The organism is Mycobacterium dioxanotrophicus, assembly GCF_002157835.1.
Classification (GTDB): Bacteria; Actinomycetota; Actinomycetes; order Mycobacteriales; family Mycobacteriaceae; genus Mycobacterium; species Mycobacterium dioxanotrophicus.
In genome coordinates this window covers 1-57,671 of the sequence record NZ_CP020811.1, presented here as the reverse complement: position 1 = coordinate 57,671, position 57,671 = coordinate 1, and the positions used below count along the sequence as shown (strand labels likewise).

Sequence of the window (57,671 nt, the reverse complement as noted above, 5' to 3'; positions counted from 1 at the left end):
AAAGCCTTCCTGCGCATCGCCGCCCGCGATCGACGCATCCCGGTGCTCATGGCCACCAGTGATCGGGGGATCGTCGATGTCGAACGTTTCGATCTACAACCCGAGCGACCCATTTTGCACGGGCTGCTGGGCGAACTGGACTTGGGACTTCTGCCGGGGATGAGCAGTCGTGACAAAGTTCCCCACGTCTTGCGACATCTGGAAGCCGAACGGCTCTCCCCCCGCACCGCCGCGTCCCTGGTCGAGATCGACAGGTCGCTGTCGACATGGCCACAGCTGGCTTCGGACGTGATTATCGGAGCATCCGCCATCGCCGAGGCCGTCCGCAGAATCGGTCTGGGCGAAGAGCTTCGGTCTGGGCGCAGTCGAATCGATATCGGCTGGGCCCTCAATCAGATCCGCGAGCCTGATATGGGAAGCCACCATGAGACCCCCCGCGACAACGGTGACACCCCACAGAGTCTCGGGCGTGGCCTACTGGACAGTCTCGCGTCCGCGGCCATGCGCGCGCCGTCGGGCGGCAACATGCAGCCCTGGGAAATCGATGTCACCGCTGAGTCGATCACTGTCAGCATCGAGCCAGCACACACGTCCACAATGGACCTACGGTTCCGCGCGAGCGCGGTGGCACTGGGAGCGGCGCTGCTGAACGTCCAGATCGCCGCGGCAGCGCACCACGTGCTGGGGCCGATCACGGTCACCGACACGGTGGAGACGACGCCGCTACAGGCCACCATGCACCTCAGCGACGACGGCACCGATCCAACGCTGGCCGACCTCTACCAGCCCATGATCAACCGTGAATCCAACCGACACCACGGAACACCCGCACCCCTCGACCACGACATCATCGTCGGACTCACTGGTGCCGCCGAGCAGCTCGGCGCAGGTCTACGGCTCCTCACCCAGCGCGAGGACATCGCCCAGGCCGCCACCATCCTCGCCGCGTCCGACCGCGTGCGGTTCCTGACACCGCACCTGCACCGAGAGATGATCGCTGAATTGCGCTGGCCCGGCGACCCCGACCCCGACACCGGCATCGACGTGCGCAGCCTCGAATTCGATGCCGGCGAGATGGCCGTCCTCGATGTCCTTCGCCGGCCCGACGTCATGGCCCACCTCGCCGAATGGGACGCCGGGTCCGCGCTTGGCGACGATATGCGCGACCGAGTTCTCGCGAGCTCGGCGCTGGCGATCATCACGGTTTCGGGAAACACTCTCCGTGATTACGTCACCGGCGGGTCAGCAGTCGAAGCGGTGTGGATCCACGCTCAACAGCAAGGCCTTGCGGTGCAGCCCGTGTCCCCCGTCTTCCTCTACGCGCACACGGCAGCCGAACTCGAGGAGCTCTCCGAACCGTTCGCTGCCCAGCTAGCCCAACTACAAAGAGAATTCGGCGCTCTGGTGACGCTCGAAGCGGATGAATGTGTCGCACTGGTCCTCCGACTCACCGTGGCGCCGGCGGCATCGTTGCCGAGCCGCCGCAGTATCAGCAGGGTGCGCCGCACCACGGCAGCCGCGCACCCGCTCTCGGGGGGACCCTGGTAGGCACGGGCACCGCACTCACATCGAGTGGGTAGTTGTGCGGCCCCTTTCCATTCCGTTGCGTACGACGCGGTTTGGTGCCGGGGTGGTTACCCTGTTGGGCATTAGAGGAGGGTCGGCGATGGCTGAAGCGGAACACAACACAACACCAGGGCCGGACGCCCCAGTGACCGAGATCATTCAGTGGTGCCAAGTACGACGCCAGCAGGAGGAAGCGGTCTTTGCCCACTGCCTCGCTGAGGATCTTCGTCGGCTTTCCGCCGCCGAGCTGTATCCGCTTGGCGGTGACAGTGCGCTCGACCCGGTGCAGCGGCACGAGCAGACTGCGGTGGCCATGCTCGACGCGGTCTATGACTGGTACACCCAAACGGTTCTGCGCACGCCGCCCTGGGCTGCGCCGCTCGCCGCGCCGCAGGACGCCGCCGGTCTGGCGAAACTCGCAGCACTATCGACCGACGAGTTCGACAATGCCGTCGAGAATTGCGCCCCCTCCGAAGAACTCGACGCGATCGAAATCGCAGTCGCGAATGTCGTTGGCAGGCATAGGCTTCCAAGTCTCATTCGCTCTCACCACGCCGAGAATCGCAGCTGGAAAGCGATCGCCAGAGCCCACTAGCCGTAACAGCAGACATGGCGAATGAACAGCCATCCGACGGGCGTTGGGGCCATCAATATTGGTTGCAGGCTCGGGCCTAGACAAACGCCCCTCACTTGAGAGGGTCTAATCCCAGCTAGATCGACCCCGGCGTGTCGTCGTATCGCACGGTTCAGGCGGAAAACGAGACGCTGATAATGGAGTCGCGAGGTCCTGCGTGAACGCGAGGTTTTGGCAAAGGCGTCTTCATGACCCCTGATCCATTGGGTGAGAGGCGACCTGCGCAGGGCCTCGCCCCAGCGGGAGCCACAATCGTCGTCATACAAACCAGCCTGCCCGATGCAGATAGGGCTGCTCGCCTGATCGGTGGCCCAATCAGCTCGACGTACTGAATAGCAGTATGCATTGTCTTGTAGTAGATGATGTAATGCTTGTTGATGACACTTAGCCTCTGTGGATATGGAAGACGGGACGTCTTGTAGTGACGAACACCAAGTCCGCCGTGCCGCCCTCTATGCAGCACAACGAATCGTCAGTACCCGCATCATGGACCGGTTCACCGCTGCCGGTATGACTCCGCCAGACGCCGCCGACGACATCACTGCGGTCCTGCTCGCCGCCGACGCAACGGACCCCCGCTGGGGGGCCCTGTCGGCGTACCGACTCGAATGGTCGCTTGACGTGCTCTCCCTCATCTCCACGGCACTGGTCGAGCGCCGTGGGCAGCGCATCCGCACCCCCGATGTCGACGCGGTAGCAGCAGCCCTGGAGGCCGGTGCGACCTGGATGCAAATCGGCCAGGCCATCGGCTCTGCGCCGGCCGTCGCCCATGCTCGATATCGCCCCCGCCTATGACTACGCACGACAACGAGCAATAGACAACCAACGGGCAACGGAAAGGTCACTGATGCATCCCGGAACTCCCACATCGGTCCCATTCCCCTTGCTGGTGTTCGCCGTTGGGATCCGCGTGGGGCACGACTGCCAGCCACTGCCCGAGAGCATCGTCGCGCTGCATCGCAGCGTCGCCGAATCCGACCTCGCTGAGTCGCCCGTCACCGGCGCCATTCTCATCGAACGCAGAGTCCTGCCCTGGAGGCCGGCCGGCGTCACCAAACACGTGTCAGCGACCTCGGGCTTTGAGTACACCGTGGGTTACAGCGTTGGCGGCCAGCACATCCCCTGGGGGCTGTCCTTCTCCACCGACCGTTCGGTCATCGAAACCGAGCTCGCCCATGTGCGAGCGGCCATCGCCGAATCCCGCGCCGAAGGGCCAATCACGGCGCTCGTGCTGGAACGGCAGGTAAACCCGTGGTTTGAAGCGCGCCCGCGACCCACAAGGCTGCCCAGATAAGCCACTGATAGTTGGCTTCAGGCGGCGGTCTTGTGGGCAGTGACGAGCAGCGCGGGCAGATAGGTGAGACCGTTTTCGTCCGTGCGGAAGCTGTGGGCGGGAAGGCCTGGAATATCGGGAAGCCGCACCGCGACGTGGGAAGGGTCAACAGCGTCGATGGTCCAGTACTTCGCGACGGCGGCGCGGATCTCGGCGTCCGTCACCAGGTTTGGCACCGGGCATGGCGAATCGGCCGGTAGTGCGTCGGTGGTGAATACGAGTAGGTAGAGGCGGCCGCCAGGGTTTGTGGCCGCGTGGATGCCGCGCAGGTAGTCGTCGCGTGCATCGATCGGTAGCGAGTGGAACAGCGTGCAGTCGATAATGGTGTTGAATTGTGGTTCGGCCAGGCCGAGTTCGGCGATGTTGCGGGCATCGCCTTGAATGAAGTGGACGGCAAGGCCACGCTCGGCGGCCCGCTCGGTGGCGTGGTCGATCGCTGCGGTGGAGATGTCGACGCCGGTGGTGGTATAGCCCGCTTCCGCGAGAGCCAGGGTCAAATCGCCGATGCCACAGCCAGCGTCGAGGACCGGTGCGTGGACCTGCCCAGCGGCGATGAGGCTTGCGATGGCAGGTTGGGGCGTGCCGATATTCCATGGGGGCGGTCCTGAGAAGATGTGACCCTGGTAGGCGGCGTCCCAGTCCATGACATCTGACATGCACGGAAGCCTAGCGGGCGCGGCGGCGGTGCCGCTGCTCGCCTAACCCGTTGCGGTTGTTGGGTTCGTGGCATGTCTCATTGGTTCTGGTCCCCGGCGAGGCTTGCGCCGGGGACCAGAATCTTTCATCGGGCTACGCGACTTTGTCGACTGTCGTTGTGTCGCTGACGATCTTGTCGTAGAGGGTGTCGGCTTTCATCGCGCCTGTGACGACCTTCTCGACATCGGAAAGCTCGTAGTCGTTGTCGGCGAGGAAGGTCAGGTAGTTCTTGCTGTAGGTGCCTCTGGTCCTCCAGGCGTCCTTGGGGGTGTTGGATTCCAGGGCCGCGAGAACCAGGCCCAGCAGGATCACGGTGGCTCGTCCGTCGCCGGTGGGCGGCAGTTCGGTCACGCTGTCGTGAATCGGCGCGTGCTCGGCCAGGCCGAGCAGCTCGCGGGTGAGCTGACCGGTGCCGTTGGAGGTCAGTAGATGTTGGTGGGCGGTGAGCTGACCGGCGATGAACAACGCAGCACCTTTGGGCGGGGTTTTGCGGGTGAGCAGCTTGTCCTTGACCCACGCGCGCCGGACTTCCTCGGCGGCCAGGCCGAGCTTGTTGAGCTTGACCACCTTGCGCTTTTCCCGCTTGGCGGCTTCCTCGCGGGCGGCGGCGTCCTGCTCGCCGTGAGGGGCCTGTCCCCCTTTGCGTCGTGCCCTCTCTGCCCAAGTCATCAATCCCGCCGCGTTGGGGTCGGTGCAGTAGTAGATGGGTTCGAAACCGGTGCCATCCTCGATGTAGCGGGGGTGAATGTATCCCTCTGTGGCGGCGGTGTCGTGGTCCTCGGCGTCGACGTCCCAGTCGATTTTCTGCTCGTCGACGATCTCGCCGGTGCGGCTGTCGACGTACACCTCGACCTCATCGAGCCACACGGCGAACAGTTCCGGGCGGGCGATAGCGTGGCTGGCCTCGGCACGGTTTCCGTCGAGATCGCACAGCTGGTGCAGCTGGTTGCTGGCAAGATCATCGGACCAGGATGGACGTTGGTCCAGGATCGTATGTCCCTTGTCCCGGTAGGAGATTGCGGCTACGGCGCGGGCGGCGTCGGTCGCCGCCTTCTGGCGCAGTGCGCTGACTCTGTGGTCGAAATCGCCCGCGCTGCGCGCTCCCATGAGTTCGGCGGCAGCTTCGGGATCGTTCTCGAACTCGACCAGGGTCGCGGCCTGCTCGATGGTCAGCTGGGTGGTGTCGAGCGCTTCGAGGGCGACGGCGGACCCGGCCGCGGCTGCGGCGGCCTCAACGTCGCGTTTGGGCATCGTGAGGGCTTTGGCAACCTTGGTCGGGGTCATACCGGTGTCCAGCAGCTCCTGGATGGCCTTGGCCTCCTGGCTGCTTTTGAGGGGCTTGCGTTCCTTGTTGGTGGTGATCTGCTCAACGACACGGTTCTGGGTGCGGGTTTTGTCGTCTGTGGCGGTGTCGTCGCGGACGAACACCGGCATGGTGGCCAGCCCAGCCTCGCGTGCGGCCAGGGTGCGGCGCTGGCCTTCACGGATGGTGATGGTGCCTTCGGGACTGCGTACGGCGGTCAGCGGGACGAGGATGCCCAGCTCCTTGATGCTGGCGACCAGACCGGCGTCCGCGTCGTCTCGAACGTTCTTGCCGATGTCGACGGTGTTGGGATCGAGGTACTCGAGTGTGCCTTCGGGCTGGGTGTTCCTGGCGGTGCTCACGGTTGGGTTGTCCTTTCGTTGTTGGTGGTGGGGGGTTGGTCTACCGCTATGCGGGTCAACGGCTTTGGTCGCGCCACTGCTGGGCCATGGCGGGCTGGGTCGTGGCGGTGATGTGCGGTGCTGCGGTGAGGTAGCCGGGGATCTGCTGGACGAGACGGCTGGCAAGCACCGAGCACAGGAAATAGGCCTCGGTGTAGATCCAGTTCTCGAGCTGGGCGCACTGGAAGGTGTAGAAGTCGATCGCGCGCAGAATCTCGATGACCTGCCAATTGCAGTACTGGGGTTCGGCGTAGCTGTAGACGTAGGCATTGTTGCGGCCGTGTTCGCTGTTGACGGCGGCGGCGTTGGTGTCCAGGAGCATCTGGCCGACGCTGTCGGCGGTGTGCTGCTCGAGCATGTTGAGGTAGAGGGGCTCGCCGTGCTCATCGAGGACTGGCCATTGCAACGGCTCGTTGTACTGGGCTGCCTTAATCCACAGGCCTGCCCAGATCATTACGTTGATGTGTTCGGGTTCGACGAGAACAGTGTCGATGTCGTGAGTGGTCATGATGGTGAAATCCCCCGTGGGTCAAATGTTTTGGTATCTGATTGGTCACTGGCGTGACGGGAGGGGTGGTTGACCTGGCCTCCCGTCACACCAGCGTTGGTCACTTGTCGCGGCGGTTGACTCGGGTGAGCTTGGCCGTGGCGTAGCGCAGCGATGCGCCGATCTCGTCGGCACGGATTTCGGTGTAGGGCTTCTTCTCGCCGGTCTCTCGGTCCTTGTAGCTCTTGGCCATCACGCGGCCGGTGACGATGACGGCAGCACCTTTGGTCAGGGATTCGGCGACGTTCTCGGCCATGTCGCCCCAGACCTCGACGCGCTGGTAGAGGGTTTCCCCGTCGCGCCACGCGCCGGAATCGTCCTGGTAGCGGGGAGTGTCGGCGACAGTGAAGTGGGCGACTGCCTTACCGCCGGGGGTGAAGCGCAGCTCGGGGTCGGCGGTGACGTTTCCGGAAATGGTGATGCTGTTGGTGCTCATTTGAATTTCCCCTGTTTTGATTTCTGAGGCCGAATTTGCCTCTGAATTGAGGTGATCAGTGCTGCTCGATCTATATTCGATTCTAGTATCTGATTGTCCAGCCAACAAGAGATTTCAGCAAATTCTTATGAACATTCTTTTTGGTGGTTCTTGTTTATTTCGCGCCTGTCCATTAGTGTCATTAGCTTTTGTGGCACCCTCTGAGTCGAGGCCCCGCCCGGAGGGCAGAAATATCTATAAATCACGGTCGCGCGTAGCGCGTCGATGTGTAGCAACCTGCGGCACAGGGATATTAGGGTGGCTCCTTCCTCGTCTTCGGCGGGTCCGTAAAACCACGCGGTTCGTTCGGGGGATTCCCGCAGTGCAGCAAATTGTTTTCACGAAAAAAGCGATTCGAATTAAAAGGGTCCGCGCGACAGCGCGTTTCACTATGGGAGCGCGTGAAAACAATTTGCGTAACGGAGGGAACAAGCCGCCTCGGCGGCGCCGCCCGGGCGGGCCGCGTGGTAGGACCCGTAAGCCGAAGACCAGGAAGGAGCCATCCCGCGGTCGATCGGGATACTCCCCGACCTTGGATCCGCAACCGGGTCGGTGTGGCCTACCACGAGGAATCGGTTGGTGCGGCCAACCGGGGTCGTGGTCGTTTGCCGGTTGTGTGGTGGTTGTGCTGGTGGCCCTCGTGGTGGAGGTGGGTTTTACTGATGGCGTGGAGGGGTTTGTGGCGGCCGCGCGACGTTCGCTGGCCGAGGTAGAAGGACTGTTCGGGGTCTCAGCACCCACGACGAACAGCGCCGCAGCCAACGGCGCCGGCGCACCCGGCACCCCAGGCTGGTCAGGACCGAGCGCCAACCGCGAACAATCCAACGCCACCGCACTAGACAACCGCCGCTCCACCTTCACCGGAGCCGACAACCAACTCGACGCCTGGGGCCGCCAAACCGCCGCCGACACCACCAACGGCCGCAACAACGCCCGCACCCTGGTGGTCTCGGCCGACAACTCCACCCGCGCCCTCGCCCCCTACACCGGCAGCGTCCCCGGCCGCGTCGCACTGGTCTCCTCCCTAACCGACCACCTCACCCAATCCGCCGGCGTCGTCAACGGCTACGCCGCCACCCTGCCCGGCCGCCAAGCCGACCTGAATGCCATCGCCTCCCAATACGGCACCCCACCCCCACCCGGAACACCACCACCCCCACCCCACCACGACGACCACCCCACCACACCGCCGCCGACGCCGACCACCGGGTGGTCGGGGCATGGCAGGGGGCGGGATGCCCGGCGGTGGCGGGCTGCCGATGGGTCGCGGCGGTGGGATGCCGACGGGCAGTGGGTTTTCCGTGCCGGATCTCGGGGGCGCTCTGCGGCCGCGGTCCGGCGGCCCGCGGCCGGGTGGTACGCCGTTCGGCGGTGCGGGCGGTGATCTGCTGCCGGGGCCGGCGTCGATCGCCGGTTTGGATTCTCACCAGGTGATGGTGGCCAAAGCCACCGTGGCCGAGGCGATGAGGCGGCATCTGCCGCTCAAGGCGGCACAGATCGCGGTGGCGACAGAATTGCAGGAGTCTGGCCTTCGGGTGCTGGCCAATCCTGGTGTGCCGGAGTCGATGCGGCTCCCGCACGTGGGAACTGGGCATGATCATGATTCGGTGGGTCCTTTCCAGCAGCGCCAGTCGTGGGGTGCGACAGCGGATTTGATGAACCCGGCGACGTCGGCGGGCAAGTTCTACGACAAGTTGGTGAGGATCCCGAACTGGGAGTCGCTGCCGGTGACCGTTGCGGCTCAACGGGTTCAGGTGTCGGCGTATCCATCGGCGTATGCGAAACATGAAGGAAAGGCGGCCGCGATCGTGCGTGCGATCGTCGGTGGCTGAACCGATGTTGGTGAGAAAGGGATAGACGGGTATGGGCGCAAGCTTTTCGGATACGTTCACCGGGATGTTCGGCATTACGCAGGTGCTGTGGGCGGCGGACAAGTTGTTCGGTGGGGGGTCCTCCGCGCCTCAGTCGCCGCCGGCGCCGGCGCTCGACGCGTCGGGGTCTCCCACTCCGAAGCCGGGCGATTTCGTGCCGCCGGTGGCTCCGCCACCGTTGATGCCGGCCCCGGCGGCGCCGGCCGCGGCCCCTGCTGGAGCTCCACAGCAACCCCAGCAGCCTCCTGCTGGTCAGACACCGGCGGTTCCTGGCGCGGCGCCGACGATTGGCGGTATTCCGGTACCGCCAGTGGTCAAGGACGTCGAAAAGCCGCCTCAGGCACCGGGAGCGGGCGCACCGGGCACTCCTGGCAAGCCGGGTGATCCTGGCAAGCCGGGTGATCCTGGCAAGCCGGGTGATCCTGGTAAGCCTGCTCCCAAGCCTGGTGAACCGGGCTGGGAGGGCTCGGCCGCGCAAAAGGAGGCCGAGGCGGCCGAGGCGTTGAAGAAAAAGGTTGAGGCACTGAAGTCGCTCGACGAGCAGCTCGATGCGTTGGGCAAGCAGATCGTCGACGACAACGCAGAGGCGAAAAAGAAGCTCAAGGCGTTGCAGGACGACATCGACAAGGAGCTGGAGTACCAGAAGACGTCGCCTGATTCGTCGGTGGTGAAAACCGAGGCGCTCAACAAATTCATGCAGGACAAGGCCGATCAGGCCGCCAAGGTGATCACTGATGCTGCAGCTGTGGTCGCCCAGCGCCAGGGCCAGATCACCGGATTGGGCAACCAGTACCCCGGCGACGTGGGCGGCGGCGGAGGAGGCGCGACGGACCCTTACGGCGTCGGGGGCGAGTACGGCGCCACCGATCCGTACGCAAGCGGCTACGGCGGCGATCCGTACGGCGGCGGCGGGTACGGGGATCCGTACTACGACGAACAGACCGGCTATGACCAAGGCGGTTTCAGTGATGCCGCCGGCCAGCTGGCCAACGCGCTGCCCCAGATGGCTTCCGCGCTGCCGAACGCGCTGGGCGGGTTGACCGGTGGCGGCGGTAACCCGCTCGGCGACCTGGGGAGCATCATCGGGTCGGCGGTGCGGGGCGCTGGTGATGACCGGCGCAACGACCAGACCGATCACAACAACGATGAGAAGCCGAAGGGCGACGAGCAGGAGAAAAAGCCGGGCGACGGCGAAAACAACAACGACAGCCCTCAGCCCAAAAAGAACCAGGAGCAGACCACGCCCCCGACCACAACGGAGCAGGCCGGCGACGCTCCGAAGCCGGAGGCCAAGCCAGATGGACCGGCACCGGCGGCTCCCCCAGCTCCGACGCTGGTGCAGCGTCCAGACGGCACCAACGCGACCGCGGCCACCCCGGCCGCCGCCGCGGCGGCGCGAGCACACCTGGGTGGCGCCTCGCTAGAGGACGCGTACAAGGCAGCGGGGATCACCCTGCCGCCGACCTCGACGCCCATCAAGGACACTCTGCCGTCCCTGGCCGCCGCTCAGGTTGGCGACTTGGCGGTGTTCAAGGATCGCTACGTGATGCTGTGTGGCGACGGGAAGGTGTATTTGGACGGCCAGTACCAGCCGGTGTCCGCGTTGGCGAAGCTGACGGGGTTCATCGCCTTCCGCAAGGCACCGGAGCCGACCACGCCGTTTGTCCCGACCGCGGCGCCGGCCATGCCGGTGCACGCGGCCGCGCCGGTGGTGTAACCACCCGGCGCCGAGCGCAAAAAAAGGGGGCCTCGTCACCTATGGGTGCGAGGCCCCCTTTTTTGCGTTGCGAAGCAATGTGTTTGGGTCGTCGGGATCGACGCCGGGGCGGGCCGTCGCGCGGATGCGCGAGCTCGCCTGAGGCCCCGACGCCCGCCATCTTGCCTGGTAGCACGGACGCGAAGGCTTTCGCTCCGTGCTACTCCCCCAGCCCTCTTCGGCCGTCGGCCGAAGAAACGAGCAACCGGACCCGGTGACGGGGATCGTTCTCGACCGCCAACCGGGTGCCGGTTGGTTGGCCTGGCCGCCGAGATTCATATACCCCCAGGGGGTAGGTGGGGCGCGGCGCCGCCGGCCGCGCGCCAGCCCTGGACCCGAAGCCGCCGGGGCCCGCCGCCCCGGGCGGCTCAAGCCGCCACTGGGCCCCCAAGCAGGTCAACGGCGTGGCTCTCGATGCGGCCCACCGCATCGTGTCCGATGTCGACCTGCCGGCCAATCTCCCGCTGGGACATGGTCGCTCGGCGTGGGCTGTAGAGAATGCGGATCACCGCGGCGACCGTATCGCGGGATTGGCCGGTGCACTTGCCAGCGGCATGCAGACGATCGGCAACCGCGGCCGCAACGTCAACCTGAGGCGCGATGAGGCTCGGAGCGGCTTCGGCAGCGTCGGTGAGCGCGACGATGGGCAGCTCCTCCGGCGAGAATTTCCACAAAAGCGCCAAGATGTGAGTCGCGGCCAAGAGCGCCAGCGGAGGGATGTTATCTGTAGGACGGTTGCGGGTGTACTCGACTGTCGCTGACGGTGGTTGGGATCGTGTTTGCGACCGTGGGCGACAGGTTTATCTGTAGTGCTGTCCTCGATGATCTGCGCTGTGCGGTGGCCGGAATTTGTTGGCGGTGTCAGGTTGTGGCGGTGGCGGTGGCGGTGGCTGGTTGCGGTGTGGGTGTGGGGTGTGTTGTGGGTGTGGTGGGGCGTTGTGGCCACCAGCTGGCTTGGCGGAGCAGGGTGGCGATGGCTGGGACGGTGAGGGTGCGCACGAGGAAGGTGTCCAGCAGCAGTCCGCAGCCGATGATGAGTCCGGTTTGGATCATGATGGCCACCGATCCGATCATGAGGCCGAACATGCTGGCGGCGAAGATGAGGCCGGCGGAGGTGATGACTGAGCCGGTGGTGGCCACGGTGCGCAGGACGCCGACGCGGATGTTGTGGGTGGATTCTTCGCGGAGTCGGGATACGAGCAGCATGTTGTAGTCGGCGCCGACGGCGACGAGGATGATGAACGCTAATAGTGGTACGGGCCAGGCGATTTCGTGGCCGAGGATCCATTGGAAGACGATGACACCGATACCGAGTGAGGCCAGGTAGTTCAGCACGACGGTGCCCAGCAGGTACAGGGGGGCGATCAGGGCGCGCAGCAGGGCGATGAGGATGAGTCCGACGATGACCAGGGTGGCGATGGCCAGTTGGGTGAAGTCGGCTGAGAGCAGGCGTTGGATGTCGGAGTTGACGGCGGGGAATCCGGCGACCGAGACGGTGGCGTGGTCCAGGGAGGTGTTGGGTCGTGCGGTGTTGGCGATGTCGGTGATCTGGCGGGCCAGGTTCATCGCCTCGCCGCTGTAGGGGTCGGTGCTGGTGTCGATGGCGAAGCGGGCGGTTTTGCCGTCGGGTGAGAGGAAGTGTTTGGCGACGTCGGCGAATTGGCGGTTGTCGAAGGCTTCGGGGGGCAGGTAGAAGCCGGTGGCGGCATCGGATCCGGCGGTGGCGCGGGCGGAGTTTTGCAGTTGGGCCGCGATTTGACTCATCCCGGACAGCATTTGGATGTTGCTGTCGGCCAGGGCGTGCACGCCGGTGGCCAGGGCGCGTGCGCCGGAGGCCAGTTGGCTGATGCCGTGTTGGAGTCGGCCGATGTTGGCGGCCAGGTTTTCGGGTTGCCGAGGGTTTTGAAGGCGTTGTTCATGGCGGCCACGCTGTGTTGCACTTCGGTGAGGGTGCCGGTGACGGTGGCGTTGGTGGCCGGGTTGTACTGGTCGCCCAGGGTGGCGAGTTGGGTGAAGAATCCGTTGTCGCGCAGGGTGGTCAGCACGGTGACCTGGTCGCGGATCTGGGCGCATTGTGGGGTGGTCACACACCACGGTGAGGTGTTGAGTGCGGTGACGAGCGGGTCGAGGGCTGCGATGGCGTTCTGGGCGCGTTCGGCCAAGGGCCGGATGCCGGGGCCGGCCTGGATGGCGGTGTCGACCTCGGGTGCGGTGGCTGAGAGTTGTTGCAGCAGCGGGCCGAAGCGCTGCATGCTCTTTCCGGCGGTGCCGGCTTGGGTGAGTGCTCCGCCCAGGGGGTGAGCGCGGTGCGCACGGTGGTGTCGAGTTGGGCTAGGCCGTCGGCGAGTTGGTCGGCGCCGTGGGTGAGCTTGTCCAGGTCGCTGCGCCGGTCGTTGCCCTGGGCCACCGAGTCGGCCATCTTGTCGCCGATTTGTCCGTTCTGCCAGGACAGTTGGGCTTGGTCGAGGCGTTGCCCGGCCGGTCGGGTGACCCGGAAACACGTGTCACGGACGGGATTTGGGCGATGCGCGAGGCCATCTCGTCGAGGTCGGCCAGGGTCTTGCCGGTGCGCATGTCGGTGGGGTTTTGCACGACGAGGAATTCGGTGATGACGACGTCTTTGGGGAAATGGCGGTCCAGCAGTTGATAGCCCTGGTTGCTGGCGGTGGTGGCGGGTTGTCCTTGGCGGTCGTCGTAGCTGATGGTCATGGTCGCCGCGGCCGCCGACAGTGCCACCAGGATGGTCAGGCTGATGACCAGCAGTGGTACCGGGCGGCGCACTACGGCCACGGCCACGCTGTTCCAGTAGCGGCGGGTGCGGTCGGGTTTGGGTTCGCCGATGCCGCGGGTGGCGGCCAGCGCCAGCACCGGTGGCAGCAGGGTCACGGTGGCGGCGAATCCGACGGCCACGGCGACCGCGCAGGCCGGGCCGAGTCCGGCGAACACGCTCAAGGTGGCGAACACCATGGCCAGAAAGGCCAGGGCCACGGTGCCCGCCGAGGCCAAGATGACCCGGCCGATGCTGGCGGTGGCTGCGATGACCGCCTGATCGGCGGGCACCTGGGCGCGGCGTTGTTCGTGGTAGCGGCTGATCAGAAACACGGTGTAGTCGGTGCCGGCGCCGAGCAGGATCGCGGTCATGAATGCCACGGTGAACTGCGAGACGGGCATACCCAGTTCCCCGAGTGCTGAGAGCACCCCGCGCCCGACGGCCAGGCTGATCCCGATCACCAATAGCGGCAGCAGTGCGGTGAACACCGACCGGTACACGATCAGCAGGATCAGGGCGATCAGCGCGGCGGTGGCGATCGAAATGAACACCAGGTCGTGCTCGGCCGAGGCGATCTGATCGGCGAACGTGGCCGGTGGCCCCGTGACATAGGCCGTGGTGGATGTGTTGGCGAACGCCGTGTCGGTGAGATCGCGCACGGCTTGCACGGATTCGGCCGCGGTGGGATCCCCGAGCGTGCCGGCCACCCCGACCGGCAGATACCAGGCCTTGCCGTCACCGCTGACCGCCTGGGTTCTGGTGACCGGGTCGGCCAGCAGATCCTGGACCAGCAGGACATGGTCGTGATCGGCGCGCAGTCGCCCCACCAGATCCTGATAGCGCAGCTGATTATCGGGGGTCAGACCGGCCGGGTCTTGCATCGCGACGAACAGCATCGTCTTGGAGCCCTGCTCACCGAACGCCTCACTCATGCGGTCTACGGTCTGAAACGACGGCACATCCCGCGGGATCAGATCGACCGACTGTTGGCGCACCACCGTCTCCAACTGCGGGAACAGCAGCGCCAGCACCACCGCGGCCGCGATCCATCCACCGATCACCAATGCCTTGTGGCCCACCGTGAACGCCGCGAGCCGACCCAACCGGGCGCTGTATTCCGAAGATCCGGACAGATCGACGCCGCGCCGGCCACGGGAAGGCCCAGCATCTCCGGTTCGATCGCCCATCCCCACGCCTCCCAAGAAACGAAACTATCGGTATCGCTACGATACTAATAGTCCCACACGAGGATCGGAAGGGCCGCGCCGATCTTTCGGGCCATGGTTGCGGCTGGGCGCGGTGGGGGGTGAATTAACTTGCGGTGTCCTCAGATTCGTCGTCGGGCAGGTCGTGGCGCACCACCCGCACCCGCCCCCGGGGCAGGCATGCCATGTAGCCGTGGCGTTTGCCGTAGAGCTCCCAGGAGGTCGCGGCCTCCTGCGGGGCGACATCGATGCGATGCCCGCGGGAAAAACCCAGGTGCAACCCGCCGCCCTCGTCGCACCACGCCCCCGTGCACACCGCGCCGGCCAGGTCCAGCAGTGGACGCTGCTGGACCGAGACGTTGCCCGGATCGATGAGGACCTGCTCTTCGGGATAAGACGGTCCGATCGGCGGCAGGGTCAGCGGGATCGGGGTGGCGATCACCAATTCGTTGTAATCGTCGAGGTCGAGCACCAATCCGTCGCGCAACGAGACACGCTGAACGGTGCACCGCTCGATCCAGGGGGTATGCATGCCCGGCTCCCTTCGACACGTCATTGTGTCGCTTTATGGTACTGGGAGTAGCGCAGCGATACTACTAGTCTCGCTAACCGGTGGCGCCGGGTCCGGATGTCAGCTGCCGGGCGGTCCGGTCGATGCGCTCGCGGGCCTGGCCTGCATCGATGCGGCCGCCGATGACGGCGATCAGGTTGGCCAGCCACACATCGGCGATCAGGCTGGCCACGTCCCGGTCATGTGCGCTGGGTGCGGGCCCGCCCAGGGTGCGGGCCAGCATGTCCTCGATCACCGCGGCGGCGTGCTCGATCGCGCCGGTGGCCTCGGTGTCGGCCACGACGAACGCACGCACCATCGCCTCGGTCAGGTGCGGGTTGGCCTGCCAGGCCGTGTGCAGGTGCGTTGTCAACCGCCCCAGCCGGGCCTGCGGCGCCAGATCACCGGTACTCCAGTCGAATTCGGTGTCGAGACGTTCGAATTCGCGGGCCAGCACCGTCACCAGCAGATGACTTTTGGATCGGAAATGCCGATACAGGGAGCTGGCGGCAATGCCGGCCTGCGCGGCCACCGCACGCATCTGTACCCGTCAAAACCGTGTGCTGAGGCCACCGCCCACGCGGCATCCAGGATCGCCTCGCGCCGTGCCAGCACCGCGGCCGCCGGCCGGCGCGGGCGCCGAGCTCGGCTGCGGGTGTCGCGGTGGGTGCGCTCATCGCGACCGCGACCCCGCGTCGGGGCCGCCGTAGCGGGTCAGCTCGGCGAACAACTCCCCGAAACCGCTGATGTCACCGTGGGCGGCGAAATGGGCCGCATCCACCGTGATGAACACCGCCGAGGCGGTGAACCGGGTGACACCGTCCACACCGACCCCCACCCCCTCCACATGCAGGGCCCGGCCCTCGCGTGCGGCGATCCGCGCGGTCAGCCGATGCGTGCACCCCAACGGCACCGGCTGCAGATAGTCCACCGTCAAACGGCGCGTCACCGCCGGGGTGGCCGCGATCCACAACGAAAAACCCAGCACGTCATCACACGCCGCGGCGATCGCACCACCGTGCGCGAGCCCGGGCGCGCCGATATGACGCTCATCGAACACCAGATCAGCGAACACCTCATCACCGCACCGAAACACCTCCAGCTGCAAACCGTGCGGATTGTCCGGCCCGCAGCCCATGCAGGTCGGCGTGTGCGACGGCAACCGCTGCGGCTGATCAGCACCCATCACGGCCTCCTCACACCCGGGCAGCCCCGCCACCGCGTCCCGACCCGGGACCGCCGGTACTAGCAGTTTCGCTGCGATACTATCGGTACCATAACCGGGAGAGCGGCCGCAATGCACCGACGAGGCAACACACCAGGAGGTCAGGTGGGGACAGTGATGGCGCTAAGTGAAAGTGCTCAGTCTCGCTAATTGAAAGTGCCCAGTTGGCAGCGGTGGTTCGGCGTGTCGTCGGACTGCTTGTCGGGGTTCTGCTCATCGTCAGCGGAGTTGTGTTTCCGCTGATGAATGGGAGGGCCGTCGTTTGCTGTCGCTGGAGGGTGATGTGGAAGCGCATGCGCTTCGGGAGCAGGGTTGGTCGATATCGGCGATCGCTCGCCATCTCGGGATCAATCGCCGAACCGTTCGGGCCTATCTGGCTGGGGAACGAGTACCCGGGCAACGCCAACGCTCTGAACCGCTGGTGATCGATCCGTTCGTCGAGTACTGCCGGATCCGCCTGGCTGACGATCCGCACCTGTGGGCCTCAACCCTGTTCGACGAACTCGTCGAGCTAGGTTTTACCGGCTCGTATCCGTCGCTGACCCTGGCAATCCGAAACCTGGGGCTGCGACCGCATTGCGAGCCGTGTCAGTCGGTCAAGGGCCGCGACGTCGCGGTCATCGATCATCCGCCCGGGGTCGAGACTCAGTGGGACTGGGTCGAGCTGCCCGATCCACCAGCATCGTGGGCGGCTGACCGGCATGCCCACCTGCTGGTCGGGGCGTTGGCCCATTCGAGCCGCTGGCGCGGGGCGCTGGCCCGGCCGAGGACTTCGCGCACGTCGTGGAAGCGATCGAGGCGGTCAGCATCCGGTTGGGTGGGGTCACCCAGCGGTGGCGGTTCGACCGGATGGCCACGGTATGTCATCCCGAATCGGGCCGGATCACCGCGGCGTTCGCCGGGGTGGCCAAACACTACGCTGTCGCCGTCGATGTGTGCCCGCCACGACGGGGCAACCGCAAGGGTGTGGTGGAGAAGTCCAATCACGCTGCCGCCCAACGCTGGTGGCGCACCGTCACCGACGACACCACGATCGAGCAAGCCCAGGCGTCGCTGGACCGGCTGTGCGTGAAGCTCGACGGGCGCCGCCGGCGCCGCGACGGGCAGGCCACCACCGTCGGCGCCCTGGCCGATGCCGAACCACTACGGTCACTGCCGACGGGTTCGTATCCGGCCGAGTTGACCGAACACCGCATCGTCACTCCACAAGCGTTGGTGTCCTGGCGGGGCAATCAGTACTCGGTGCCGCCGGGCTGGCCGGGCCACGGTGACCGTCACCCACCGCCTGGGCTCTGACACCGTGCAATTGACCACGGCATCGGGAGCCGTTGTTGCCGCGCACCGCCGCGCGGTCGACGGCAGCGGCGCGGTGGTGCGCGATGCCGGTCACGTCGTCGCGCTCGAACAGGCAGTGCTATCGGGGTTCTCGACGGCCAGGCCTTGCACTCATAAGACCCGGCGACCGCCCTCGGTGGCCGCCGTTGCCGAGGCCGCGCGGCTGCGTGGTGCCCCGGCGAACGATCCCGCCAGAAGGTAGTGATCGATCTGGCCGTCTATGCGGCGACCGCAGCACGGCTATCCGTTGTTCCCCAACACCATCCAACCGAACAGAACCAGGAGTAACCCCTTGAGCAAAACCGTCCCACAGATGAGCGAAGCCCGCCGATACCAACAACTCCGGGCACATCTGTCCTATCTGAAACTCGGCGACGCAGCCGAAGCGCTACCCCGCATCCTCGATGCCGCCCGCGCCGAAAACCTGTCCCTGACCGCCGCTTTGGAGCGGCTGTTGGAGATCGAGGTCAACGCCACCGAAGCCCGCCGGCTGACCTCACGGTTGCGGTTCGCCTGTCTGCCCGAACCCTGGACCATGGCCGATTTCGATTTCGCCGCCCAGCCCGGGGTCGACGCCAAACTGATCAACGACCTGGCCAGTCTGCGCTTCCTCGACGACGCGGCCAACGTGCTGTTCGTCGGCCCACCCGGGGTCGGCAAGACCATGCTGGCCGTCGCGTTGGCCCGCGGCGCGGTCGAGGCCGGCCACCGGGTGTATTTCACCACCGCCGCCGACCTGGCGGCCCGCTGCCACAAAGCCGCCCTGGAAGGCCGCTGGCACACCTGCATGCGGTTCTTCGCCGGACCGAAACTGTTGGTGATTGACGAACTTGGCTACCTTCCGCTGCCCGGCGATGGGCATCCGCGTTGTTCCAGGTGATCAACCAACGGTATCTGAAGTCGAGTACGATTCTGACAACCAATGTTGGGATCGCTGACTGGGCAACCGCTTTCGGAGACGCCACCGTCGCAGCCGCCATGTTGGACAGGCTACTGCACCGCGCCACCGTGGTCGGTATCGACGGACCCAGCTACCGGCTGCGCAACCACCAAGCCACCGCCGAAACGATGCGTAAGGCGGTCGCCGCCCATGTCAGCTGAGACCCGTTCCTGCCAAGCCTGCTGGACCGAATTCACCGCCACCACACCGACCAAGATCTACTGCTCAGACCGCTGCCGCAAACACGCCTGGGAGCAACGCAAACACAGCGACACCGCCGCCACCGTCACCGAGGCCCGGCCACCCGCCCCACAGCCGGCCGCCACCCGTTCCTGCCCGCATTGCGGCGAACCCATCACCATCGTCGCTTTGCTGACCACTCCAGAAGCTGCCCGCCCCAGCACCCCCCGGCGACGGCACAATCGTTCCCCTGCAACGACGAACCTGCTAACCTTAGCCACTCAAGCCAACTGGGCAATTTCGCTTAGCATCTCTGGGCAGTCTTCTTTAGCGCCATCAACAGAACCCGCGGCGGCACCCGACGACGAGGACGACGTCGACCCGCGCCGCACCCGATCACGCACCCGGCTGCTCGACGCCGCGGCCAACCTGCTCAAAACCGGTGGGATCGAAGCCGTCACCATCGACGCGGTCACCAAAGCCTCCAAGGTCGCCCGCACCACCCTCTACCGCCACTTCAACAGTTCCTCACAACTGCTCGCGGCCACCTTCGAACGACTGCTGCCCCAAGTCATCGCGCCCGCCCCGACCAGCGGCACCCTGCGTGAGCGGCTCGTCGAACTGCTCTCGCGCCAAGCCGACCTGTTCGCCGAAGCGCCGCTGCACGTCACCACCTTGGCCTGGGCCGCGTTGGGCCCCACCGAAACACACGACAGCGACAGCGATACCGGTCACCACGCCACTGCCAGCATGCTGCGCACCCGGGTGATCGAGCAGTACCGACGGCCTTTCGACGAAATCCTGCACAGTCCCGAAACCCTCGACCAACTCGGTGAACTCGACATCGAACTGGCACTGTGCCAACTGGTCGGCCCCCTGGTCTTTGCCCGCATGACCGGCCTGCGCGCCATCGGCCACCACGACTGCACCCGCATCGTCGACGACTTCATCACCGCACAAACCACGCAGCGACCCGCACAACCAGCCAGCTAGGAGTTGGTGTCCGGGTGGGGTTTGCGGGCCAGTTGCCCGTGCAGGGTCGCGATGATGTGGTCGCGTTCGCGCAGTTGGGCTTTCAGGTCGGCGATCTGGGCGTCTCGTGCCTTCAGGCGGGTCCGTAGTGCGGTGATGATGCTGCTCTCGGTGTTGGTAGCCGGTGGTGGCGGTGGATCGGGGGCGGCGGCCAGCGGCTGGGTGGTGCGGATCTGTTCTCGCAGTTGGGGGCGGCGGTGGATGACGCTGCGTGACACTCCGGCGTGGCGGGCCAGGCTGCTGACGTTGATGTCGAGGCCCTGCTTGCGCATCTTCTTCAGGGCCGATCGATACGGGCCTCGACGTCGGCGCTGCGTTTGCGGGCGCTGGCCTCAAGGGCGGTGAGGGAGGCGGGGGTGACGGTCATGCGGGTGTGTGAGGATCGGCTTTGCGCAGTGCTGAATCGTGCGCACCGCGGGTGGCCACAGGTTGCAGCGGGATGCGGTTGGCCGTCCCGGCCCCGGCGATCGCCTCCTGATGGGTGCGTTGATCTGCGGTCAGGCGGTCCAGGATGGCTTGCAGGGAATGCAATTCGCGCAGGCGTTGGGCGACCCATACGTTGTCATCGGTGAGTTCGCGGCCGGTGCGCCGGCGGTACTGCTGACGTCTGATCTCGACCAGCGCCGTGGTCTTGGCGTGCTGATCTTTGAGTTCGTCGAGGTGGGTGGCGTCGGTGGCGAAATGCCCGCACGACAGACAGGCGTTGCCCTTGTCGCAGGTTTTCAGTGGCGGCAGCAGGCACACCCCGTTGGGCAAGACCCGGTCGGTGCGCACTGAGAGCTGGGTCATGTCCAACATGTCAGACGGGCTGATTCCGATGTCGGTGCCGTGAGCGCCGATCTTCTTGTGTTTGAGGAACTCCGCTTCGGCGGTCGCGGCCAGTGTCGCGGCATAACGCATGGTCATCTCGGGGCTCTTGTGGCCCAGGTAGCGCTGGACGACGTGGATCGGCACGCCGTCGTTGAGCAGTTCGGTGGCCCGGGTGTGGCGCAGCCGATGCGTTTGGGTGAACCGCAACGGGTTTCCCGCAGCATCGCTGAGACCATGGATGGCATCGAGCTTGTCCAGGGAGGCCCGATACGTCGCATACGGGCGGGGCCGGCGCCCGGCCAGGTTTTGTTTGACCGCGATGAACAGGTATTTCGGGGTGAGGCTGGGGTGGGTGTCGGCGAGCCAGCGCTGTTGCTCGGCGATGACGTTGACCACGGCCTGCTCGACCAGGATGGTGGGGATGACCCCGTCGACTTTGGTCTGTTGGTAGCGCAGTTTGGCCACGAACACATCGGGGTCATCGGTGGCGGTGGGCCGCGCCGCGCCGGGGATCGCTTCGAGCGGGTGGTGATCGAGCATGAGAATTTCTGAGGCCCGCCGCCCAGTCAGTGCTTGCAGCAGCCAGATCCGGGCGGCCTGGGGGTCGCCGAGGCCTTTGATCAGCGACACGGTGCCATCGGGATGGGTCACCGACACCAGGGCGCCCCGTTGGGCGGCGAGCACGTCGAGGTAGGCCAGCATCTGCTGCAGTTCTCCAGTGGAGTACCAGGTCAATTCCCGGGTGCGGTGGGCGCGGCGGGTGCGAAACGCCGGCCCCCACAACCGGGTGTGCGCCGCGGACAGGTTCTCCCAACGCGCATCGCCGGTGGCTGCCGCGGCCTCGGGTGCATGGTCGAGCATGAACGTGTAGAAGCTCTGGATCTGAGATTGGCTGTCGCCGATCGCCGTGGCAGACAACGGCTTGTCAGGTCGGGCAGCCGCGGCCGGGGAGCGCAGGTATTCGTTGTAGGTAGTGAAAATCAGGCGTAGCTGCGCCGGGTCATCGGATAAGACGGGATCGGTGTAGCCACGCGCGATCACGAATTCACCGAAGTGGCGCGCCATCTCGCGGGCACGATCGACTGCCGATGACCAGCGCAGCAACTCCGCATCCAGGCAGGTGCGCAGCCAAAACCGCACCCCTTCGCGCAGCCACGCTGGTTCGATCGCCCCGATGCGCACCGTCTTCTCGTGGCACGGTTCGTGTTCGCGTTGCGGGATCCGTGGATCGGCCCGCAGATCCCAGGTGTCATAGGCCCACCAGTCGATGGCGCTGGCCCGCACCGACACAAACAGGTGCAGATGCTCGATCAGGCCCACAATATTGCGGCGTGTGCCGCCGGCGGGCAGCCGCGCATTGCGCCGCTCGAACACCACGACCGCGTGGCGCACCATGTCGTTGACCGCCAGGTCGGTGATGCTCACCGGGTGGCGGCCGTGCGCACTGCGGTACTCGGCCGCGGCGGCGCTGATGGCCTGGGTGGCCCAGCGCAGCAGGGAATGCTCGATCTTGCGCAGCCCCTCGTGGTAGCACACCCACACCCACCAGGCGATCTCGTCGGCGAACCGCGCCGGTGTGGCCTGCGGGGTGAAGTCGTACACCCCAGCGGTCGCAGCGGGCGGCAGATCGTTCTTGCGGGACAGGAACACCCGATCTGCCGGGGGCAGATGCACCTGATAGGCCGGGCGGCGCCATTCGGCGGGCACCAGGGCCCACTGCGCCTGCCACGCCACCGCACCGAGGTCGCCTACCGGTGTGGTCAGGCGGCCCTCATTGCTGGCCATCGTGAAGTCCTTTCCATCCGGCGACATAGTTTTTCCACTCGGCCAGTGAACGCATCGCCGCGTCCTGGGTGACCCAGCCGTAGGTGGACAGCGTGGTCTGCACATCGGCATGCCCCAGCCGCCGCATCACCACATGCTCAGGCACCCCCGCCAGCAGCAACGCGGTGGCGTGAGTGTGGCGCAGCCAGTGCGGTGACCAATCCGGCGGCAGACTCCGATGCGCTGTGCGCAGCCCGCGGACCTTCTCGTAGACATTCTCCTGGCGCATCGGCGAAAACCGCGGCCCCCGTTGCAGATTGACGAACACAAAATGATTCGACAGATCCGCCACGGCCTGGTCGGCGTTCATCGCCACCAGCTGCCACACATACTCTGAATACAGTGCCTCCAGGTCATCTCCGACATAGATCCGCCGCGGCCCGGTCTTGACCGAGCACCGTAGGGTGATCTTGGCGCTCCACAATGTCGATCCACGGGTCGCACCGGCGCCGATATGAAAATCGTTGTGCCGCAGCGATAAGGCCTCGCCCAGACGCATTCCCGTTTCAGCCAGCACAGCGAAAAACAACCGGTTGCGCACCCCGGCGGCCCACCGGACCAGTCCCCGTCGCGCTGCACCGAGCAGCCATCGAGGATCGTGGCCACCTGGGCAGGCGACAAGACAGGGGTGGCCGATCGCCGCGGGGTGCGCACCGGGTAGATCGGATGCTCACCGTCGCGGTGGGCCCGACGCCGTCGAGGAACCCGACGTAGCGGGTGTGGCGCCGCCAGCTGCCCCGCTGAGTGACCAAACGCCGATACGGCACCTCGGTGGTGCCGGCATCAGCGTGATAGCGATACATCGACAACACCGCAGCCGCCCGTGGCTGCAAAGAACTGGTCACCATCTTGGTCTCGGGGGCACCCAGGCGCGGTGTCCCGGGCAGATCACCAGTCCGCAGATACTGCAAGTACTGCCCGAACAGGGTGGTGGGGAAGTCATCCCAACGATGGCCGGTGTGCTCGAGCAGCGTGAACCACCGCGCCAACCCGCGGCGTAGCCACGCACCGTGTGCGGGGACGCGCCCCCTCACGCAGAAACCTCAGATACTCCGCAGCCGGGCCACCGGCAGATGATCGGCGCCGACGATCGTGTAGGTGACAGGCTGGTCGGCAAAGATCACCCGCTGCACTCGCGCCACCGGCCCCGACCCCCTTGTGTTTTAGCCGCGCCGGCTTCGCTGCCGCAACGGAATCACATTGCTGCCCGTACTGGGCGCCGCTGTCGCGGGTCCGACCGTCGCTCTGCCGCTGCCGGCCGCCACCCGCACCGCCGCCGCGCCCGGGCGGCCCGCTGCCCGGCCATGAAGTCCTCCAGCAGATCCTGCGGCCACACCAAGTCATAGGGGCCAGCATCGCCGCCGACCGCGCCGAAAACGCCATCTCCAGCCACTTGCTGATCAATCGTGGCCGCTCCACCTCACGGTCATTCCAGCCCGGCTCCACCCGACCCCACGTCGTATCGGTATCCGGATTGACCCGGGTGTAGAGCTGGCGGCGCAACGCCTCAAACCGCGCCCCAGTCAACAACTGCGAGGTATGCAGGTGCTTGATCAACGCCCCCAGCGACACACCCCACTTGGCTTTCACCGGCAACAACTCCGCCAGCGACGGGGCCCGCGACACTTCCTTGGCCAGAACCGCCGCCGGCGCCAACAACTCCGACGCGAACTGCGACGCCTGCTCCTCGCAGGCCTCGGTGACGCTGCCCGAGGCATGCAACACCAGATGACCCACCTCATGAGCCAGCGTCCAGCGGGTCCGTTCCCACGAATTCGATTGCCGCACAACGATCAACGGCCGGGTATTGAACTCCCCGACACGCACCGAATAACCCAAATGCTTGTCGATCTTGCCGGTGGAATCCCCGTCACCCAGGATCCGCCGTGACGAGGAGGTCAGCAACCGGCGCACCACGACCACCACACCGCTGCGCTCAATCTCATGCGTCAGGTACTCGATCGGCTGATCGTGCTCCAACCCCAACTGGCACGCACCGCCGCAGCGGCCTGGGTCACCGCGGTGTCGATCGGAAGTATCGGCAACTTCACCGCAGGTAACTGAGTGCGGCCATTGAGCTCGTCGAGAAACTCCCCAGCCAATGCCGCGAACTGCGCCAAATACTCCCGCTCGGTCGCCGTGATCGACCGCGGCGCACGGAACAACAGATCCGACTGGTGCACCCGCGACGTCGGAGCGGTGGTGAAAAATTTCGCCGGGAACCGCAACACCGCCACCAGCCGGTCGAAATCCTCGATCGGCAACGCCGTCGTGGTCGACTTCTCCAACCGGTTCAGCCGAGAATGCTTCCAGCCCAACGCTTCCATCACCGCAGTGGCAGTCATCGCGCGCATGACCCGGGCCTGGTTGACCCGCAACCCATACACGTCCACGGTCGTCGTCATTGCGACCTCGATTCAACAGCCACCCGCCGACATTCGCATCGACCCCGACACCACGACCCTTAAGCCGGCTCCTCGGATCCTCGCCCGTACCCAGCGCCGGCGGCTCGTACTCGCCGAAGTCGTCCCTGGGCCCCTGACCCTGCGCCGACGGAGTCACCAGCGGAGAGTCCGTGACCGGAGGCAGCGGCTCGGTTGCCAAAATCTGCACCCGCGACGCATTGTCCACATCCACCACGAACGCCAACACCGCCTCCGACAATCCCCACCCATCGTCGGTCGGCCACCACAGGGCGAAGATATCCGGTGTACCGGCCGGAGTCACAATCGGCGACGGAAACAACTGCGCCGGCTCGTCCTCGTCCAACAACATCTGCTCGTCGACCTGAGCCTTCGGCGGCCGCAGCACCCGAAGATCGCCCCCCGTTGGATGCGTCACCACCCGAACCCGCTCCCCGTGCAACACCTTCGACGGCCACCGCCGCGCACGAAAATCCATTCCCCGCGAATCGGCGATCTGCACCGACAACCCACTGCCACGAGAAGTCAACAACGTGTCCCCCGGAATCGGCTTGCGAAGCTCGCGCATCCTCAACACCATCTGGCGCACACACGTGCAAAAAGCCTGACCGTGAATATCCAACGGATCCTCGAACAACGGCTGCCACATCTGGCCAACCTTGGGGATCACCACCTCCAAGTCGTAACGCAGAGTCGCCAACGACGGCCCATGATCCGACACCGCCTTGCGCAACCGCTCCTGTAGGTTCACACGGCGAATTTCGCACACAAAAACAGGGAGCGCAAGCAACACGCCGCACCGGCGTGGCGAGGGTATTGATATTGCTACGCACCATCTTAGGGTACATGTACTCGACGATAAATATGCAGTTCAACACGCATATTGTGCTCACAATATGTACTTAACTACTGATAAGCCGTGGCCAGACCGTAATCCAGCGGCAGGCTCAGCCAATAGATGCGCCGGCGCGCGCGGTGCCCGGCGATCGTCGGCTCCCAGCTGCGGCAGTGCTGCACCCACGGCCGCGCCGCGGCCGCCAGACCGGTCTCACCGCCCTCGCGCAGGCGCAGATCAGGATGGCTGTAGAGCATCTTTCGCACGGTGCTGCGCGGTGCCACCGGCACCGTCAAGCCACTGATCGACGATCCCGACGGCAGTGCCCGCCACAGCTCGGCGTGCTCGGCGGCCACGCGATCCTGCCACTCTTCGGACAAGAAGATGAACGGCTGACCGGACAACAGGTAGTCGGCATAGACCCCGTGAGGGGTCAGCCGCAGGTTGCCGATCGCGCGTAGCGGGGTGGCCAAAGACATTCGAACCGGCCCTTCTAGCGGTGCGGGCGGTGCGAGGACACGACCTGCGGGCGCAGGTTCTCCCACCACCAGCGGGCCCGGGTGCGCAGCGACGGACGGGTTGCGGGCAGTTTCGACAACGACCACACCGCCGCCGCGGTCACCACGACGCCGATGATGAGCAAGCGCAGCGCATTGCCGGAATTGATGTTGGCGGTGACCAAAGAGCCGGTCACGATGAACCCGAGCACCGCGGCGATGGCGTCCGGGGCGCGCCACTTCTCCTTGAACGGCAGCGTGAAACCGTCCCCGGAATCGCCGAGGTGGATGGGCAGCGAGCGCTGATCGGAGTAGATCTTGGCCGAGACGTCGTTGCTCATCGGTCAGCGATCCCAGACGCTGTCCACACGGACCGGGTTGCGGATCCCGGCGTCCTCGGCTTCCTGGGTCACCGCGGCGGCGATACCTACCGACAGCCCGATCAGCACCGCGAACACGATCGCGCCGATCTCGGCGGTGATCGCCGCGCCCGACCCTTCTTTGAGCTTCTTGATGGCCGATCCGGCGCCGATGACCAGGGCGACTAGCGCCAGGAAGCCCAGCACCGCCAGCCCGAGTTTGTTACCGGACTCAAAAAGGCCCGATGCCGCCAGTAATTCGGTATTTTCTGCCATGTTCCCTCACGCCTTTCTCAATCGCCCTTAGTTATGTGGTTTGGCGACAGGGTTGGCGTCGGATTGGGTGCCAACCTGTGGAACTAAGTCTATGGCCGCCACCATCCACGTCCCGCCGCTATTTTCGACCGTCAGTGGATACGCCAAATTCACGGTGGCAAATTGTGATGTCTGCGCGACGACGGTGGCCCGCACGTGCAGCTGCTCGCCGGGTGCTGGCGTGTCGGGCACGCTGCGGTCTGTAGCTGCTGTCGAGACCACCGCACTTTGATAGCCGACGATCGGGCGCAGCGGCGCACCGGCCACCACGTAGCGATCCAGTCCGTTGGTGGCCGTCAAATAGGTGCGGATGAATCCGGCGACCACGGCGAACACCGGGCTCTCGGGGCCCAGGGCGTTGCGGTAGTCCAGTGTGAAATCCGCGCCCGGACCCGGATCGTTGATCTGGGCCGGGAAGTCCAGGGCACGGGGTTGACGATTCCACAGCGAAATCGGGACCTGATAGAACGTGCGCGTGGGTTGCGCTGAGGCATAAGCGCGTTCGTTGACCGAGATCACGGCGGTGTAGAGCTCGGTGTCACCGAGCGTGCCCATCCTGAGCACCGGTCCCACCTGAGGCGCGGTGATCACTGCCGCTGGTGTCGAGGGCAGCGCCAACCCTTGCTCGGGCAAAGTGATGAAGCGCTGCAAGCTGTCTCGTTGATTGACCGTCGCGGTACGCCAGGCCACCACGAAGTCCGACGCGAAGGCCCCCACCATGCTTTGTTGATTACGTTCGCGCTGGGCGATACCGATGAAGTCGGGGCGGTCGGGGGCCAAGAACACCTTGCAGCCGGCGGCGGCGCCGAAGATCGCGGCCAGGGTCACGGCGACGAGGCCGGCGCGGCGGGCGCCGCCGCGCCATCGGTGCAGACGTCCTTGCCAGGTTTTCGACAGTGCCACGGGAATCTCATTTCTTAGGGCTGGTAGCCGAGGAACTTCAGCGCGCTCATCGCGAACGTGTTGTCGACGGGGTCGCTACCGCTGCCGGGTACGGTCAGATCGGGGTACGGCTCCGGGCTCTGCGGGGCTTCCGACAGGGGTCGACCCCCTTCGCCGAGCAGCGACTCCACCAACCCGGGCTGGGCCTCGGGCAGCCCGGCGGGATCGGTGGCCGGTAGCGGTGAGGTGGGCGGGCGCGAGGTCTGCAACACCACCACGTTGACCCGGGAGGCCAGCACCCGACGCGGCAGCGCGGCGGTGACCGGCCCGTGCACATTGCCGGTGTCGTGGGTGAAGATGTCGGAGACCACGTTGCCGTTGAGGAAGATGTATTGCAGCCGGGTCACTACCCGATGCTGAAGCCATCGGTCCTGTCCGCCAGGCGTTTTCGCGACCCATCCCGGCGTCGCCTCGACACCGGAAATCATGTAGGTCTTGCCGAAATCGACGGTGAGTACCTTGCCTTCGAGCGCCTCATCGCGGGACCCGCGCGCGCAGACCCACGCCGAATCGGTGGCGGTGTCGGTCAACGACTGCGCCGAGGTCGACCCAGCCGCACACGGGGCGCTGGCGGTGTAGGGAAGCGACTGATCCTGCGGGAGCGTCGGTGCGGCCGAGGTGGGAACCGGCTGTGGTTGAGCTACCGGCGTGGCCGCAGGGGCATCAGACCGCTGCTGGGTCGGTGTGGAGTCGTCGCTGAACGACACCAGCGCGGCCACGATCGCCGTCACCGCCACCACCAGCCCAACCCCCAACGCCAGGGCGGTGCGCTTGGCGCCGGCATCAGCGCGAGTCGCCCCGGTGGCGTCGTCCTCGGCAGCCGGCGCATCGGGGGCGTCGAGATCCACGGGCATCTCGTCCGCGGCGGTGGCCGCCACCGGCTCCAGATTCGGGTCGGTGTCCCCCTCGCTGTCGTCGTGCTCGCTCGTGGGGTCGGTTTCTGCTGCGGGGCCGGTGTCGTCGACGTCGAACGCGACCTCGCCGGAGTGCACCGTGCCCGCGGCCGGTGCCGCGCCCCGGTCTGCGCCGCTCATCAGCTCATCGACCCAACGGTCATCGGTGAGGGGTTCGGCAGTGTCAGCCACGGCGCTGGTCCTCGATCACCTCGGCATCGACCACCGTTGGCGCGGCGGGTCGCCAGGCCAGCGGCGGCGGTCCCATCCACACCGGCAGCAGCACCCAGCCGCCCGGCTGGGTCGGCGCCCACCCCACCGGGCGCGACGGCGGTGCCGAACGCACGGGGCGACGGCGCGCCCGGGCGGCAGCGCGCGCATCGGCGGCGAGGCGGGCGGGCGGCGGCGTCCCCGTACCGCTTTCATCACCAGGACCACGACAGCAATCAGGATCAGCACCGGGGCGAGCTTGATGATTATCTGCACCACGGCCAGCACGGCCACCGCCATCACGGCGGCCAGCAGGGCGAACAGTGCCAGTAGTGTCTTCATGAGGGCAACCTAACGTCGAGATATGACATATATCGGCGGTTACAATTTGTGACCCGACTTAGCGCATTGGGTGCGGTAGGGTGCGGATTATGACGGTCCCAGCCGACGGCGTCGCCCGCCTCATGCACTTCGTCGACGCCCGCTTGGCTCAACTGCGGATGAGCAAGGAAGATGCCAACCGCCGAGGGTTCCCCCACCCCAGCACGTTGGCCGCTGTCCGCGCCCGCGATTCCCAGCACACCCCCACCGTGCGCACACTGCTGCGCATCGACCGCACCCTGGGCTGGCAGCCCGGGTCGGCCGCAGTGGTGCTGCTGGGCGGCACCCCGCTCAGTGTCACCGCCCGGACCACCCGTAACGTGCGCGCTCACGAGCAGTCCTCGACGCCGATGACGGCCCAGGACGTCATTGACCGGCTGCTGGGCCAACTGCACGACGAAATCGAGCGAGCCCGCAACGACGTGCGCGCCGTCGATGACCGCCTCCAGCGGCTCTACACCGTGCACGAACGGCTGAGCCAGGAGTTCCGCGTCGATCACACGCTGGTCGAGGAGTTCGACGACCAGGACGCGGTCACCGGCACCGCGCAGCACTGAGGTGCGCGCCGCGCTCACCACCGCGGCATCCGCTCGCCGTGTTCGGGCAGCGGCCGCGGCTCCACCACCGGTGGGCCGGTGATCTCGTAGGGCCCCAGGATCTCGGCGGCATCCTCGGCAGTGAGCGTGCGCTCCGGCGGCGTCAACGGCCACCACTGCTCCGAGCCAGGGATCGCCAACCATCCTTCGGCGATGCCGTACACCCCGGCCACCACGGGCGCGGCGGCGACTTGGGCGCACAGCCACGGCACGACCAGCATCTGACCCATCGTCGGGGCCGGGTCATACAGCGCGATAATCGGCAGTCCCAGCGCGGCCCCCGACCACAGCAAGGCAGCGGTGGGGAAGGCCCGAAGTGTCGCCGGAATCAGGTTCACCAGAACAGTTTTGAGTGCCACGCCGGCTAACCAACCCATCGGAACACACACCGCCAGCACTGCCACCGCCACCAGTTCCACGTGTGAGGTCGGCGACTTGGCCACTCGCAGGATCAACGGCGGCAGCGACGTGTCGTCATGCGGGTCGGGCACCGCGGCCACCGTGTCGCGCTGGCGAGCTCGCACGCGGCGGCCCAGCTGCTCGGCGCGGCGGCGCTGAATCAGCGACCATCCCTGCCGCCGGGCAATCCAGGCCCGGCGCACCTCATCGAACTTGTCGCTGGGATCAGCCATAAAACGACCCTAAAATGCCCCAAAGGGTAGCTCGTGCACTATTTTTGCGACTCCGACTCCGGCCCGCGATCAGCTGAGCGGGGGGGTGGCGCGCTGCGCCATCCCGCACTCTCGCTGTTGTCGAGCGCTACATCACACCGCGGTTCGCCGCGGCAGCGAACTGTTGCGCGGCACGGAAGTAGTGCCGGGCATAGCGCAGTTGCGCAGCAGTGGCGTCGCCGGCCACCAGCACAGTGGCGGCCTCGTCACGCGCCGAGAGGGCGTACTGGCGGCGGCGATGGGTGTCGGTACCCATAATCACCGCGTATTGAAGGTCTCTGCGGGCCTGCGCAAGCGCGGTCGAGGTGGCGACATGGGCGCCCACGGCGTCCTGTGCGTGCGGTGAGTGGTTACAGCAGTCGTGTGCTGGCAACACCTGGGCCACAACCGAACTCATCGCCTCGACGCCAACGCGCCCTTGCCATTGGCCCGTTGTTGGCGATGGCTGCCGCCGCTGCTGCTGCTGATTGTAGGTTCTCATAGTTCGTGGCGGACGGCGCTGCCTCTAGCTGCGGGTTTGCGGCAATTCTCATCGTAATGGCGGACGGACTTTTCTCATCTACGTGGCGGATCCTAGAACCGTACGGTGGTGCGCAAATCAACTGTAGAGGCCGATCGTAGAACTCACCGCCGAGGCAACGACAAGGGACCGCAATATGAACCGTTCCGGTGCGTTACAGCACAACATTGTGAGTCGGACGCCTTCGGAGTGATCATGGTGATGGCAAGCCCGAACTGACACGCTGGTTCGGAAGAGCTGGTCGAGATTGCGCTGCGAACTACGAACATCGTTCGTACACAACCTGATAGAACGACCGCCATGGATATTCTCTATTGTCCATGACGTCTAGACGGCGAGTCCGTACGCCTGAATGTCGGCCGGATTTTGACATCTAAGTATCGAATCCTAGAACTGAACGGTTGCCCAAGAAATCGCACGGCGTCAACCGCTGACATCTCGCGCGGAGCCGTTCCTGCAAGAACCGTAAGCTGGCCGCCGTAACTCGCCTGCTCGTCCGGAATCTCAATCAGCACCATACGCTCCCGATGCAGCGGACTGGCCATCTTATAGATGGCCTGATCCTGCTGCAGCCCGGCCTTACTGCGACGAGTTGCGCACCGTCGGTGTGATCGAAACCGGATCTGAAGGCGATCGCGCGTCGAGCGTCGGTTGTATCGCATGTCGCTCAAGCGGGTATTTGGGGCGACTCGACGGCCGAATAGAACTTGTCGGCGTGAATGCGCGCCTCCGGCAGGCCCTTGGCTTCCAGGAGTCGCCCGACGGCGTCACACATTTCAGGTGCCCCGCACAGGGGCGGCGTCCAATGACTGTTCGTGGGCGATGGGGCTGAGCATTCCGATCACCGAGGAACGCGTGGTGTCGGGCAGTGCCATGTCCGGAAGATGCAGGTCCAGGTAACACCACGTCGGGACGTTCCGATGCGGCGAGCGCGACGCCATCAGTCGAGGTACGCGCCCCCCGGCACATCTGCACGCGCGGCGCGCCTTCCACCCCCAAGTGCACGAGCGGATGATCATCGACCACCATCACACGTCCCGACCCGTCATGGGCACCCACCACACCTGGAGTGGCGGCGTATGGGCGTGGGTCGATGTGACCTCGCTGGTGAGGGGGCATGTTTCCACGGTAGCGCCACGCGTTCGCGACCACCGCCAACCCAGCGATCGTGAACCTCCGATCGGAGGTAGTCGACCGCAGACCGGCGTGTGATGCTGGTCTCAACGCGACGGTGGTCGGCACCGGCGTCACAATCCAACGGGAGCGATAAATGACTGCATCGGTCACCACGCAGCACGAGAAAATCAAGTCGTTCGATTGGGAGCCGAGTTACTTTCATCGCGACGCGCTGTATCCGACGAAGTACAAGATTCCGCCGAAGACGAAGGACCCGTTCCGCACCCTGGTCCGGGAGTACGTCGGGATGGAGGAGGAGAAAGACGACCGGCAGTACGGTGCGCTCGAGGATGCGTTGAGCCGGGGGAACCTCAATCACCCCCACAACACCAAGGTCAGCAAATGACGATTAGGCGCCCCGAGCACTTCACGCATCATGAGGTACAGCTCTCAGATGTGAAGATTCATTACGTGCGCGAGGGGGCCGGGCCCACGCTGTTGCTGCTGCACGGCTGGCCCGGATTCTGGTGGGAATGGAGCAAGGTCATCGGACCGCTTTCGGAGCGCTTCGATGTAATCGTTCCGGACTTGCGTGGGTTCGGCGACTCAGAGAAGCCCGACTTGTCCGACCTGGCGCAGTACTCGCTGGAACGGGTCGCCGACGACCAAGCAGAGTTGCTGAACGCATTGGGAATCGATCAAGCGTATGTCGTCGGACACGACTACAGTGCAATCGTCGTTCACAAGTTCATCCGAAAGTATCCCGACAGGGTTGTCAAGGCGGCGATCTTCGATCCCATTACCCCGGATTTCGGACCCTTCTATCTTGGCTTCCCGCACATCGCAGAGTCGTGGTATTCGCAGTTCCATCAGACAGATATGTCGGTCGAACTCGTTACTTCAAGCCGCGAGGCTTGCCGGATTTACTTCAAGCACTTCTTCGATCACTGGTCGTACCACGCGCCTTTGCTAACACAGGACGAGCTGGACATATACGTGGACAACTGTATGAAACCGAACAATGTCCACGGCGGGTTCAACTATTACCGGTCAAACCTCTCGGTGACGAGCGATCCGTGGACGGACCTCGACCGGACGGTAAGCGACCTTCCCGTGACCATGCTCTGGGGCGTGGGCGATCCCGTCGTTCCGTCATCGCTCGTTCATCAGGTTCCGAACTATTATTCGAACTACACCATGGAACTCATCCAGGATGCTGGGCATTTCATGATGGTGGAGAAGCCCGAGGTAGTCATCGATCGCCTCAAAGCCGGGTTCCGGTGACGAATTTGGTGGTCGGCTAACACCCGTTAGGCGCGCAAGGTGAGCGGCACGACTTATGGGATCTTCGACACGCTCGCCGCGGGAGACGGCTGGCCGGCACACCTCAACCGTCAACTCCCGGTTGAACCTGCCGGCGTCGCGGTCGACCTGCCGTCGCCGTCGAGTAGGCCTGGCCGAAAAGGACACTTGACGCCCTCGTGGTTCGTAACACACCAGCTACGAGGCAGGTGTCGTCGCGAAGCCCGGACCGTCGAGTCAGATCCCTATCAGGTCGGCGATGCAGCCGACCAGATGTGGCGCCCGGCTCGACGGCCGACGGCTCGGCCGTTCATTCTGGGACGGCGGCCTTCAGCGAGTCCAGTGCGCCCGCGCTCAACCCGGCAAGTTCGGCGGCCTCGTCCCCATCGAGGACGGCTGACAAGATTTCCGTCATCCGCCGGTTGGTCGCCTCCTCGACCTCGCCGTAGCGCTCGGCCTTGTCCGCCCCGTCGGGGAACGGCTCCGGCCAGCCGAACAGCGTCGCGTACTCCTGCCCCTTGTTGAGCATGTGTGCCTCGATCGCGGAGATCCCGGAATTGTTGAGGACGTTGAAGTGCACACCCGCCCGTAGCTCCCGCAGCACGAACATCACCTGCATCGCCCGCGCCGGAGCGTCATCGGCCAAGGGCATGGTGCGCCACCCCGCGTACAGCGGAAGGCCTGCGCCCGGGGTCGCCGCGATGACCTTCTCGCCCAGCTCGGCGAGACGGTCCAGCCCCTGCGCACCGGCCAGGTATCGGCGACCGAACCCGGCGGCCTGTTCCCAGTAAAGCTTGGCTGCCTCGGCTGCACCTCGCACTGCGACGCCTTCTTCCCACAGGCCGCGAAGGGCTTCGGGCTCGAATACCACGAATACCGAGCTGACTGCGACCCCGGTGGCTTCGCCAAGTACACCGCCGCGGCCCGCGACGTAACCCGCGAACGGGTTCTCGTAACCGGCCGCCACACTTTCCGCGAAGGTCTCGGGATGCAGCATGAACACCGCGACGACCTGCTCGATCGGGGCCCCCGCAGCCCGGGTGGCAGCCAGGATGTCGGTACGACTCATGGCATTTCCTTCCATCGTGGTTGTCTAGCTTCGCTCCTCCAAGATTCTCCGACGGTTGGCAACCACCGCCGACTGGGACAGGAATCACACTCCGTCCGTGAGCTGACTACCTCCGATCGGAGGTCTCCCTGGCAACGGTTCAACAGACACACGCCGGGCGGGATTACAGTCGGGGTTGTGCTTCCTCCCCGACGCGGTCAAATCAGTTCACCCGCGAGCTCAGCCGTCCGGGTTGCGCACCTAGACGTGATCCGCGTGCTAGTTGTCGACGACCATCCGATCGTGCATCTTGGGGTGGAACGACTGGTCGAGGTCGCGCCGACCATTCAGATGTGCACCGGGGCTCGCACGGCCAAGGAGGGGATCGCGACCGCCGCTGCCCAACGCCCCACAGTGGTGCTCCTGGATCTGCATCTTCCGGACATGGCACTGCCCGACACCGCGGCAGCGCTCCGCGGTGTATGCCCCGGCGTGAAGCTTGTCCTGTTCACCGGGGACAGCAAACGCTCGGTCGGGCAGATCGCTGGACTGGTCGGGGTGGACGCGGTGGTGCACAAGGACAACGCCTGCGCGGTACTCATCACAGCGATCGCCGAAGTCGCTGCTGGACGACGCTATTGCGACCCCGTCATCAGCACCGGCGACCCGCTGGCACTGTCGCGGCGCGAATATCAGGTGCTGGAGCGGCTGGCCATGGGAGAGAGCAACAGCGAAATTGCGCAGCAACTGCGTCTGGCGCCGAACACCGTGAAGTCCTACGTTCAATCGCTATTGGCCCACCTCGACGCCCGAAACCGGTTGGACGCGGTGGTCAAGGCGCAGCAGGCTGGAATGCTCTAGCCACCGGAACCCACGCCCGTACAGTGCCGCCGCCTTCGTCGTTACCAAGGCACGTCAACTGGCCTCCGACTCGCTCGATGCGCTCAGCCATTACCCGAAGACCCAAGCCGCGCTCGTCCTGCAGTGTAATGTCGCCGGCCGTTCCGTCGTCGGCCACGGCCATGCCCACACCGCCCTGATAGGAGTACAAACTTACGACCACGGAGTGGGCACCAGCGTGCTTCTCCACATTGAGCAGGGCCTCGCGGGCGGTCCGCCGCAACACGTCGGCTCGGCCCGCGTCCAGCAGCGGCAAATCGCCCAGTACCACCAATTCCGCTGCAACACCAGTTCGCTGGGAAAAGTCACGACAATCTCCCTGCAAGGCGACCGCGAGTGCCTTGTCCTCGGGTGCTTGATGAAGAGAGTACGTCTGAGCCCGCAGCTCCGAGGTCGCCCGTTCGGTCAAGGCCAAGGCATCGGTCAGCAGTTCCACCGTGGCGTCGGCTTGCGCCTCCGCCGCTGCGCGGCCCGACGTCAACGCCACCCGGAGGCTGAATAACGTCGCGCCAACGGAATCATGCAGCTGTATCGCGAGGCGTTGCCTTTCGCCGAAGACCGCGACCTCCGCCATCTCGCGGGCGCTGTCGGCGACCTCCATCGCCACGGCGATCTGCCGCGCCAGGCCCAGCAGAGTGGTCCGGTCGCCGTCGGTCCACGGAACGGCAGACCGACGGGCCGCGTACAGCACCCCGTAGAGTCGGTGGGCGCGCACGATCGGAGCGGCCATCACCGCGCGTAATCCCTCCGCCCGAACTGCGTGGTCGAAGTCGTGCGTGATCGCTCGACTCAAGCAGTAGTCGTCGACCGCCGCGGTCCGACGCAACACCGCTGCCTGACCGCCGAGGCCTTCTTGGGGCCCGACCAGCAGCCCGTTGAGCGCCTCTGTGTTCCCGCCCACCACGGCGACGACCTCCATCGTGTCGTCCTCAGCGATCCGGTTCGCTCCGGCCGCTAAGTCCGCGCCGAGTACCCGGAGAACGATTTCCGCGCCCCGTCGCAGCGCCGCTGTTCTGTCGAGCAGCGAGAGCACAGCGCTCAAGTCAGTGTCGATACCCAGAACAGTCACGTGACAAACACCTCTCAAACGCGGGCAGCCGGCAATTATCACAGTAGCGCTCGACGCCCGGTCAGGCGGGGCTGCACCCGCGTAATGTCGGCAAGCTGAGGGAGGAGTCGGCGGGCGTCGCAGTGCCCCGTCCATGCGCCCGCCAAGGCGCTCGCCGCAGTGGCCTTTTCGGGACACCAACTCGGGAGTGTTGCTGTTGCACCAAAGACCGGCTCCCACCATGCGTTCGGTGCGCTTGAGCCCATTACTCGGCTGGGGCGGCGGCGTTATCGGGTGTCCAGGCCGAGGAGCCTGACGCTCTCCATACGCATGTCGACCTTGCGGACCTTGCCGGTGATGGTCATCGGGAACTCGTCGACCACCTGTACGTAGCGGGGAATCTTGTAGTGCGCCAGTTTGTCGGCGGCGAATTCGCGAATGGCGTCGGCATCCAGTGGCGCCCGGCCCGGCTTCATCCGGATCCACGCGCAAACCTCCTCGCCATACTTCTCGTCCGGCACGCCGATGACTTGGGCATCCTCGATATCGGGGTGGGTGTAGAGGAACTCCTCGACCTCGCGCGGATAGACGTTCTCACCGCCCCGGATCACCATGTCTTTGATGCGCCCAACGATGTTGCAATAGCCGTCTTCTCGCATGACCGCGAGGTCGCCGGTGTGCATCCAGCCGTCGGCGTCGATGGCCTCACGCGTCTTCTCCTCGTCGTTCCAATAGCCCAGCATCAGCGAGTACCCGCGTGTGCAGAACTCGCCGGTCTGTCCCCGCTCGACGGTCTCGCCGGTCTCGGGGTCGACGACCTTGATCTCCACGTGGGGTAGCGCCCTGCCGACGGTCGCGGTGCGCTGCTCGAGGTCGTCGTCGATGAGGGTCTGGCAGGACGCGGGGGACGTTTCCGTCATTCCGTAGGCGATGGCCACCTCGGTCATGTTCATCTCGTTCACACAGCGCTTCATGACCTCGACCGGGCAGGTCGAGCCCGCCATGATGCCGGTGCGCAGCGACGACAGGTCACGGTTGGCGAAGTCGGGGTGGCCGAGCATCGCGATGAACATCGTCGGCACGCCGTACACACCTGTGCACCGCTCCTGCTCAATCGCCGCCAGCGTCAGCCCGGGATCGAAGCCGGGTGCGGGGATGACCATCGTCGTGCCATGCGCCGTGCAGCCCAGATTCCCAAGCACCATGCCGAAACAGTGATAGAAGGGCACCGGAATGCACAGCCGGTCATCGGGTCCGAGGTTGATCTGCTCAGTGACGAAGAACCCGTTGTTGAGAATGTTGCGGTGCGACAACGTCGCGCCCTTGGGGAATCCCGTTGTCCCAGAAGTATATTGGATGTTGATGGGATCGGTGTTGGAAAGGCTGGCCATCCGGGCCCGGAGGTGGTCCTCGGTGACGGCGCCCGCGCGGTCGCGCAGACGCGTCCAGTCGTCAGTGCCCAAAAACAGAACTTCTTCAAGATCAGGCGTGTCGGCGCGCACCTCCTCGACCATGCGGACGTAGTCCGAGGTCTTGAATTCCGTCGCGGAGATCATTGTGCGAACTCCCGACTGGTTCAACACATAGGCGAGTTCGTGCGTGCGGTACGCGGGATTGATGTTGACCAGGATGGCGCCGATCTTCGCCGCGGCGTACTGGACGATAGTCCACTCAGGGCAGTTCGGCGCCCAGATACCGATTCGCTCACCTTGGGCGACCCCGAGGGACATCAGCGCCCGAGCGATGAGATCGACCTCGGCGTTCAGTTCGCGGTAGCTCCAGCGGCGATCGCCGGCGACGTCAACAACCGCTTCGGCATCCGGATTCGCCCAGACGATCCGTTCGAAGTTCTCCCCGATAGTCTCCTCGATAATCGGGGAGTCGGTCGGACCCGCGGCGTATGACTTCATGGTTTCTCCCAGCCCACCAGGTCCTCGTACCGGTACTCCGTGGCGATCGGAGTGCCGGATTGGGACGCTTCATCTTCGCGCCGGCGTAGCTCGGCGCGGCGGATTTTGCCCGAGATCATCTTGGGGTCGCGCAGGCAGCCGGTCAACAGGTCGAGCGGATTGACTTGCAACTCGAGGCAGATCTCGCCCTCGTCGGCAGGCTCACGGATCGGCGGGTCGACCAGTACAAAGGGCACGCCCGGCGCGGGCCTCCGCCTGGCCCCGGGGTGTTGCCGACCTGCAGCGTCGTCTCGGTCTGTCCGAACACGTCTCAAACGGGCAAGCCCACGCCCGTCCATTCCACCTGCGCGACAACGTCCGGTTGAGCGGCTCGCGCGCGCCCAGGATCTCGCTAGACCTCGGTTTTCGGGCTGAGGCCAGGTCGGGTGAGCCGTCGCCATACTGTCGGTGAAGCGCAAAGAGTCTTTACCAGCTTCACCATGGCCGCTTGACGCTTACAAACCGGGGATGTCTAGCTGTGCTGGCTGGTCTACCGAGCTTGAGCGGGCCGATGTCGCGGATTGGTGCGGCCCTTCGTGGGCTCAGGCGTGGTGTTTGATTGTTGGACAGTTACGGCGGCTGCCGCGGGGCGATCCTGTTACCAGTGAGTGTTAGTCGTTTCCCCAATCCCAACTCACGTGGAGCCGGGCATCTACTTCGCCAGGCCGCACTTTCCAGACACGGATTCCCGACAGGAGATTCCCATGACAGCTATCGCAGAGCACCCCGCCCTGCCCGAGGTTCTCAAGTTCCTACGCGGCAGCAAGAAGCTGTTGATCGGCGGCGCGTGGACGGACGCCGCTTCGGGCAAGACTTTTCCTACCACCGACCCGGCCACCGGAGCGACACTAACCGAGGTCGCCCACGGGCAGGCCGAGGACATCGATCGGGCCGTCGGCGCCGCCCGAGCCGCCTTCGACACCGGTCCGTGGCCGACGATGAAGCCCAACCAACGCGAACGCTTGTTGTGGCGGGTGGGCGACATTCTCAGTGAGCGCGCAGCCGAGTTCGGCCAACTCGAAGCGCTCGACAACGGCAAGTCGGCGGGAATCGCCACCGCGGTGGACGTCGCGTGGTCGGCCGATGTGTTCCGGTACTACGCCGGCTGGGCTACCAAGATCGAGGGTTCCACCGTCAATGTCTCCATGCCGTTCTCCCCCGGACGAGAGTTTCACGCCTACACGCTGCGCGAGCCGGTCGGTGTGTGCGGACTCATCGTGCCGTGGAATTTCCCACTGTTGATGGCGGCGTGGAAGCTGGCCCCTGCCCTGGCCGCCGGAAACACCGTCATCCTCAAACCCGCCGAGCAGACGCCGCTCACCGCACTGCTTCTTGGAGAAGTGTTCCAAGAAGCAGGGTTCCCCCCGGGGGTGGTCAACATCGTCACCGGATTCGGGGATGCGGGAGCAGCGCTGTCCGGACATGTCGACGTTGACAAAATCGCGTTCACCGGCTCCACGGAGGTCGGCAAGAAGATCGTCGACGCGGCCAAAGGCAACTTGAAGAAGGTCTCGTTGGAACTAGGCGGCAAGAGCGCCAACGTGGTATACGCCGACGCCGACTTCGACCTCGCCGTCGAAGGTTCGCTCAACGCGTGGTTGTTCAACCATGGGCAGTGCTGCGTCGCGGGTACGCGGCTATACGTGGAGGACAACATCTTCGACGACTTCACCGGGGCTGTGGCCGCAGCGGCGAGCAAGGTCAAGATCGGTCCCGGGATGGATCCGTCGACCGAACTTGGTCCGCTGATCTCGCAGGAGCAGTTCGACAAAGTCACCGGCTACCTGCGCGATGGATTGGCCGATGGAGCCCGGGCGCTGACCGGTGGCAAACGGTGGGGCGAAAGCGGCTACTTTGTCGAGCCGACCGTGTTCGTCGACGTCAAACCCGAGTTCAGCGTAGTCCGCGAAGAAATCTTCGGCCCCGTAGTGGCCGCGCTGCCGTTCGACGCGGACAACGGGGTCGTAGCGGCGGCCAACAACAGCATCTACGGTCTGGCCGCCGGCATCTGGACCAAGGATATCTCCAAGGCGCATCGGACGGCCAAGAAGCTCAGGGCCGGTTCGGTGTGGATCAACCAGTACAACGGATTTGACACCGCTATGCCCTTCGGTGGTTACAAGCAATCCGGCTGGGGCCGTGAACTTGGCGCTTCCGCCATCGACCTGTACACGCAGATCAAATCCGTCAACATCGCCCTCTGAGCAACTCTCTACCGATGAGGAGTATCAAGTGAAGACCACCGCAGCAGTGTTACTGGAACCGGGGAAGCCCTTCGAGATCATGGAGCTCGACCTCGACGGTCCCGGCGTTGGCGAAGTGCTGATCAAGTACACCGCCGCCGGGTTGTGCCACTCGGACCTGCACTTGACCGACGGTGACCTGCCCCCGCGTTATCCAATCGTCGGCGGCCACGAGGGATCGGGCATCATCGAGGACGTCGGACCCGGGGTCACCAAGGTCAAACCAGGTGATCACGTCGTTTGCAGCTTCATCCCGAACTGCGGAACCTGCCGGTACTGCGCCACAGGACGCTCCAACCTCTGCGACATGGGCGCAACCATCCTCGAAGGGTGCATGCCGGACGGCAGTTTCCGGTTCCACGGCAACGGCCTGGATTTCGGGGCGATGTGCATGCTCGGCACATTCTCTGAACACGCCACCATCTCGCAGCATTCGGTCGTCAAGATCGACGACTGGCTGCCGCTCGAGACTGCGGTGGTCGTGGGCTGCGGCGTTCCGACTGGCTGGGGCACCTCGGTCTACGCCGGCGGGGTGCGATCCGGCGACACCACCGTCATCTATGGCATCGGTGGCCTGGGCATCAATGCCGTCCAGGGTGCAGTGAGCGCGGGCGCGAAGTACATCGTGGTGGTCGATCCGGTGGCGTTCAAACGCGACACCGCGCTCAAGTTCGGTGCCACCCACGCCTTTGCCGACGCCGCCAGCGCCGCAGCCAAGGTCGACGAACTCACCTGGGGGCAGGGCGCCGACCAGGCACTGATCCTGGTCGGCACCGTTGACGAGGACGTGGTCTCCGCGGCGACTGCGGTGATCGGTAAGGGTGGCACCGTCGTCATCACCGGACTGGCGGACCCGGCGAAGCTCACCGTGCACGTATCGGGCACCGACCTGACACTCAACGAGAAGACGATCAAGGGCACGTTGTTCGGCTCGTCCAACCCGCAGTACGACATCGTACGGTTGCTGCGTCTCTACGACGCCGGCCAGCTCAAACTCGACGAGCTGATCACCACCCGATACACGCTCGACCAGGTCAATCAGGGCTATCAGGACCTGCGAGACGGCAAGAACATCCGCGGCGTGATCATCCACTCCTGAAGGGATGACTACCCACAGCCGTACGTGGGCCGTGACAGTGCTGCCGCGGCGCGCTGGTTTGATTCGGCTGGTTCTGCCGAAACAGCGCCTCCTCGCTAGATCGGTATTTGGCGTTAAGCCCGAACCGAGATGTGCGCCTGCACAATCGACGCGATCCGAGATGTCCTCGGTCACCGCCCAGGGTGAAACCTCTCATGTCAAGAGAAAGAGCGTGCACGCAACGTGGCTAAGATGATCGCCTTCGACGAGGACGCCCGGCGGGCCTTAGAGCGGGGGATGGACAAACTCGCCGACGCCGTCAAGGTCACCCTCGGCCCCAAGGGCCGCAACGTCGTGCTCGGCCGCCACCTCGCGAAACCCCTCGTGACCAACGACGGTGTCACCGTCGCGCGCAGTATCGAACTCGCCGACCCCTACGAAAGCATGGGCGCTGAACTTGTTAAAGAGGTCGCCAAGCGGACCGACGACGTCGCCGGTGACGGTACGACCACCGCCACCGTGCTCGCCCGCGAGATGGTCCACGAGGGCCTGCGCAACATCGCCGCCGGCGCCAACCCCCTGGCGATCAAGCGAGGCATTGCTGTTGGTTTGGTCAACGTTATCCGGGCGCTCAACGACGCGGCGAGCCCAATCGAAAGCACCGAACAAATCGCCGCGACCGCCACGATCTCCTCCGGTGATTCGGCAATCGGGGAGATTGTCGCCGCGGCGCTGGACAAGGTCGGTGTCCATGGAATCATCACCGCGGAGGCATCGGACACGATCGGTCTCACGCTTGAGCTCGTCGAGGGTTTGCGATTCGAGAAGGGCTACCTCAGTCCGTTCTTCGTGACCGATTTCGAACGCCTCGAGGTCGTCCTCGACAACCCCTACATCCTTCTCGTGTCATCGCCGATCAACTCGGTCAGGCAGCTGATGCCGATCGTGGAGAAGGTGATGAAATCCGGTCGTCCGCTGGTGATCGTTGCCGAAGATGTCACCGACGATGCTCTCGCGACCCTGGTCGTCAACAACGTGCGCGGCACATTCACCTCAGCGGCAGTGAAGTCGCCCGGTTTCGGCGACCGGCGGGAGTTGATGCTGCGTGACATAGCCATCGTCACCGGTGGCCAAGTCATCTCCGAAGCTATCGGGGTGTCGCTCGAGGCCGCGGGCCTCGATTTGCTCGGAAGTGCGCGCCGGGTGCTGATCACCACACACGACACCTCCATCATCGGTGGCGCCGGCGACGCCGCCGCGATCGCGGGACGGGTCCAGGAGATCACCACCGCGATCGAGGCGTCGACAGACGACTACGACACCGGCAAACTGCGGGAACGTCTGGCGAAGGTCAGCGGCGCGGCCGCGGTAATCCGGATCGGCGCCGCGACCGAGATCGAACTCAAGGAACGCAAACATCGGCTCGAGGACGCCGTGCGCAACGCGAGGGCCGCCGCCGAAGAAGGCGTGGTGGCCGGCGGTGGGGTGGCATTGCTGCAGGCATCCGCGACCGCCTTTGACAGACTCGATCTCGCTGGCGATCACGCGACCGGCGCCAACGTCCTGCGGGTGGCTCTTGACGCACCGTTGAAACAGATCGCCATCAACGCCGGACTGGAAGGCGGGGTTGTGGTCGACAAGGTCAGACGCCTGCCGACCGGCCACGGCCTGAACGCCGCAACCGGACAGTATGGGGACATGATCGCCGCCGGAATCATGGATCCGCTCAAGGTAACCCGATTAGCGCTGGAAAACGCGGCGTCCATCGCGGCGATGTTCCTGACCGCAGAAGTACTCATTGCCGAAAAACCCCATATCCCGCTATCGGAAATGCCTCCGCTCTGAAACGAGCGCCGTTTTCGCTGCTACGGCACTGTACGCACGGGGATTCACCGCGACTGAAGGAACTCTTTAGATGAGTAATCATCACTAGATCGTCGCTCCAGGTGGACCCCTATCGAGGAGAAATACATGACCGACTACGAGGACATCCGATACGAGGTTGACGGCCCGACGGCGATCATCACCATCGACCGGCCCCGGCGTTACAACGCGTTCCGCGGGCTGACCGTGGAGGAATTGATCAGGGCGTTCCGCGCAGCATGGGCCGACAACGCCGTGCGGGCGATCATCCTGACCGGTGCCGGCGAGAAGGCATTTTGCACCGGCGGTGACATGAAGCAGAGGGCCGAGACCGGCGACTATGGACCTACCGAGAGCGGCATGTTCGAAATCGGCAATCTACATAAACTCATCCGCGACGTGCCCAAGCCCGTGATTGCGGCCGTCAACGGTCTGGCGGTCGGCGGCGGCCACGTCCTGCACGTGTTGTGCGATCTCACAATCGCCTCTGACACCGCCAAATTCGGGCAGGCCGGGCCCCGGGTGGGCTCGTTCGACGCGGGCTTCGGATCGGCGTATCTGGCCCGTGTGGTGGGAGAGAAGCGCGCCCGCGAAATCTGGTACTTGTGCCGCCAGTACGACGCCGCCACCGCGGAACGCTGGGGTCTGGTCAATTGGGTGGTCCCCGCTAATCGCCTCCTCGAGGAGGCAAAGACAGTCGCCGCCGAGATCGGCGAGAAGAGCCCCACCGCGCTGCGGTTCCTCAAGCAGTCCTTCAATGCCGACACCGACCACCAAGCCGGCCTGAGCAACCTGGCGATGTCAGCACTCGACTTGTTCACCAAGTCACCCGAAGGCCTCGAAGGTGGTGCAGCGTTCGCGGAGAAACGCCGTCCGGACTTCGGCCGTTACGTCAAGGTATGAGGGGCAGACGTCGATGAGCGGCAATATCGCGGTTGTCACCGGAGCCGGATCTGGAATCGGTAAAGCCATCGCGCACGCCTTCGCATCCCGGGGCGATCGGGTGGTCGCCGCAGATGTCAACCTGAAGGCCGCCAAGGACACCGCACAGCAGTTCCCTGCCCTCATCACTGCGATCAGAGTCGACGTCGCCGATCGAACGCAGGTCGATGCGCTGCGCAACGAAACGGATTCCACGGTCGGTGCGCCCAACATCCTGGTCAATGCCGCTGGATGGGATCGCACCGAGCAGTTCCTGAACGCCACAACCGAATTCGCCGAGAAGGTTGTGGCCATCAACTATCTCGGCCCGGTGCACATGTGCAGCGCATTCCTGCCGGCGATGGTCGCCGCCGGCACTGGGGGGCGGGTTGTCAATGTGGCCAGCGACGCAGGCAGGGTCGGCAGCTCGGGCGAGAGTATCTACGCCGGCGCCAAAGGCGGTGTCATTGCGTTGACGAAATCGCTTGCTCGCGAGATGGCGCGCTACCGGATCAACGTCAACTGTGTCTGTCCCGGACCGACGGACACACCGTTGTTTCAGGCGCAGTCCGAGAAGTTGAAAGAGGCTCTCGTGAAGGCGATTCCGTTCCGCCGGCTCGCTCGCCCGGACGAGGTGGCCGCCCCTGTGTTGTTCTTCGCTTCCGACGCCGCCTCCTTCATCACCGGTCAGGTGCTCAGCGTCAGTGGCGGACTCACAATGGCCGGCTGAGATCCGCATCCATGTCGATCAACCGGTGCCAAGGGTCGAGCAACACTTACCGTGTCGCTGCTTTCAAGCTCAGTACGGCGAGCGTGCATTCTGCGGTACAGGGTCGTCCGGCCGAACCCGAGCCGGAGTCTCCGCCTTCAGAGCTGTCGAGCGTGTCTGGTGTTGTGCCCGCCAGGGGGCCAATTTTCCGCCGCCGCCGACAGTCTGCGTCTTGCACCCCAGAAGAAACCGGCGCGTAGGCGATCAAGGGTCGCGGTCCTTTGCCCGGCCACGGGTGTCCGGTTTGAGGGAGATGCCGGTGGCAGCCACCCGGGTTTCTTGTGACATCGCTGCTGTTGTACATAATCCGCGTCCCGTCCGCCACCCAGCTGGCCCGGGCTCATACACCAGCCGGCCGGCTCAGATCGGATCAGGTCATCGGGCTTGCCGGGGGGCGGCGGATCCGGGGCTGGGTAGAACTCCAGGTACTTGGTTAGGTCAGCCAGCGTGGCGGTGCGACGCCAAGGGTGGGCGCTGCGACTGCGATGACGGATACCGCGACGAATAGTCCGGTAATGATTCTTCGGTATGCGTTGTGCGGGTGCGTGATCGGGACTAGCGCCTAGCCAGCTGACTAGGTTCAGGCCTGTCCGATGGGCCGCACTCGCACGCTGGCAGGACGGGATCGCGCGTAACCACTTCTCGGCCCAACGCACCCCGGCTTAGGCTGGCAACGCCCCGCTCGGCGCTTCGGCAAACCCATTGAACCAACAGCCATCATGTCAGCCGAGCGATGCCCGCGTCGCGCAACATTGCGTGACATCGGGACTCGTGTCGCTCAGAAAGGTCCAAAAGCCAATGCAGGTTGAGGAACTACTCAAGCCGTTTCCAATCAAGGAGTTCCACCCGTTCCCCCGTGCCCTACTGGGACCGGGAGCGCACGAACTGATCGGGCCTGAAGCAATCAAGCTCGGTTTCAAGAAGACACTCGTGATGACCAGCGGGCTGCGCGGGTCGGACACCGTCCACAAAATCGTTGAATCCCTGAAATACCACGGGCTTGAAGTTGTCGTCTACGACAAAGTGGAGTCGAATCCAAAAGACTACAATGTGATGGACTCGGTCGAGCTATACCAGCAAAACTCCTGCGACAGCTTCATCTCGATTGGCGGCGGTTCATCTCACGACGCCTGCAAGGGCGCACGCATTTCGGTGGCCCACGACGGCCGCAGCGTCAACGAATTTGAGGGATTCAACCAATCCGAGAACCCGAAGAACCCGCCCCACATCGCGGTGTCGACCACGGCCGGGACAGGTTCAGAGACATCGTGGGCATATGTCATCACCGACACCACAACGGATCCGGACAAACCACATAAGTATGTGGCCTTCGACGACGTCAGCGTGACCACGTTAGCGATCGATGATCCCGTTCTTTATTTCGACTGCCCGGTCGCGTACACAGCACAATGCGGCTTCGACGTCCTGGCCCACGCATCTGAGCCCTATGTATCGCGACTTAACTTCCCGTTATCTGTAGGACGGTTGCGGGTGTACTCGACTGTCGCTGACGGTGGTTGGGATCGTGTTTGCGACCGTGGGCGACAGGTTTATCTGTAGTGCTGTCCTCGATGATCTGCGCTGTGCGGTGGCCGGAATTTGTTGGCGGTGTCAGGTTGTGGCGGTGGCGGTGGCGGTGGCTGGTTGCGGTGTGGGTGTGGGGTGTGTTGTGGGTGTGGTGGGGCGTTGTGGCCACCAGCTGGCTTGGCGGAGCAGGGTGGCGATGGCTGGGACGGTGAGGGTGCGCACGAGGAAGGTGTCCAGCAGCAGTCCGCAGCCGATGATGAGTCCGGTTTGGATCATGATGGCCACCGATCCGATCATGAGGCCGAACATGCTGGCGGCGAAGATGAGGCCGGCGGAGGTGATGACTGAGCCGGTGGTGGCCACGGTGCGCAGGACGCCGACGCGGATGTTGTGGGTGGATTCTTCGCGGAGTCGGGATACGAGCAGCATGTTGTAGTCGGCGCCGACGGCGACGAGGATGATGAACGCTAATAGTGGTACGGGCCAGGCGATTTCGTGGCCAAGGATCCATTGGAAGACGATGACACCGATACCGAGTGAGGCCAGGTAGTTCAGCACGACGGTGCCCAGCAGGTACAGGGGGCGATCAGGGCGCGCAGCAGGGCGATGAGGATGAGTCCGACGATGACCAGGGTGGCGATGGCCAGTTGGGTGAAGTCGGCTGAGAGCAGGCGTTGGATGTCGGAGTTGACGGCGGGAAGCCGGCGACGGAGACGGTGGCGTGGTCCAGGGAGGTGTTGGGTCGTGCGGTGTTGGCGATGTCGGTGATCTGGCGGGCCAGGTTCATCGCCTCGCCGCTGTAGGGGTCGGTGCTGGTGTCGATGGCGAAGCGGGCGGTTTTGCCGTCGGGTGAGAGGAAGTGTTTGGCGACGTCGGCGAATTGGCGGTTGTCGAAGGCTTCGGGGGCAGGTAGAAGCCGGTGGCGGCATCGGATCCGGCGGTGGCGCGGGCGGAGTTTTGCAGTTGGGCCGCGATTTGACTCATCCCGGACAGCATTTGGATGTTGCTGTCGGCCAGGGCGTGCACGCCGGTGGCCAGGGCGCGTGCGCCGGAGGCCAGTTGGCTGATGCCGTGTTGGAGTCGGCCGATGTTGGCGGCCAGGTTTTCGGGGTTGCCGAGGGTTTTGAAGGCGTTGTTCATGGCGGCCACGCTGTGTTGCACTTCGGTGAGGGTGCCGGTGACGGTGGCGTTGGTGGCCGGGTTGTACTGGTCGCCCAGGGTGGCGAGTTGGGTGAAGAATCCGTTGTCGCGCAGGGTGGTCAGCACGGTGACCTGGTCGCGGATCTGGGCGCATTGTGGGGTGGTCACACACCACGGTGAGGTGTTGAGTGCGGTGACGAGCGGGTCGAGGGCTGCGATGGCGTTCTGGGCGCGTTCGGCCAAGGGCCGGATGCCGGGGCCGGCCTGGATGGCGGTGTCGACCTCGGGTGCGGTGGCTGAGAGTTGTTGCAGCAGCGGGCCGAAGCGCTGCATGCTCTTTCCGGCGGTGCCGGCTTGGGTGAGTGCTCCGCCCAGGGGGTGAGCGCGGTGCGCACGGTGGTGTCGAGTTGGGCTAGGCCGTCGGCGAGTTGGTCGGCGCCGTGGGTGAGCTTGTCCAGGTCGCTGCGCCGGTCGTTGCCCTGGGCCACCGAGTCGGCCATCTTGTCGCCGATTTGTCCGTTCTGCCAGGACAGTTGGGCTTGGTCGAGGCGTTGCCCGGCCGGTCGGGTGACCCGGAAACACGTGTCACGGACGGGATTTGGGCGATGCGCGAGGCCATCTCGTCGAGGTCGGCCAGGGTCTTGCCGGTGCGCATGTCGGTGGGGTTTTGCACGACGAGGAATTCGGTGATGACGACGTCTTTGGGGAAATGGCGGTCCAGCAGTTGATAGCCCTGGTTGCTGGCGGTGGTGGCGGGTTGTCCTTGGCGGTCGTCGTAGCTGATGGTCATGGTCGCCGCGGCCGCCGACAGTGCCACCAGGATGGTCAGGCTGATGACCAGCAGTGGTACCGGGCGGCGCACTACGGCCACGGCCACGCTGTTCCAGTAGCGGCGGGTGCGGTCGGGTTTGGGTTCGCCGATGCCGCGGGTTGCGGCCAGCGCCAGCACCGGTGGCAGCAGGGTCACGGTGGCGGCGAATCCGACGGCCACGGCGACCGCGCAGGCCGGGCCGAGTCCGGCGAACACGCTCAAGGTGGCGAACACCATGGCCAGAAAGGCCAGGGCCACGGTGCCCGCCGAGGCCAAGATGACCCGGCCGATGCTGGCGGTGGCTGCGATGACCGCCTGATCGGCGGGCACCTGGGCGCGGCGTTGTTCGTGGTAGCGGCTGATCAGAAACACGGTGTAGTCGGTGCCGGCGCCGAGCAGGATCGCGGTCATGAATGCCACGGTGAACTGCGAGACGGGCATACCCAGTTCCCCGAGTGCTGAGAGCACCCCACGCCCGACGGCCAGGCTGATCCCGATCACCAATAGCGGCAGCAGTGCGGTGAACACCGACCGGTACACGATCAGCAGGATCAGGGCGATCAGCGCGGCGGTGGCGATCGAGATGAACACCAGGTCGTGCTCGGCCGAGGCGATCTGATCGGCGAACGTGGCCGGTGGCCCCGTGACATAGGCCGTGGTGGATGTGTTGGCGAACGCCGTGTCGGTGAGGTCGCGCACGGCTTGCACGGATTCGGCCGCGGTGGGATCCCCGAGGGTGCCGGCCACCCCGACCGGCAGATACCAGGCCTTGCCGTCAGCGCTGACCGCCTGGGTTCTGGTGAGCGGGTCGGCCAGCAGATCCTGGACCAGCAGCACATGGTCGTGATCGGCGCGCAGTCGCCCACCAGATCCTGATAGCGCAGCTGATTATCGGCGCTCAGGCCGGCCGGGTCTTCCATCGCGACGAACAGCATCGTCTTGGACCCCTGCTCACCGAAGGCCGCACTCATGCGGTCTACGGTCTGAAACGACGGCACATCCCGCGGGATCAGATCGACCGACTGTTGGCGCACCACCGTCTCCAACTGCGGGAACAGCAGCGCCAGCACCACCGCGGCCGCGATCCATCCACCGATCACTAATGCCTTGTGGCCCACCGTGAACGCCGCGAGCCGACCCAGCCGGGCGCTGTATTCCGAGGATCCGGACAGATCGACTCCCCGCCGCCCACGGGAGGGCGTAGCCCCCTCGGTTCGATCGCCCATCCGCACGCCTCCCACAGAAACGAAACTATCGGTATCGCTACGATACTAATAGTCCCACACGGGGATCGGAAGGGTCGCGCCGATCTTTCGGGCCATGGTTGCGGCCGGGGCGTCGGGGGTGAATTAACTTGCGGCGTCGTCAGATTCGTCGTCGGGCAGGTCGTGGCGCACCACCCGCACCCGCCCCCGGGGCAGGCATGCCATGTAGCCGTGGCGTTTGCCGTAGAGCTCCCAGGAGGTCGCGGCCTCCTGCGGGGCGACATCGATGCGATGGCCGCGGGAAAAACCCAGGTGCAATCCGCCGTCCTCGTCGCACCACGCCCCCGTGCACACCGCGCCGGCCAGGTCCAGCAGTGGACGCTGCTGGGCTGAGACGTTGCCCGGATCGATGAGGACCTGCTCTTCGGGATAAGACGGTCCGATCGGCGGCAGGGTCAGCGGGATCGGGGTGGCGATCACCAATTCGTTGTAATCGTCGAGGTCGAGCACCAATCCGTCGCGCAACGAGACACGCTGAACGGTGCACCGCTCGATCCAGGGGGTATGCATGCCCGGCTCCCTTCGACACGTCATTGTGTCGCTTTATGGTACTGGGAGTAGCGCAGCGATACTACTAGTCTCGCTAACCGGTGGCGCCGGGTCCGGATGTCAGCTGCCGGGCGGTCCGGTCGATGCGCTCGCGGGCCTGGCCTGCATCGATGCGGCCGCCGATGACGGCGATCAGGTTGGCCAGCCACACATCGGCGATCAGGCTGGCCACGTCCCGGTCATGTGCGCTGGGTGCGGGCCCGCCCAGGGTGCGGGCCAGCATGTCCTCGATCACCGCGGCGGCGTGCTCGATCGCGCCGGTGGCCTCGGTGTCGGCCACGACGAACGCACGCACCATCGCCTCGGTCAGGTGCGGGTTGGCCTGCCAGGCCGTGTGCAGGTGCGTTGTCAACCGCCCCAGCCGGGCCTGCGGCGCCAGATCACCGGTACTCCAGTCGAATTCGGTGTCGAGACGTTCGAATTCGCGGGCCAGCACCGTCACCAGCAGATGACTTTTGGATCGGAAATGCCGATACAGGGAGCTGGCGGCAATGCCGGCCTGCGCGGCCACCGCACGCATCTGTACCCGTCAAAACCGTGTGCTGAGGCCACCGCCCACGCGGCATCCAGGATCGCCTCGCGCCGTGCCAGCACCGCGGCCGCCGGCCGGCGCGGGCGCCGAGCTCGGCTGCGGGGTGTCGCGGTGGGTGCGCTCATCGCGACCGCGACCCCGCGTCGGGGCCGCCGTAGCGGGTCAGCTCGGCGAACAACTCCCCGAAACCGCTGATGTCACCGTGGGCGGCGAAATGGGCCGCATCCACCGTGATGAACACCGCCGAGGCGGTGAACCGGGTGACACCGTCCACACCGACCCCCACCCCCTCCACATGCAGGGCCCGGCCCTCGCGTGCGGCGATCCGCGCGGTCAGCCGATGCGTGCACCCCAACGGCACCGGCTGCAGATAGTCCACCGTCAAACGGCGCGTCACCGCCGGGGTGGCCGCGATCCACAACGAAAAACCCAGCACGTCATCACACGCCGCGGCGATCGCGCCACCGTGTGCGAGCCCGGGCGCGCCGATATGACGCTCATCGAACACCAGATCAGCGAACACCTCATCGCCGCACCGAAACACCTCCAGCTGCAAACCGTGCGGATTGTCCGGCCCGCAGCCCATGCAGGTCGGCGTGTGCGACGGCAACCGCTGCGGCTGATCAGCACCCATCACGGCCTCCTCACACCCGGGCAGCCCCGCCACCGCGTCCCGACCCGGGACCGCCGGTACTAGCAGTTTCGCTGCGATACTATCGGTACCATAACCGGGAGAGCGGCCGCAATGCACCGACGAGGCAACACACCAGGAGGTCAGGTGGGGACAGAACCCGCGGCGGCACCCGACGACGAGGACGACGTCGACCCGCGCCGCACCCGATCGCGCACCCGGCTGCTCGACGCCGCGGCCAACCTGCTCAAAACCGGTGGGATCGAAGCCGTCACCATCGACGCGGTCACCAAAGCCTCCAAGGTCGCCCGCACCACCCTCTACCGCCACTTCAACAGTTCCTCACAACTGCTCGCGGCCACCTTCGAACGACTGCTGCCCCAAGTCATCGCGCCCGCCCCGACCAGCGGCACCCTGCGTGAGCGGCTCGTCGAACTGCTCTCGCGCCAAGCCGACCTGTTCGCCGAAGCGCCGCTGCACGTCACCACCTTGGCCTGGGCCGCGTTGGGCCCACCGAAACACACGACAGCGACAGCGATACCGGTCACCACGCCACTGCCAGCATGCTGCGCACCCGGGTGATCGAGCAGTACCGACGGCCTTTCGACGAAATCCTGCACAGTCCCGAAACCCTCGACCAACTCGGTGAACTCGACATCGAACTGGCACTGTGCCAACTGGTCGGCCCCCTGGTCTTTGCCCGCATGACCGGCCTGCGCGCCATCGGCCACCACGACTGCACCCGCATCGTCGACGACTTCATCACCGCACAAACCACGCAGCGACCCGCACAACCAGCCAGCTAGGAGTTGGTGTCCGGTTAGGGGTTGCGGGCCAGTTGCCCGTGCAGGGTCGCGATGATGTGGTCGCGTTCGCGCAGTTGGGCTTTCAGGTCGGCGATCTGGGCGTCTCGTGCCTTCAGGCGGGTCCGTAGTGCGGTGATGATGCTGCTCTCGGTGTTGGTAGCCGGTGGTGGCGGTGGATCGGGGGCGGCGGCCAGCGGCTGGGTGGTGCGGATCTGTTCTCGCAGTTGGGGGCGGCGGTGGATGACGCTGCGTGACACTCCGGCGTGGCGGGCCAGGCTGCTGACGTTGATGTCGAGGCCCTGCTTGCGCATCTTCTTCAGGGCCCGATCGATACGGGCCTCGACGTCGGCGCTGCGTTTGCGGGCGCTGGCCTCAAGGGCGGTGAGGGAGGCGGGGTGACGGTCATGCGGGTGTGTGAGGATCGGCTTTGCGCAGTGCTGAATCGTGCGCACCGCGGGTGGCCACAGGTTGCAGCGGGATGCGGTTGGCCGTCCCGGCCCGGCGATCGCCTCCTGATGGGTGCGTTGATCTGCGGTCAGGCGGTCCAGGATGGCTTGCAGGGAATGCAATTCGCGCAGGCGTTGGGCGACCCATACGTTGTCATCGGTGAGTTCGCGGCCGGTGCGCCGGCGGTACTGCTGACGTCTGATCTCGACCAGCGCCGTGGTCTTGGCGTGCTGATCTTTGAGTTCGTCGATGTGGGTGGCGTCGGTGGCGAAATGCCCGCACGACAGACAGGCGTTGCCCTTGTCGCAGGTTTTCAGTGGCGGCAGCAGGCACACCCCGTTGGGCAAGACCCGGTCGGTGCGCACTGAGAGCTGGGTCATGTCCAACATGTCAGACGGGCTGATTCCGATGTCGGTGCCGTGAGCGCCGATCTTCTTGTGTTTGAGGAACTCCGCTTCGGCGGTCGCGGCCAGTGTCGCGGCATAACGCATGGTCATCTCGGGCTCTTGTGGCCAGGTAGCGCTGGACGACGTGGATCGGCACGCCGTCGTTGAGCAGTTCGGTGGCCCGGGTGTGGCGCAGCCGATGCGTTTGGGTGAACCGCAACGGGTTTCCCGCAGCATCGGTGAGACCATGGATGGCATCGAGCTTGTCCAGGGAGGCCGATACGTCGCATACGGGCGGGCCGGCGCCCGGCCAGGTTTTGTTTGACCGCGATGAACAGGTATTTCGGGTGAGGCTGGGGTGGGTGTCGGCGAGCCAGCGCTGTTGCTCGGCGATGACGTTGACCACGGCCTGCTCGACCAGGATGGTGGGGATGACCCCGTCGACTTTGGTCTGTTGGTAGCGCAGTTTGGCCACGAACACATCGGGGTCATCGGTGGCGGTGGCCGCGCCGCGCCGGGGATCGCTTCGAGCGGGTGGTGATCGAGCATGAGGATTTCTGAAGCCCGCCGCCCAGTCAGTGCTTGCAGCAGCCAGATCCGGGCGGCCTGGGGGTCGCCGAGGCCTTTGATCAGTGACACGGTGCCATCGGGATGGGTCACCGACACCAGGGCGCCCCGTTGGGCGGCGAGCACGTCGAGGTAGGCCAGCATCTGCTGCAGTTCTCCAGTGGAGTACCAGGTCAATTCCCGGGTGCGGTGGGCGCGGCGGGTGCGAAACGCCGGCCCCCACAACCGGGTGTGCGCCGCAGTTAGGTTCTCCCAACGCGCATCGCCGGTGGCTGCCGCGGCCTCGGGGGCATGGTCGAGCATGAACGTGTAGAAGCTCTGGATCTGAGATTGGCTGTCGCCGATCGCCGTGGCAGACAACGGCTTGTCATGTCGGGCGGCCGCGGCCGGGGAGCGCAGGTATTCGTTGTAGGTAGTGAAAATCAGGCGTAGCTGCGCCGGGTCATCGGATAAGACGGGATCGGTGTAGCCGCGCGCGATCACGAATGCACCGAAGTGACGCGCCATCTCGCGGGCACGATCGACTGCCGAGGACCAGCGCAGCAACTCCGCATCCAGGCAGGTGCGCAGCCAAAACCGCACCCCTTCGCGAAGCCACGCTGGTTCGATCGCCCCGATGCGCACCGTCTTCTCGTGGCACGGTTCGTGTTCGCGTTGCGGGATCCGTGGATCGGCCCGCAGATCCCAGGTGTCATAGGCCCACCAGTCGATGGCGCTGGCCCGCACCGACAGAAACAGGTGCAGATGCTCGATCAGGCCCACGATGTTGCGGCGCGTGCCGCCGGCGGGCAGCCGCGCATTGCGCCGCTCGAACACCACGACCGCATGGCGCACCATGTCGTTGACCGCCAGGTCGGTGATGCTCACCGGGTGACGGCCGTGCGCACTGCGGTACTCGGCCGCGGCGGCGCTGATGGCCTGGGTGGCCCAGCGCAGCAGGGAATGCTCTATCTTGCGCAGCCCCTCGTGGTAGCACACCCACACCCACCAGGCGATCTCGTCGGCGAACCGCGCCGGTGTGGCCTGCGGGGTGAAGTCGTACACCCCAGCGGCCGCAGCGGGCGGCACATCGTTCTTGCGGGACAGGAACACCCGATCTGCCGGGGGCAGATGCACCTGATAGGCCGGGCGGCGCCATTCGGCGGGCACCAGGGCCCACTGCGCCTGCCACACTGAGGCGTTGAGTTTCCCCGTGGGCCTGGCCAGGTGGCCCTCATTGCTGGCCATCGTGAAGCCCTTTCCAACCGGCGACATAGTTTTTCCACTCGGCCAGCGAGCGCATCGCCGCGTCCTGGGTGACCCAGCCGTAGGTGGACAGCGTGGTCTGCACATCGGCATGCCCCAGCCGCCGCATCACCACATGCTCAGGCACCCCCGCCAGCAGCAACGCGGTGGCGTGAGTGTGGCGCAGCCAGTGCGGTGACCAATCCGGCGGCAGACTCCGATGCGCTGTGCGCAGGCCGCGGACCTTCTCGTAGACATTCTCCTGGCGCATCGGCGAAAACCGCGGCCCCCGTTGCAGATTGACGAACACAAAATGATTCGACAGATCCGCCACGGCCTGGTCGGCGTTCATCGCCACCAGCTGCCACACATACTCTGAATACAGTGCCTCCAGGTCATCTCCGACATAGATCCGCCGCGGCCCGGTCTTGACCCGAGCACCGTAGGGTGATCTTGGCGCTCCACAATGTCGATCCACGGGGTCGCACCGGCGCCGATATGAAAATCGTTGTGCCGCAGCGATAAGGCCTCGCCCAGACGCATTCCCGTTTCAGCCAGCACAGCGAAAAACAACCGGTTGCGCACCCCGGCGGCCCCACCGGACCAGTCCCCGTCGCGCTGCACCGAGCAGCCATCGAGGATCGTGGCCACCTGGGCAGGCGACAAGACAGGGGTGGCCGATCGCCGCGGGGTGCGCACCGGGTAGATCGGATGCTCACCGTCGCGGTGGGGCCCGACGCCGTCGAGGAACCCGACGTAGCGGGTGTGGCGCCGCCAGCTGCCCCGCTGAGTGACCAAACGCCGATACGGCACCTCGGTGGTGCCGGCATCAGCGTGATAGCGATACATCGACAACACCGCAGCCGCCCGTGGCTGCAAAGAACTGGTCACCATCTTGGTCTCGGGGGCACCCAGGCGCGGTGTCCCGGGCAGATCACCAGTCCGCAGATACTGCAAGTACTGCCCGAACAGGGTGGTGGGGAAGTCATCCCAACGATGGCCGGTGTGCTCGAGCAGCGTGAACCACCGCGCCAACCCCGCGGCGTAGCCACGCACCGTGTGCGGGGACGCGCCCCCCTCACGCAGAAACCTCAGATACTCCGCAGCCGGGGCCACCGGCAGATGATCGGCGCCGACGATCGTGTAGGTGACAGGCTGGTCGGCAAAGATCACCCGCTGCACTCGCGCCACCGGCCCCCGACCCCCTTGTGTTTTAGCCGCGCCGGCTTCGCTGCCGCAACGGAATCACATTGCTGCCCGTACTGGGCGCCGCTGTCGCGGGTCCGACCGTCGCTCTGCCGCTGCCGGCCGCCACCCGCACCGCCGCCGCGCCCGGGCGGCCCGCTGCCCGGCCATGAAGTCCTCCAGCAGATCCTGCGGCCACACCAAGTCATAGGGGCCAGCATCGCCGCCGACCGCGCCGAAAACGCCATCTCCAGCCACTTGCTGATCAATCGTGGCCGCTCCACCTCACGGTCATTCCAGCCCGGCTCCACCCGACCCCACGTCGTATCGGTATCCGGATTGACCCGGGTGTAGAGCTGGCGGCGCAACGCCTCAAACCGCGCCCCAGTCAACAACTGCGAGGTATGCAGGTGCTTGATCAACGCCCCCAGCGACACACCCCACTTGGCTTTCACCGGCAACAACTCCGCCAGCGACGGGGCCCGCGACACTTCCTTGGCCAGAACCGCCGCCGGCGCCAACAACTCCGACGCGAACTGCGACGCCTGCTCCTCGCAGGCCTCGGTGACGCTGCCCGAGGCATGCAACACCAGATGACCCACCTCATGAGCCAGCGTCCAGCGGGTCCGTTCCCACGAATTCGATTGCCGCACAACGATCAACGGCCGGGTATTGAACTCCCCGACACGCACCGAATAACCCAAATGCTTGTCGATCTTGCCGGTGGAATCCCCGTCACCCAGGATCCGCCGTGACGAGGAGGTCAGCAACCGGCGCACCACGACCACCACACCGCTGCGCTCAATCTCATGCGTCAGGTACTCGATCGGCTGATCGTGCTCCAACCCCCAACTGGCACGCACCGCCGCAGCGGCCTGGGTCACCGCGGTGTCGATCGGAAGTATCGGCAACTTCACCGCAGGTAACTGAGTGCGGCCATTGAGCTCGTCGAGAAACTCCCCAGCCAATGCCGCGAACTGCGCCAAATACTCCCGCTCGGTCGCCGTGATCGACCGCGGCGCACGGAACAACAGATCCGACTGGTGCACCCGCGACGTCGGAGCGGTGGTGAAAAATTTCGCCGGGAACCGCAACACCGCCACCAGCCGGTCGAAATCCTCGATCGGCAACGCCGTCGTGGTCGACTTCTCCAACCGGTTCAGCCGAGAATGCTTCCAGCCCAACGCTTCCATCACCGCAGTGGCAGTCATCGCGCGCATGACCCGGCCTGGTTGACCCGCAACCCATACACGTCCACGGTCGTCGTCA

General features: G+C 65.3%; 46 protein-coding genes and 8 pseudogenes (1 of these 54 running past the window's edge). 21 read left to right on the top strand and 33 right to left on the bottom strand.

Annotated features, from left to right (window positions below; genetic code table 11):
• The 4 genes from BTO20_RS37605 to BTO20_RS37590 form a co-directional block, all read left to right on the top strand.
• Nucleotides 1-1,548, top strand: the 3' portion of a protein-coding gene (locus BTO20_RS37605; RefSeq protein WP_087083534.1) for an Rv1355c family protein. The gene continues 609 nt to the left of window position 1, outside the view; 1,548 of the gene's 2,157 nt are visible here — the last part of the coding sequence; the start codon falls outside the window, past its left edge; it ends in the stop codon at nt 1,546-1,548.
• A gap of 118 nt (nt 1,549-1,666) precedes the next feature.
• The gene (locus BTO20_RS37600; RefSeq protein ID WP_157680458.1) at nt 1,667-2,161 is read left to right on the top strand and encodes a hypothetical protein; all 495 of its coding nucleotides are present in this window, start codon (nt 1,667-1,669) and stop codon (nt 2,159-2,161) included.
• Nucleotides 2,162-2,686: 525 nt separating this feature from the next.
• Nucleotides 2,687-2,995, top strand: coding sequence for a hypothetical protein (locus BTO20_RS37595; protein WP_087083530.1), 309 nt, complete (start codon nt 2,687-2,689; stop codon nt 2,993-2,995).
• A gap of 88 nt (nt 2,996-3,083) precedes the next feature.
• Nucleotides 3,084-3,494, top strand: a complete 411-nt coding sequence (locus BTO20_RS37590) for a hypothetical protein (protein WP_087083529.1) — start codon at nt 3,084-3,086, stop codon at nt 3,492-3,494.
• A 17-nt stretch (nt 3,495-3,511) separates the two neighbouring features.
• On the opposite strand, the gene BTO20_RS37585 is transcribed toward BTO20_RS37590, so the two are convergent.
• The 4 genes from BTO20_RS37585 to ssb all read right to left on the bottom strand — a co-directional run bounded on the left by BTO20_RS37585 (nt 3,512) and on the right by ssb (nt 6,916).
• Nucleotides 3,512-4,189: a class I SAM-dependent methyltransferase gene (locus BTO20_RS37585; RefSeq protein ID WP_232491385.1), complete on the bottom strand. Its 678-nt coding sequence runs from the start codon at nt 4,187-4,189 to the stop codon at nt 3,512-3,514.
• A gap of 133 nt (nt 4,190-4,322) precedes the next feature.
• A complete protein-coding gene (locus tag BTO20_RS37580; protein ID WP_157680457.1) occupies nt 4,323-5,894 on the bottom strand; it encodes a ParB/RepB/Spo0J family partition protein in 1,572 nt (523 codons plus the stop codon).
• 55 nt (nt 5,895-5,949) lie between these two features.
• The gene (locus BTO20_RS39705; RefSeq protein WP_157680456.1) at nt 5,950-6,441 is read right to left on the bottom strand and encodes a hypothetical protein; all 492 of its coding nucleotides are present in this window, start codon (nt 6,439-6,441) and stop codon (nt 5,950-5,952) included.
• Nucleotides 6,442-6,541: 100 nt separating this feature from the next.
• Entirely contained in the window at nt 6,542-6,916 is a 375-nt protein-coding gene (gene ssb / locus BTO20_RS37575) for a single-stranded DNA-binding protein (RefSeq protein ID WP_087083523.1), read from the bottom strand.
• A gap of 670 nt (nt 6,917-7,586) precedes the next feature.
• Here ssb and BTO20_RS37570 point away from each other — a divergent pair.
• Genes BTO20_RS37570 through BTO20_RS37560 form a run of 3 tightly spaced genes read left to right on the top strand, consistent with a single transcriptional unit; the run spans nt 7,587 to nt 10,543 of the window.
• Nucleotides 7,587-8,339: a hypothetical protein gene (locus tag BTO20_RS37570; protein WP_157680455.1), complete on the top strand. Its 753-nt coding sequence runs from the start codon at nt 7,587-7,589 to the stop codon at nt 8,337-8,339.
• Nucleotides 8,257-8,787 (top strand): hypothetical protein, encoded by a 531-nt coding sequence (locus tag BTO20_RS37565; RefSeq protein ID WP_087083520.1) that lies wholly within the window; start codon nt 8,257-8,259, stop codon nt 8,785-8,787. The genes BTO20_RS37570 and BTO20_RS37565 overlap by 83 nt, the downstream gene beginning before the upstream one ends.
• A 31-nt stretch (nt 8,788-8,818) precedes the next feature.
• Complete coding sequence (locus BTO20_RS37560; protein WP_087083518.1) at nt 8,819-10,543, top strand: collagen-like triple helix repeat-containing protein; 1,725 nt, start codon at nt 8,819-8,821, stop codon at nt 10,541-10,543.
• Between the two features lie 407 nt (nt 10,544-10,950).
• Here BTO20_RS37560 and BTO20_RS37555 read toward each other — a convergent pair whose 3' ends face one another.
• The 5 genes and pseudogenes from BTO20_RS37555 to BTO20_RS37535 form a co-directional block, all read right to left on the bottom strand.
• Nucleotides 10,951-11,283, bottom strand: coding sequence for a hypothetical protein (locus tag BTO20_RS37555; RefSeq protein WP_087083516.1), 333 nt, complete (start codon nt 11,281-11,283; stop codon nt 10,951-10,953).
• A 160-nt stretch (nt 11,284-11,443) separates the two neighbouring features.
• Nucleotides 11,444-14,539, bottom strand: a pseudogene (locus BTO20_RS37550) (MMPL/RND family transporter).
• A gap of 124 nt (nt 14,540-14,663) precedes the next feature.
• Nucleotides 14,664-15,089: a DUF6188 family protein gene (locus BTO20_RS37545; protein ID WP_087083514.1), complete on the bottom strand. Its 426-nt coding sequence runs from the start codon at nt 15,087-15,089 to the stop codon at nt 14,664-14,666.
• 73 nt (nt 15,090-15,162) lie between these two features.
• Nucleotides 15,163-15,648 carry a TetR family transcriptional regulator gene (locus BTO20_RS37540; RefSeq protein ID WP_232491376.1) on the bottom strand — a complete coding sequence of 162 codons (486 nt, stop codon included), beginning with the start codon at nt 15,646-15,648 and terminating at the stop codon, nt 15,163-15,165.
• A gap of 132 nt (nt 15,649-15,780) precedes the next feature.
• The gene (locus BTO20_RS37535; protein WP_087081559.1) at nt 15,781-16,293 is read right to left on the bottom strand and encodes a PaaI family thioesterase; all 513 of its coding nucleotides are present in this window, start codon (nt 16,291-16,293) and stop codon (nt 15,781-15,783) included.
• 301 nt (nt 16,294-16,594) lie between these two features.
• On the opposite strand from BTO20_RS37535, the pseudogene BTO20_RS41470 reads away from it, so the two are divergent.
• The 3 genes and pseudogenes from BTO20_RS41470 to BTO20_RS37520 all read left to right on the top strand — a co-directional run bounded on the left by BTO20_RS41470 (nt 16,595) and on the right by BTO20_RS37520 (nt 19,780).
• Nucleotides 16,595-17,955, top strand: a pseudogene (locus BTO20_RS41470) (Mu transposase domain-containing protein).
• A gap of 25 nt (nt 17,956-17,980) precedes the next feature.
• A pseudogene (istB, locus tag BTO20_RS37525) lies at nt 17,981-18,768 on the top strand (IS21-like element helper ATPase IstB).
• Between the two features lie 328 nt (nt 18,769-19,096).
• Entirely contained in the window at nt 19,097-19,780 is a 684-nt protein-coding gene (locus tag BTO20_RS37520; protein ID WP_087083720.1) for a TetR/AcrR family transcriptional regulator, read from the top strand.
• Here the strand turns inward: BTO20_RS37520 and BTO20_RS37515 are convergent.
• The 11 genes from BTO20_RS37515 to BTO20_RS37465 all read right to left on the bottom strand — a co-directional run bounded on the left by BTO20_RS37515 (nt 19,777) and on the right by BTO20_RS37465 (nt 29,269).
• A complete protein-coding gene (locus BTO20_RS37515; protein ID WP_232491384.1) occupies nt 19,777-20,091 on the bottom strand; it encodes a transposase in 315 nt (104 codons plus the stop codon). The two genes, BTO20_RS37520 and BTO20_RS37515, sit on opposite strands and share 4 nt — an antisense overlap.
• A 91-nt stretch (nt 20,092-20,182) precedes the next feature.
• The gene (locus BTO20_RS37510; RefSeq protein WP_087083512.1) at nt 20,183-22,414 is read right to left on the bottom strand and encodes a tyrosine-type recombinase/integrase; all 2,232 of its coding nucleotides are present in this window, start codon (nt 22,412-22,414) and stop codon (nt 20,183-20,185) included.
• Nucleotides 22,401-22,994, bottom strand: coding sequence for a tyrosine-type recombinase/integrase (locus BTO20_RS40935; RefSeq protein ID WP_232491383.1), 594 nt, complete (start codon nt 22,992-22,994; stop codon nt 22,401-22,403). Before BTO20_RS40935 ends, BTO20_RS37510 begins: the two co-directional genes overlap by 14 nt.
• Nucleotides 22,995-23,392: 398 nt before the next feature.
• Nucleotides 23,393-24,439 carry an ImmA/IrrE family metallo-endopeptidase gene (locus BTO20_RS40930; RefSeq protein WP_232491382.1) on the bottom strand — a complete coding sequence of 349 codons (1,047 nt, stop codon included), beginning with the start codon at nt 24,437-24,439 and terminating at the stop codon, nt 23,393-23,395.
• Nucleotides 24,403-24,858: a helix-turn-helix domain-containing protein gene (locus BTO20_RS40925; RefSeq protein ID WP_232491381.1), complete on the bottom strand. Its 456-nt coding sequence runs from the start codon at nt 24,856-24,858 to the stop codon at nt 24,403-24,405. The genes BTO20_RS40930 and BTO20_RS40925 overlap by 37 nt, the downstream gene beginning before the upstream one ends.
• Nucleotides 24,859-25,782: 924 nt before the next feature.
• Entirely contained in the window at nt 25,783-26,190 is a 408-nt protein-coding gene (locus tag BTO20_RS37490) for a hypothetical protein (RefSeq protein ID WP_232491380.1), read from the bottom strand.
• Between the two features lie 14 nt (nt 26,191-26,204).
• Complete coding sequence (locus BTO20_RS37485; protein ID WP_087083510.1) at nt 26,205-26,549, bottom strand: hypothetical protein; 345 nt, start codon at nt 26,547-26,549, stop codon at nt 26,205-26,207.
• 3 nt (nt 26,550-26,552) lie between these two features.
• A complete protein-coding gene (locus BTO20_RS37480) occupies nt 26,553-26,843 on the bottom strand; it encodes a hypothetical protein (protein WP_087083508.1) in 291 nt (96 codons plus the stop codon).
• Nucleotides 26,844-26,870: 27 nt separating this feature from the next.
• Nucleotides 26,871-27,785 carry a conjugal transfer protein gene (locus BTO20_RS37475; protein WP_087083506.1) on the bottom strand — a complete coding sequence of 305 codons (915 nt, stop codon included), beginning with the start codon at nt 27,783-27,785 and terminating at the stop codon, nt 26,871-26,873.
• A 14-nt stretch (nt 27,786-27,799) separates the two neighbouring features.
• Complete coding sequence (locus tag BTO20_RS37470; protein ID WP_087083504.1) at nt 27,800-28,909, bottom strand: hypothetical protein; 1,110 nt, start codon at nt 28,907-28,909, stop codon at nt 27,800-27,802.
• A 15-nt stretch (nt 28,910-28,924) separates the two neighbouring features.
• Complete coding sequence (locus BTO20_RS37465) at nt 28,925-29,269, bottom strand: hypothetical protein (RefSeq protein WP_232491379.1); 345 nt, start codon at nt 29,267-29,269, stop codon at nt 28,925-28,927.
• Nucleotides 29,270-29,358: 89 nt separating this feature from the next.
• Between BTO20_RS37465 and BTO20_RS37460 the strand changes: the two genes are divergently transcribed.
• Complete coding sequence (locus tag BTO20_RS37460; RefSeq protein WP_087083502.1) at nt 29,359-29,865, top strand: hypothetical protein; 507 nt, start codon at nt 29,359-29,361, stop codon at nt 29,863-29,865.
• A 14-nt stretch (nt 29,866-29,879) separates the two neighbouring features.
• On the opposite strand, the gene BTO20_RS37455 is transcribed toward BTO20_RS37460, so the two are convergent.
• A complete protein-coding gene (locus tag BTO20_RS37455) occupies nt 29,880-30,536 on the bottom strand; it encodes a hypothetical protein (protein WP_087083500.1) in 657 nt (218 codons plus the stop codon).
• A gap of 127 nt (nt 30,537-30,663) precedes the next feature.
• Nucleotides 30,664-30,972, bottom strand: a complete 309-nt coding sequence (locus BTO20_RS37450; RefSeq protein WP_198344632.1) for a hypothetical protein — start codon at nt 30,970-30,972, stop codon at nt 30,664-30,666.
• A gap of 1,393 nt (nt 30,973-32,365) precedes the next feature.
• Between BTO20_RS37450 and BTO20_RS37440 the strand changes: the two genes are divergently transcribed.
• Together BTO20_RS37440 and BTO20_RS37435 are read left to right on the top strand one after the other, a co-directional pair.
• Nucleotides 32,366-32,617 carry a hypothetical protein gene (locus tag BTO20_RS37440; RefSeq protein WP_232491378.1) on the top strand — a complete coding sequence of 84 codons (252 nt, stop codon included), beginning with the start codon at nt 32,366-32,368 and terminating at the stop codon, nt 32,615-32,617.
• Nucleotides 32,614-33,495, top strand: a complete 882-nt coding sequence (locus BTO20_RS37435) for an alpha/beta fold hydrolase (protein WP_087083498.1) — start codon at nt 32,614-32,616, stop codon at nt 33,493-33,495. The genes BTO20_RS37440 and BTO20_RS37435 overlap by 4 nt, the downstream gene beginning before the upstream one ends.
• A 328-nt stretch (nt 33,496-33,823) precedes the next feature.
• Here BTO20_RS37435 and BTO20_RS37430 read toward each other — a convergent pair whose 3' ends face one another.
• Nucleotides 33,824-34,582, bottom strand: a complete 759-nt coding sequence (locus tag BTO20_RS37430) for an SCO6745 family protein (protein WP_087083496.1) — start codon at nt 34,580-34,582, stop codon at nt 33,824-33,826.
• A gap of 246 nt (nt 34,583-34,828) precedes the next feature.
• Here BTO20_RS37430 and BTO20_RS37425 point away from each other — a divergent pair, with 246 nt between their 5' ends.
• Complete coding sequence (locus BTO20_RS37425; protein WP_198344631.1) at nt 34,829-35,422, top strand: response regulator transcription factor; 594 nt, start codon at nt 34,829-34,831, stop codon at nt 35,420-35,422.
• On the opposite strand, the gene BTO20_RS37420 is transcribed toward BTO20_RS37425, so the two are convergent.
• The 3 genes from BTO20_RS37420 to BTO20_RS41255 form a co-directional block, all read right to left on the bottom strand.
• A complete protein-coding gene (locus tag BTO20_RS37420; protein WP_087083715.1) occupies nt 35,394-36,494 on the bottom strand; it encodes a GAF domain-containing sensor histidine kinase in 1,101 nt (366 codons plus the stop codon). The genes BTO20_RS37425 and BTO20_RS37420 overlap by 29 nt on opposite strands.
• A 302-nt stretch (nt 36,495-36,796) precedes the next feature.
• Nucleotides 36,797-38,419, bottom strand: coding sequence for an AMP-binding protein (locus tag BTO20_RS37415; protein WP_087083494.1), 1,623 nt, complete (start codon nt 38,417-38,419; stop codon nt 36,797-36,799).
• Nucleotides 38,416-38,655 carry a hypothetical protein gene (locus BTO20_RS41255; RefSeq protein ID WP_087083492.1) on the bottom strand — a complete coding sequence of 80 codons (240 nt, stop codon included), beginning with the start codon at nt 38,653-38,655 and terminating at the stop codon, nt 38,416-38,418. The genes BTO20_RS37415 and BTO20_RS41255 overlap by 4 nt, the downstream gene beginning before the upstream one ends.
• 507 nt (nt 38,656-39,162) lie before the next feature.
• On the opposite strand from BTO20_RS41255, the gene BTO20_RS37405 reads away from it, so the two are divergent.
• The 6 genes and pseudogenes from BTO20_RS37405 to BTO20_RS37380 form a co-directional block, all read left to right on the top strand.
• Complete coding sequence (locus BTO20_RS37405) at nt 39,163-40,662, top strand: aldehyde dehydrogenase family protein (RefSeq protein ID WP_087083713.1); 1,500 nt, start codon at nt 39,163-39,165, stop codon at nt 40,660-40,662.
• 28 nt (nt 40,663-40,690) lie between these two features.
• Nucleotides 40,691-41,800 (top strand): NDMA-dependent alcohol dehydrogenase, encoded by a 1,110-nt coding sequence (locus BTO20_RS37400; RefSeq protein WP_087083490.1) that lies wholly within the window; start codon nt 40,691-40,693, stop codon nt 41,798-41,800.
• 222 nt (nt 41,801-42,022) lie between these two features.
• Nucleotides 42,023-43,624: a chaperonin GroEL gene (gene groL / locus BTO20_RS37395; protein ID WP_198344630.1), complete on the top strand. Its 1,602-nt coding sequence runs from the start codon at nt 42,023-42,025 to the stop codon at nt 43,622-43,624.
• Between the two features lie 126 nt (nt 43,625-43,750).
• Entirely contained in the window at nt 43,751-44,545 is a 795-nt protein-coding gene (locus tag BTO20_RS37390) for an enoyl-CoA hydratase-related protein (RefSeq protein WP_087083487.1), read from the top strand.
• A gap of 13 nt (nt 44,546-44,558) precedes the next feature.
• Nucleotides 44,559-45,293: an SDR family NAD(P)-dependent oxidoreductase gene (locus BTO20_RS37385; RefSeq protein WP_087083485.1), complete on the top strand. Its 735-nt coding sequence runs from the start codon at nt 44,559-44,561 to the stop codon at nt 45,291-45,293.
• 837 nt (nt 45,294-46,130) lie between these two features.
• Nucleotides 46,131-46,814: pseudogene (locus BTO20_RS37380) on the top strand (iron-containing alcohol dehydrogenase); the annotation flags it as partial.
• Between the two features lie 129 nt (nt 46,815-46,943).
• On the opposite strand, the pseudogene BTO20_RS41185 reads toward BTO20_RS37380, so the two are convergent.
• The 4 genes and pseudogenes from BTO20_RS41185 to BTO20_RS37360 form a co-directional block, all read right to left on the bottom strand.
• Nucleotides 46,944-50,036, bottom strand: a pseudogene (locus BTO20_RS41185) (MMPL/RND family transporter).
• A 123-nt stretch (nt 50,037-50,159) separates the two neighbouring features.
• Nucleotides 50,160-50,585, bottom strand: a complete 426-nt coding sequence (locus BTO20_RS37370) for a DUF6188 family protein (protein WP_087073500.1) — start codon at nt 50,583-50,585, stop codon at nt 50,160-50,162.
• A 73-nt stretch (nt 50,586-50,658) separates the two neighbouring features.
• A pseudogene (locus tag BTO20_RS37365) lies at nt 50,659-51,218 on the bottom strand (TetR family transcriptional regulator).
• A 59-nt stretch (nt 51,219-51,277) separates the two neighbouring features.
• Nucleotides 51,278-51,790, bottom strand: coding sequence for a PaaI family thioesterase (locus BTO20_RS37360; RefSeq protein WP_087081559.1), 513 nt, complete (start codon nt 51,788-51,790; stop codon nt 51,278-51,280).
• A gap of 144 nt (nt 51,791-51,934) precedes the next feature.
• Between BTO20_RS37360 and BTO20_RS37355 the strand changes: the two are divergent.
• Nucleotides 51,935-52,593: pseudogene (locus BTO20_RS37355) on the top strand (TetR/AcrR family transcriptional regulator).
• Nucleotides 52,594-52,607: 14 nt separating this feature from the next.
• Here BTO20_RS37355 and BTO20_RS37345 read toward each other — a convergent pair.
• The 3 genes and pseudogenes from BTO20_RS37345 to BTO20_RS37335 all read right to left on the bottom strand — a co-directional run bounded on the left by BTO20_RS37345 (nt 52,608) and on the right by BTO20_RS37335 (nt 57,613).
• Nucleotides 52,608-55,220 carry a transposase gene (locus BTO20_RS37345; RefSeq protein ID WP_332460335.1) on the bottom strand — a complete coding sequence of 871 codons (2,613 nt, stop codon included), beginning with the start codon at nt 55,218-55,220 and terminating at the stop codon, nt 52,608-52,610.
• Nucleotides 55,207-56,408: pseudogene (locus BTO20_RS37340) on the bottom strand (tyrosine-type recombinase/integrase). The gene BTO20_RS37345 and the pseudogene BTO20_RS37340 overlap by 14 nt, the downstream one beginning before the upstream one ends.
• Nucleotides 56,387-57,613 carry an ImmA/IrrE family metallo-endopeptidase gene (locus tag BTO20_RS37335; RefSeq protein ID WP_232491374.1) on the bottom strand — a complete coding sequence of 409 codons (1,227 nt, stop codon included), beginning with the start codon at nt 57,611-57,613 and terminating at the stop codon, nt 56,387-56,389. The pseudogene BTO20_RS37340 and the gene BTO20_RS37335 overlap by 22 nt, the downstream one beginning before the upstream one ends.
• Nucleotides 57,614-57,671 lie beyond the last annotated feature (58 nt).

Excerpts from the sequence above, each read along its gene's own strand:
- BTO20_RS37600 (WP_157680458.1), top strand. The coding sequence starts at position 1,667 with ATGGCTGAAGCGGAACACAACACAACACCAGGGCCGGACGCCCCAGTG.
- BTO20_RS37595 (WP_087083530.1), top strand. The coding sequence starts at position 2,687 with ATGGACCGGTTCACCGCTGCCGGTATGACTCCGCCAGACGCCGCCGAC.
- BTO20_RS37585 (WP_232491385.1), bottom strand. The coding sequence starts at position 4,189 with ATGTCAGATGTCATGGACTGGGACGCCGCCTACCAGGGTCACATCTTC.
- BTO20_RS39705 (WP_157680456.1), bottom strand. The coding sequence starts at position 6,441 with ATGACCACTCACGACATCGACACTGTTCTCGTCGAACCCGAACACATC.
- ssb (WP_087083523.1), bottom strand. The coding sequence starts at position 6,916 with ATGAGCACCAACAGCATCACCATTTCCGGAAACGTCACCGCCGACCCC.
- BTO20_RS37560 (WP_087083518.1), top strand. The coding sequence starts at position 8,819 with ATGGGCGCAAGCTTTTCGGATACGTTCACCGGGATGTTCGGCATTACG.
- BTO20_RS37545 (WP_087083514.1), bottom strand. The coding sequence starts at position 15,089 with ATGCATACCCCCTGGATCGAGCGGTGCACCGTTCAGCGTGTCTCGTTG.
- BTO20_RS37540 (WP_232491376.1), bottom strand. The coding sequence starts at position 15,648 with ATGCGTGCGGTGGCCGCGCAGGCCGGCATTGCCGCCAGCTCCCTGTAT.
- BTO20_RS37535 (WP_087081559.1), bottom strand. The coding sequence starts at position 16,293 with ATGGGTGCTGATCAGCCGCAGCGGTTGCCGTCGCACACGCCGACCTGC.
- BTO20_RS37515 (WP_232491384.1), bottom strand. The coding sequence starts at position 20,091 with ATGCGCAAGCAGGGCCTCGACATCAACGTCAGCAGCCTGGCCCGCCAC.
- BTO20_RS37510 (WP_087083512.1), bottom strand. The coding sequence starts at position 22,414 with ATGGCCAGCAATGAGGGCCGCCTGACCACACCGGTAGGCGACCTCGGT.
- BTO20_RS40925 (WP_232491381.1), bottom strand. The coding sequence starts at position 24,858 with ATGACGACGACCGTGGACGTGTATGGGTTGCGGGTCAACCAGGCCCGG.
- BTO20_RS37490 (WP_232491380.1), bottom strand. The coding sequence starts at position 26,190 with ATGTCTTTGGCCACCCCGCTACGCGCGATCGGCAACCTGCGGCTGACC.
- BTO20_RS37485 (WP_087083510.1), bottom strand. The coding sequence starts at position 26,549 with ATGAGCAACGACGTCTCGGCCAAGATCTACTCCGATCAGCGCTCGCTG.
- BTO20_RS37480 (WP_087083508.1), bottom strand. The coding sequence starts at position 26,843 with ATGGCAGAAAATACCGAATTACTGGCGGCATCGGGCCTTTTTGAGTCC.
- BTO20_RS37465 (WP_232491379.1), bottom strand. The coding sequence starts at position 29,269 with ATGAAGACACTACTGGCACTGTTCGCCCTGCTGGCCGCCGTGATGGCG.
- BTO20_RS37460 (WP_087083502.1), top strand. The coding sequence starts at position 29,359 with ATGACGGTCCCAGCCGACGGCGTCGCCCGCCTCATGCACTTCGTCGAC.
- BTO20_RS37455 (WP_087083500.1), bottom strand. The coding sequence starts at position 30,536 with ATGGCTGATCCCAGCGACAAGTTCGATGAGGTGCGCCGGGCCTGGATT.
- BTO20_RS37450 (WP_198344632.1), bottom strand. The coding sequence starts at position 30,972 with ATGAGTTCGGTTGTGGCCCAGGTGTTGCCAGCACACGACTGCTGTAAC.
- BTO20_RS37440 (WP_232491378.1), top strand. The coding sequence starts at position 32,366 with ATGACTGCATCGGTCACCACGCAGCACGAGAAAATCAAGTCGTTCGAT.
- BTO20_RS37435 (WP_087083498.1), top strand. The coding sequence starts at position 32,614 with ATGACGATTAGGCGCCCCGAGCACTTCACGCATCATGAGGTACAGCTC.
- BTO20_RS37430 (WP_087083496.1), bottom strand. The coding sequence starts at position 34,582 with ATGAGTCGTACCGACATCCTGGCTGCCACCCGGGCTGCGGGGGCCCCG.
- BTO20_RS37415 (WP_087083494.1), bottom strand. The coding sequence starts at position 38,419 with ATGAAGTCATACGCCGCGGGTCCGACCGACTCCCCGATTATCGAGGAG.
- BTO20_RS37405 (WP_087083713.1), top strand. The coding sequence starts at position 39,163 with ATGACAGCTATCGCAGAGCACCCCGCCCTGCCCGAGGTTCTCAAGTTC.
- BTO20_RS37390 (WP_087083487.1), top strand. The coding sequence starts at position 43,751 with ATGACCGACTACGAGGACATCCGATACGAGGTTGACGGCCCGACGGCG.
- BTO20_RS37385 (WP_087083485.1), top strand. The coding sequence starts at position 44,559 with ATGAGCGGCAATATCGCGGTTGTCACCGGAGCCGGATCTGGAATCGGT.
- BTO20_RS37370 (WP_087073500.1), bottom strand. The coding sequence starts at position 50,585 with ATGCATACCCCCTGGATCGAGCGGTGCACCGTTCAGCGTGTCTCGTTG.
- BTO20_RS37360 (WP_087081559.1), bottom strand. The coding sequence starts at position 51,790 with ATGGGTGCTGATCAGCCGCAGCGGTTGCCGTCGCACACGCCGACCTGC.
- BTO20_RS37345 (WP_332460335.1), bottom strand. The coding sequence starts at position 55,220 with ATGGCCAGCAATGAGGGCCACCTGGCCAGGCCCACGGGGAAACTCAAC.
- BTO20_RS37335 (WP_232491374.1), bottom strand. The coding sequence starts at position 57,613 with ATGACTGCCACTGCGGTGATGGAAGCGTTGGGCTGGAAGCATTCTCGG.